Annotated in this window: 50 protein-coding genes and 1 tRNA gene (1 of these 51 running past the window's edge); 19 read left to right on the top strand and 32 right to left on the bottom strand. The window is 60.8% G+C overall.

What is annotated here, in order from left to right; all coding sequences use genetic code 11:
* On the top strand, window positions 1-1227 hold the 3' portion of the coding sequence (atzF, locus tag Q7P63_15300; protein ID MDP0501458.1) for an allophanate hydrolase. The gene continues 501 nt to the left of window position 1, outside the view; the window shows 1227 of its 1728 coding nt (coding positions 502-1728); its start codon lies beyond the left edge, outside the window; it ends in the stop codon at window positions 1225-1227.
* Here atzF and Q7P63_15295 read toward each other — a convergent pair.
* The 12 genes from Q7P63_15295 to fabD all read right to left on the bottom strand — a co-directional run bounded on the left by Q7P63_15295 (window position 1218) and on the right by fabD (window position 17576).
* Complete coding sequence (locus Q7P63_15295; protein ID MDP0501457.1) at window positions 1218-3710, bottom strand: BNR-4 repeat-containing protein; 2493 nt, start codon at window positions 3708-3710, stop codon at window positions 1218-1220. The two genes, atzF and Q7P63_15295, sit on opposite strands and share 10 nt — an antisense overlap.
* A gap of 118 nt (window positions 3711-3828) precedes the next feature.
* Window positions 3829-7470 carry an efflux RND transporter permease subunit gene (locus tag Q7P63_15290; GenBank protein MDP0501456.1) on the bottom strand — a complete coding sequence of 1214 codons (3642 nt, stop codon included), beginning with the start codon at window positions 7468-7470 and terminating at the stop codon, window positions 3829-3831.
* 69 nt (window positions 7471-7539) lie between these two features.
* On the bottom strand, window positions 7540-9405 hold the full coding sequence (locus Q7P63_15285) for an efflux RND transporter periplasmic adaptor subunit (protein MDP0501455.1): 1866 nt from the start codon (window positions 9403-9405) through the stop codon (window positions 7540-7542).
* Window positions 9395-10687, bottom strand: a complete 1293-nt coding sequence (locus Q7P63_15280) for a TolC family protein (GenBank protein ID MDP0501454.1) — start codon at window positions 10685-10687, stop codon at window positions 9395-9397. Before Q7P63_15280 ends, Q7P63_15285 begins: the two co-directional genes overlap by 11 nt.
* Before the next feature lie 39 nt (window positions 10688-10726).
* Window positions 10727-11284: an RNA polymerase sigma factor gene (locus Q7P63_15275; protein ID MDP0501453.1), complete on the bottom strand. Its 558-nt coding sequence runs from the start codon at window positions 11282-11284 to the stop codon at window positions 10727-10729.
* A gap of 14 nt (window positions 11285-11298) precedes the next feature.
* Window positions 11299-11772 (bottom strand): periplasmic heavy metal sensor, encoded by a 474-nt coding sequence (locus tag Q7P63_15270; GenBank protein ID MDP0501452.1) that lies wholly within the window; start codon window positions 11770-11772, stop codon window positions 11299-11301.
* Window positions 11769-12098: a hypothetical protein gene (locus Q7P63_15265; protein MDP0501451.1), complete on the bottom strand. Its 330-nt coding sequence runs from the start codon at window positions 12096-12098 to the stop codon at window positions 11769-11771. Before Q7P63_15265 ends, Q7P63_15270 begins: the two co-directional genes overlap by 4 nt.
* A 203-nt stretch (window positions 12099-12301) precedes the next feature.
* Complete coding sequence (rph, locus tag Q7P63_15260; protein MDP0501450.1) at window positions 12302-13042, bottom strand: ribonuclease PH; 741 nt, start codon at window positions 13040-13042, stop codon at window positions 12302-12304.
* 71 nt (window positions 13043-13113) lie between these two features.
* Complete coding sequence (locus Q7P63_15255) at window positions 13114-13518, bottom strand: lysozyme inhibitor LprI family protein (protein MDP0501449.1); 405 nt, start codon at window positions 13516-13518, stop codon at window positions 13114-13116.
* Between the two features lie 114 nt (window positions 13519-13632).
* On the bottom strand, window positions 13633-14856 hold the full coding sequence (lepB, locus tag Q7P63_15250) for a signal peptidase I (GenBank protein MDP0501448.1): 1224 nt from the start codon (window positions 14854-14856) through the stop codon (window positions 13633-13635).
* The gene (lepA, locus tag Q7P63_15245; GenBank protein MDP0501447.1) at window positions 14856-16658 is read right to left on the bottom strand and encodes a translation elongation factor 4; all 1803 of its coding nucleotides are present in this window, start codon (window positions 16656-16658) and stop codon (window positions 14856-14858) included. Before lepA ends, lepB begins: the two co-directional genes overlap by 1 nt.
* Before the next feature lie 9 nt (window positions 16659-16667).
* Complete coding sequence (fabD, locus tag Q7P63_15240; GenBank protein ID MDP0501446.1) at window positions 16668-17576, bottom strand: ACP S-malonyltransferase; 909 nt, start codon at window positions 17574-17576, stop codon at window positions 16668-16670.
* A gap of 173 nt (window positions 17577-17749) precedes the next feature.
* On the opposite strand from fabD, the gene Q7P63_15235 reads away from it, so the two are divergent.
* Window positions 17750-18373, top strand: coding sequence for an NUDIX hydrolase (locus tag Q7P63_15235; GenBank protein MDP0501445.1), 624 nt, complete (start codon window positions 17750-17752; stop codon window positions 18371-18373).
* Window positions 18374-18448: 75 nt separating this feature from the next.
* On the opposite strand, the gene Q7P63_15230 is transcribed toward Q7P63_15235, so the two are convergent.
* Window positions 18449-19090 carry a hypothetical protein gene (locus Q7P63_15230; GenBank protein MDP0501444.1) on the bottom strand — a complete coding sequence of 214 codons (642 nt, stop codon included), beginning with the start codon at window positions 19088-19090 and terminating at the stop codon, window positions 18449-18451.
* Between the two features lie 231 nt (window positions 19091-19321).
* On the bottom strand, window positions 19322-20509 hold the full coding sequence (locus Q7P63_15225; protein ID MDP0501443.1) for a trans-2-enoyl-CoA reductase family protein: 1188 nt from the start codon (window positions 20507-20509) through the stop codon (window positions 19322-19324).
* A 115-nt stretch (window positions 20510-20624) separates the two neighbouring features.
* Here Q7P63_15225 and Q7P63_15220 point away from each other — a divergent pair, with 115 nt between their 5' ends.
* Together Q7P63_15220 and Q7P63_15215 are read left to right on the top strand one after the other, a co-directional pair.
* On the top strand, window positions 20625-21281 hold the full coding sequence (locus tag Q7P63_15220) for an HAD family phosphatase (GenBank protein ID MDP0501442.1): 657 nt from the start codon (window positions 20625-20627) through the stop codon (window positions 21279-21281).
* Window positions 21282-21292: 11 nt separating this feature from the next.
* Window positions 21293-22579 (top strand): dicarboxylate/amino acid:cation symporter, encoded by a 1287-nt coding sequence (locus tag Q7P63_15215; GenBank protein ID MDP0501441.1) that lies wholly within the window; start codon window positions 21293-21295, stop codon window positions 22577-22579.
* A 9-nt stretch (window positions 22580-22588) separates the two neighbouring features.
* On the opposite strand, the gene Q7P63_15210 is transcribed toward Q7P63_15215, so the two are convergent.
* Both Q7P63_15210 and Q7P63_15205 read right to left on the bottom strand, forming a co-directional pair.
* Window positions 22589-22999: a biopolymer transporter ExbD gene (locus Q7P63_15210; GenBank protein ID MDP0501440.1), complete on the bottom strand. Its 411-nt coding sequence runs from the start codon at window positions 22997-22999 to the stop codon at window positions 22589-22591.
* Window positions 23000-23139: 140 nt separating this feature from the next.
* The gene (locus tag Q7P63_15205; protein ID MDP0501439.1) at window positions 23140-23550 is read right to left on the bottom strand and encodes a biopolymer transporter ExbD; all 411 of its coding nucleotides are present in this window, start codon (window positions 23548-23550) and stop codon (window positions 23140-23142) included.
* A gap of 100 nt (window positions 23551-23650) precedes the next feature.
* Between Q7P63_15205 and rlmN the strand changes: the two genes are divergently transcribed.
* Both rlmN and metF read left to right on the top strand, forming a co-directional pair.
* Window positions 23651-24775 carry a 23S rRNA (adenine(2503)-C(2))-methyltransferase RlmN gene (gene rlmN / locus Q7P63_15200; protein MDP0501438.1) on the top strand — a complete coding sequence of 375 codons (1125 nt, stop codon included), beginning with the start codon at window positions 23651-23653 and terminating at the stop codon, window positions 24773-24775.
* 182 nt (window positions 24776-24957) lie between these two features.
* Window positions 24958-25860: a methylenetetrahydrofolate reductase [NAD(P)H] gene (gene metF, locus Q7P63_15195; GenBank protein MDP0501437.1), complete on the top strand. Its 903-nt coding sequence runs from the start codon at window positions 24958-24960 to the stop codon at window positions 25858-25860.
* Between the two features lie 57 nt (window positions 25861-25917).
* Here the strand turns inward: metF and Q7P63_15190 are convergent, their stop codons facing one another.
* Window positions 25918-26751 carry a hypothetical protein gene (locus Q7P63_15190; GenBank protein MDP0501436.1) on the bottom strand — a complete coding sequence of 278 codons (834 nt, stop codon included), beginning with the start codon at window positions 26749-26751 and terminating at the stop codon, window positions 25918-25920.
* On the bottom strand, window positions 26735-27835 hold the full coding sequence (locus tag Q7P63_15185) for a PilT/PilU family type 4a pilus ATPase (protein MDP0501435.1): 1101 nt from the start codon (window positions 27833-27835) through the stop codon (window positions 26735-26737). Before Q7P63_15185 ends, Q7P63_15190 begins: the two co-directional genes overlap by 17 nt.
* A 96-nt stretch (window positions 27836-27931) precedes the next feature.
* Here Q7P63_15185 and dapA point away from each other — a divergent pair, with 96 nt between their 5' ends.
* The 6 genes from dapA to Q7P63_15155 all read left to right on the top strand — a co-directional run bounded on the left by dapA (window position 27932) and on the right by Q7P63_15155 (window position 31910).
* A complete protein-coding gene (dapA, locus tag Q7P63_15180) occupies window positions 27932-28840 on the top strand; it encodes a 4-hydroxy-tetrahydrodipicolinate synthase (GenBank protein ID MDP0501434.1) in 909 nt (302 codons plus the stop codon).
* Window positions 28841-28845: 5 nt separating this feature from the next.
* The gene (dapB, locus tag Q7P63_15175; GenBank protein MDP0501433.1) at window positions 28846-29586 is read left to right on the top strand and encodes a 4-hydroxy-tetrahydrodipicolinate reductase; all 741 of its coding nucleotides are present in this window, start codon (window positions 28846-28848) and stop codon (window positions 29584-29586) included.
* Window positions 29587-29592: 6 nt separating this feature from the next.
* Entirely contained in the window at window positions 29593-30201 is a 609-nt protein-coding gene (gene ruvA, locus Q7P63_15170) for a Holliday junction branch migration protein RuvA (protein MDP0501432.1), read from the top strand.
* Between the two features lie 92 nt (window positions 30202-30293).
* A tRNA-Lys gene (locus Q7P63_15165) sits at window positions 30294-30369 on the top strand.
* Window positions 30370-30548: 179 nt separating this feature from the next.
* A complete protein-coding gene (locus Q7P63_15160) occupies window positions 30549-31220 on the top strand; it encodes a response regulator transcription factor (protein MDP0501431.1) in 672 nt (223 codons plus the stop codon).
* 120 nt (window positions 31221-31340) lie between these two features.
* Window positions 31341-31910, top strand: coding sequence for an OmpA family protein (locus Q7P63_15155; GenBank protein ID MDP0501430.1), 570 nt, complete (start codon window positions 31341-31343; stop codon window positions 31908-31910).
* Window positions 31911-32087: 177 nt separating this feature from the next.
* Here Q7P63_15155 and tpiA read toward each other — a convergent pair whose 3' ends face one another.
* The 4 genes from tpiA to Q7P63_15135 all read right to left on the bottom strand — a co-directional run bounded on the left by tpiA (window position 32088) and on the right by Q7P63_15135 (window position 38020).
* Window positions 32088-32849 carry a triose-phosphate isomerase gene (gene tpiA, locus Q7P63_15150; GenBank protein MDP0501429.1) on the bottom strand — a complete coding sequence of 254 codons (762 nt, stop codon included), beginning with the start codon at window positions 32847-32849 and terminating at the stop codon, window positions 32088-32090.
* Between the two features lie 65 nt (window positions 32850-32914).
* On the bottom strand, window positions 32915-34108 hold the full coding sequence (locus tag Q7P63_15145; protein ID MDP0501428.1) for a phosphoglycerate kinase: 1194 nt from the start codon (window positions 34106-34108) through the stop codon (window positions 32915-32917).
* Window positions 34109-34271: 163 nt separating this feature from the next.
* Window positions 34272-35315 (bottom strand): type I glyceraldehyde-3-phosphate dehydrogenase, encoded by a 1044-nt coding sequence (gene gap, locus Q7P63_15140; protein ID MDP0501427.1) that lies wholly within the window; start codon window positions 35313-35315, stop codon window positions 34272-34274.
* A 263-nt stretch (window positions 35316-35578) separates the two neighbouring features.
* Window positions 35579-38020: an alpha-amylase family glycosyl hydrolase gene (locus Q7P63_15135; protein ID MDP0501426.1), complete on the bottom strand. Its 2442-nt coding sequence runs from the start codon at window positions 38018-38020 to the stop codon at window positions 35579-35581.
* A gap of 140 nt (window positions 38021-38160) precedes the next feature.
* Between Q7P63_15135 and mnmA the strand changes: the two genes are divergently transcribed.
* The 6 genes from mnmA (at window position 38161) to Q7P63_15105 (ending at window position 43480) form a co-directional block, all read left to right on the top strand.
* Window positions 38161-39234, top strand: coding sequence for a tRNA 2-thiouridine(34) synthase MnmA (mnmA, locus tag Q7P63_15130; protein MDP0501425.1), 1074 nt, complete (start codon window positions 38161-38163; stop codon window positions 39232-39234).
* Window positions 39235-39342: 108 nt separating this feature from the next.
* Window positions 39343-40923, top strand: coding sequence for a glucose-6-phosphate isomerase (locus Q7P63_15125; protein ID MDP0501424.1), 1581 nt, complete (start codon window positions 39343-39345; stop codon window positions 40921-40923).
* Between the two features lie 15 nt (window positions 40924-40938).
* On the top strand, window positions 40939-41634 hold the full coding sequence (locus Q7P63_15120) for a hypothetical protein (GenBank protein MDP0501423.1): 696 nt from the start codon (window positions 40939-40941) through the stop codon (window positions 41632-41634).
* A complete protein-coding gene (locus tag Q7P63_15115) occupies window positions 41631-41816 on the top strand; it encodes a hypothetical protein (GenBank protein ID MDP0501422.1) in 186 nt (61 codons plus the stop codon). Before Q7P63_15120 ends, Q7P63_15115 begins: the two co-directional genes overlap by 4 nt.
* Window positions 41817-41819: 3 nt before the next feature.
* Window positions 41820-42545, top strand: coding sequence for a 16S rRNA (cytidine(1402)-2'-O)-methyltransferase (rsmI, locus tag Q7P63_15110; GenBank protein ID MDP0501421.1), 726 nt, complete (start codon window positions 41820-41822; stop codon window positions 42543-42545).
* Window positions 42542-43480 (top strand): phosphatase, encoded by a 939-nt coding sequence (locus tag Q7P63_15105; GenBank protein MDP0501420.1) that lies wholly within the window; start codon window positions 42542-42544, stop codon window positions 43478-43480. The genes rsmI and Q7P63_15105 overlap by 4 nt, the downstream gene beginning before the upstream one ends.
* Here the strand turns inward: Q7P63_15105 and Q7P63_15100 are convergent.
* The 5 genes from Q7P63_15100 to lpxK all read right to left on the bottom strand — a co-directional run bounded on the left by Q7P63_15100 (window position 43477) and on the right by lpxK (window position 49121).
* On the bottom strand, window positions 43477-44415 hold the full coding sequence (locus Q7P63_15100; protein MDP0501419.1) for an RluA family pseudouridine synthase: 939 nt from the start codon (window positions 44413-44415) through the stop codon (window positions 43477-43479). The two genes, Q7P63_15105 and Q7P63_15100, sit on opposite strands and share 4 nt — an antisense overlap.
* A 3-nt stretch (window positions 44416-44418) precedes the next feature.
* Window positions 44419-45429: an adenosine deaminase gene (locus Q7P63_15095; protein ID MDP0501418.1), complete on the bottom strand. Its 1011-nt coding sequence runs from the start codon at window positions 45427-45429 to the stop codon at window positions 44419-44421.
* A 12-nt stretch (window positions 45430-45441) separates the two neighbouring features.
* On the bottom strand, window positions 45442-46560 hold the full coding sequence (locus Q7P63_15090) for an aminopeptidase (GenBank protein MDP0501417.1): 1119 nt from the start codon (window positions 46558-46560) through the stop codon (window positions 45442-45444).
* Between the two features lie 19 nt (window positions 46561-46579).
* Window positions 46580-47803 carry a nucleoside monophosphate kinase gene (locus Q7P63_15085; protein ID MDP0501416.1) on the bottom strand — a complete coding sequence of 408 codons (1224 nt, stop codon included), beginning with the start codon at window positions 47801-47803 and terminating at the stop codon, window positions 46580-46582.
* Window positions 47804-47885: 82 nt separating this feature from the next.
* On the bottom strand, window positions 47886-49121 hold the full coding sequence (lpxK, locus tag Q7P63_15080) for a tetraacyldisaccharide 4'-kinase (protein ID MDP0501415.1): 1236 nt from the start codon (window positions 49119-49121) through the stop codon (window positions 47886-47888).
* Window positions 49122-49427: 306 nt separating this feature from the next.
* Between lpxK and Q7P63_15075 the strand changes: the two genes are divergently transcribed.
* Window positions 49428-50555: an IS5 family transposase gene (locus Q7P63_15075; GenBank protein ID MDP0501414.1), complete on the top strand. Its 1128-nt coding sequence runs from the start codon at window positions 49428-49430 to the stop codon at window positions 50553-50555.
* 93 nt (window positions 50556-50648) lie between these two features.
* On the opposite strand, the gene Q7P63_15070 is transcribed toward Q7P63_15075, so the two are convergent.
* The 5 genes from Q7P63_15070 to Q7P63_15050 form a co-directional block, all read right to left on the bottom strand.
* On the bottom strand, window positions 50649-51551 hold the full coding sequence (locus Q7P63_15070) for a hypothetical protein (protein MDP0501413.1): 903 nt from the start codon (window positions 51549-51551) through the stop codon (window positions 50649-50651).
* Window positions 51548-53215 carry an AAA family ATPase gene (locus tag Q7P63_15065; GenBank protein ID MDP0501412.1) on the bottom strand — a complete coding sequence of 556 codons (1668 nt, stop codon included), beginning with the start codon at window positions 53213-53215 and terminating at the stop codon, window positions 51548-51550. The genes Q7P63_15070 and Q7P63_15065 overlap by 4 nt, the downstream gene beginning before the upstream one ends.
* A 6-nt stretch (window positions 53216-53221) precedes the next feature.
* Window positions 53222-55219 (bottom strand): restriction endonuclease subunit S, encoded by a 1998-nt coding sequence (locus Q7P63_15060; protein MDP0501411.1) that lies wholly within the window; start codon window positions 55217-55219, stop codon window positions 53222-53224.
* Window positions 55216-56964: a class I SAM-dependent DNA methyltransferase gene (locus Q7P63_15055; protein MDP0501410.1), complete on the bottom strand. Its 1749-nt coding sequence runs from the start codon at window positions 56962-56964 to the stop codon at window positions 55216-55218. The genes Q7P63_15060 and Q7P63_15055 overlap by 4 nt, the downstream gene beginning before the upstream one ends.
* A gap of 3 nt (window positions 56965-56967) precedes the next feature.
* Window positions 56968-57671, bottom strand: a 704-nt coding sequence (locus Q7P63_15050) for a type I restriction-modification enzyme R subunit C-terminal domain-containing protein (protein ID MDP0501409.1), incomplete at its 5' end; no start/stop codon positions are given.

Below are 57671 nucleotides of genomic sequence, written 5' to 3'. Positions count from 1 at the left end.
ACGGATACGGCGGGGTCGGGCCGCGTGCCGGCTGCTTTCAATCACCTCTATGGCGTCAAACCGACCCGTGGCCTGCTCAGCGCGCTCGGCGTCGTGCCGGCCTGTCGCTCGCTGGACTGCGTGTCGATCTTTGCCCTCAACGCCGCCGACTCCCGCACGCTACTGGAGCTGACGGCCGACTACGACCCCAAGGACGCCTATGCTCGGCCTGCCCGAAGCAACGCCTTCCCGCAGCGTCCGACGCCCGTGATCGGCATCGTAGCGCCCGAGCAATGCAAGTTCTTCGGCAACGCAGAATACGAGCGCCTTTACCGCGAGACGCTCGCCCGGCTGGAGGCGCAAGGCGTGCAGACCCACGTGGTAGACTTTGAGCCCTTCGCCGAAGCCGCCCGCCTGCTCTACGAAGGGCCGTGGGTCAGCGAGCGCTATTGCGCGATTCAGGAGCTGATCGAGCGCAACACGGACGCCTTGCACCCCGTAACGCGAAAGATCATCGGCGGCGGAGCGAACCTGAAGGCGACCGACCTCTTCAAGTCACTCTACCGGCTGGAGGCCCTGAAGCGTGAAGTGGAACGGGTCTGGCGCTCGGTGGACGCGCTCCTGACCCCGACGGCTGGCACGATCTACACGCGTGCCGAGGTGGAGGCCGATCCTGTCCAGACCAACAGCAATCTGGGCTTCTATACCAATTTCATGAACCTGCTCGACTGCTGCGCGCTGGCGGCACCCGCTGGGTTTACGGAGCAAGGGCTGCCCTTTGGCGTGACGCTGGTTGGCCCGGCCTTCAGCGACCGTCGCCTGCTGGATCTTTGCGCGCAACTGCCGCTCGAACCGGAGACCACGCAGCCCATCGTCGTCTGTGGCGCGCATCTGCAGGGCCTGCCGCTCAACTGGCAACTGACCGAACTGGGCGCAACGTTGCAGGAGGCCACCCGCACGGCACCCGTCTACCGGGCCTACGCGCTCCCCGGCTCGATTGCCAAGCCCGGCATCGTGCGCGTGCCGGAGGGTGGGGCGGCGTTGGATGTGGAAGTCTGGGACCTCCCTAAACGCCACTGGGGCACCTTTGCCGCCCAGATCAGCCCGCCGCTCGGCCTGGGCTGGGTCGAGCTGGCCGATGGCCGCCGCGAGCTGGGCTTCCTCTGCGAATCGATCGCCACCACGGCCGCCAAAGACATTACAGCCAACGGCGGCTGGCGGGCCTATCTGCAGGCAACTCAATCCTGATAGCTTACCGGCTCCTCGTCCGCGACCAGCGCATAAATCTCCGAGCCAGCAAGCAGGAACGCGCCGACGCCAAACGCGTCGGTGTGGGACGGGTCGAAGCCTTCCGGTGCGGCACCAATGGGCTGGATGTGCTCGACCTTGCCATCTTCACGCACACAAGCGGTCATGGCGTTCCAGGCGCGGCGAATGGCGGGCAGCGTTGCTTCGCGGTCAAGCAGACCGTGGTTGACGCCCCAGGCGAGTGCAAAGGTGTAGAAGGCACTGCCGCTGACCTCCCGAGCCTGGTGTGAATCCGGAGCAAGCAGGCCGGGACGCCAGAGACCGTCGGGCTGCTGGGCGGCGAGCACCGCAATCATCATGCGCTGGTAGAGGGCAACGTAACGCGGGTAGTCTTGATGGTCTTTTGGAAAGCGCGCCAGCACACGGGCTAGCCCTGCCGCAACCCAGCCGTTCCCGCGCGACCAGTAGATGTTCTGACCGTTGGGCTCGCGCACATCCAGGTAGCTCTGATCGCGCGCATAAAATCCATCCACCGGGCTAAACAGGAAATCGGTCGTGGCCCACCACTCGCGGTTGGCAAACTCCAGATAGCGCTCATCACCCGTCAGCAGGTAGGCATCCAGCAGCGAAGCCGGCCCCATGAAGAGGGCGTCGCACCACGACCAGCGGTCGTCGACGTGTGGTGTGCCCCATTCCAGCAGGGCGGGCGATGGGTTCTCGATGATGTTATCCAGGTAAGCCAGCGAGGGCTTCATTGTGGCAGGTTCGTCCATGCGGCGGCCTAGTTCCGCGTAGGCCTGAATGACCGCATAGTCATCGGCGTGGTAGGGGCGCGGGGCGGGCTTCCATCCCATCTTCTCAAACCGGCGCTGCAACTCGCCCTCGATCCGTTCCGACGCCGTATAACGCGCCGCCTCCAGTGCCCCGATGTAAAACGGCGCGATTTCCCAGCCGCGTGGGTCGCGTTGGTAATCGAAAGCAAATTGCCACTCCGTCACTCGTTCGAGGATCGGCAGTATCTCGGCGGGCACGAGCGGACGCTCCAGCTCCCCGGCGGCAGGAATCGGCAATGCCTCGTGTTCCTTTGACGCGCGGTTGTCCGCCAGTTCGGCGAGGAAGGGGCTCCAGATGAGGTTGGCGACCGGCGTAGGCTCGACATCGGCCGCTTGCTGGTCATTGCCGTCACGCTGTGTCACGGGCTGGACGAGCAGGTGCAGTTGGCGCATCCGCAGCCACTGCTCCGGATCAAACGAAGGCTCCCAGGCACCCAGCGATGTTGCGGTGAGATCGGAGATTTTCCAAATAGGCTGCTCCGTCTCGATATTAGTGCTGGAAGCGATCACCGCTCGCCCATCGCGCTCGTCGTCGCGAAAAGCCACATAAGCCATGACTGGACGGCGCCAGGGGCGTTCCACCACCACGACCGCACGGGAGAGAGGCGGGCGCTTGGTGTTGGTACCGGAGAGCGTAAAGGGCTGTGTGCGCTGAGTGATTTGTGAAGTGCGCCAGCCTTGGCCGTCGAACCGCACCAGATGATACTGCGGAACATCCGAGCCCTCGGGCGCCCAGTAATTGACCAGCAGCGGATTGCTCTGGCTATCTGCTGAAACGGCGGGCGGATTCATCAGGCTCCTGCCTTGCGGGATTCGCACGGCATAGTCGGCGGAAGCTTGAGTAATTGGCAACTGGAGGGGCTTTCCGTCGATGGTCGTCCACTTCTTACCGCCATCGGTGGAGCGCGCGTAGGCGATGTCGTGGTTGGTAGCCACGTCGGGTGATTCGCGCCAGACCCAGGCCAGATGGAGCGTGCCGCGACGGTCATAATAAAAGGAAGGGTAGGCGCTGCGCTGGCCCTCACCGTCGAGCACCTTGTCCTGCACGCGCGACCACTTTTGTGTCTCCACATCGTAGCGGTTGAGCACGAGGTTGCCCTGACCGGAAGCTCCGTCGCGGTAAAACGCCAAGAGGTCGCCGTCGCGCAGGCGGATGAACGACGGGTAGGTCACGCGGGATTCGTCGCGACCGACCATGCGCTGTCGTGGCCCAAGCTCCAATGAGCCCGGTTCGACCGAACGCGCGTAGTTGAGGCCGTTGCCGTGGTGATCCCACGCGACGTGCAGGTAGCCCGCGCCGTCTACGACCAGGCTGGCGGAGTTGTGGGCGTCAGCAACTTTCCCCGTATAGGGCGTGCGCCGTGTCTCCCAGGTATCGGAGCCGATGGCGCGACGGGCCAGCACCAGCGTACCATCAGCAGCATAAAAGGCCGCATATTGCGTGCTCCGGTGCGTAAAAAGTGTGTGCTGCAGGCCCGCAATCACGTTTACGGACGAGCCGGAGAAACCATCCCCTGCAATCGGGAGGATGCGGGTCGATTCCGGCGAGGCAGGCTCGACCCGTGGGTTCAAGGTGTCCGCAAAAGACGTGAGGCTAGCCCCAATGAGGGCACATAGGAGGAGGGGAACGCGCAGGCGTGGCAGGGGCATGATCACAGAGGGATTTTAGGGTGGTGGCGCGGCGGGGGGAAGACGCTAACCCTCTATTGCCATCGCAAGCGCTGTCCGTCAAAACCCCTGGCCGTCAGACCGTCAGAACAGTCCGCACTTATTTCACTCCCCGCAGCTTCAGGCCAATCTCTGCCAACAGGCAGTAGAGCACGGGCACGATGAAGATCGTGATGATCGCAAGGCACATCCCTCCGAAGGTAGGAATTGCCATCGGCACCATCACGTCGGAACCGCGCCCGGTGGAAGTCAGCACCGGCAACAGCGCGAGCACCGTCGTGGCGGTCGTCATCATGGCTGGGCGCACGCGACGGCTGGCCGCCTCCAGCACACGCTCGCGAATCTCCGCGCGGTTGGTCGGCGGAGCTTCCTTGAAACGTTGCTCCAGATACGTGGCCATGAGCACCCCATCGTCGGTCGCGATGCCGAAAAGTGCCAGGAAACCGACCCACACCGCGACGCTGAGATTGATCGTGTTGATCTGGAAAAGCTCCCTCAAGTCGTGCCCAAAGAGCGAGAAGTGCAGGAACCAGTCTTGCCCGTAGAGCCAGAGCAGAATGAAGCCGCCGGCCCAGGCAAAGGCCACTCCGGAGAAGACCAGCAAGGTCACCAGCACCTTCTTGAACTGGAAGTAAAGGATGAGGAAGATCGCCAGTAGAGAAAGCGGCAGCAGGATGCGCAGGCGCGCTTCGGCCCGCAGCTGGTTTTCATAGCTGCCAGTGAAGGCATACGTGACGCCCGTGGGCAGTTGGAGCTCACCGGAGGCGCGCATCTGCGTCAGCATCTCGTCGGCCTGTTCGACCACCTCGACTTCGGCCCGCCCCGGCTGCTTATCAAAGATGACGTAGCCGACCAACGCCGTATCCTCGCTCTTGATCATCTGCGGGCCGCGCCGGTATTCGATGCGCGCCAGCTCCTTCAGAGGGATCTGCGTGCCATCGGGGGCAGCTACAAGCACGTTTTCGATGGTTTCGGGCGAGTCGCGTAGTTCACGTGGGTACCGCACCCGGACCGGATAGCGTTCGCGCCCTTCCACCGTCGTGGTGATCGGGCGACCACCTACCGCCACTTCGATCACATCCTGGACGGCTTGAATCCGCAGCCCGTAGCGGGCGATGGCTTCGCGGTCGATCTCGATTTCGAGGTATGGCTTGCCCACAATACGATCGGCCAGCACGGTTTCGCTGCGGATCGACGGTACTTGCTGAAGCGCTTCCTCGATCTGCAGTGCAGCGCGTTCAATCGACTCCAGGTCGGGCCCTTTTACCTTGAGGCCCATGGGGGCGCGCATCCCGCTTTGCAGCATCACCAGGCGGGCGGCAATCGGTTGGAGCTTGGGCGCGGAAGTCGTGCCGGGGATACTGGCGGCGCGGGCGATCTCGTCCCAAATATCGTCGGGACTGCGGATTTCGTCGCGCCACTGGCGAAACGGTCGGCCACGGGAATCGGGGATCAGTTCGCCAGCCGCATCGCGACGGAATTCTTCGGCCTTCTGATCGTAGGCAAAATTGAGAATACGGCCGTCGTCGTCCGTCTTGTATTCGGACTTGTAAGCGATGATGGTCTCGATCATCGACACCGGCGCGGGGTCTAACGGGCTATCCGCCCGGCCCAGCTTGCCGACCACGCTTTCGACCTCCGGGATTGCGTTGATGGCCATGTCCTGCTTGCTGAGCACGTCCATCACCTCGCCGATGGAGGCATGCGGCATGGTCGTAGGCATGAAGAGGAATGAACCTTCGTCGAGCGGCGGCATGAACTCTTCGCCAAAGCCGGGCACCGCGTGCGCCATCGTCACGTAGGGCTGGCTAGACTTGATAGGCTGGGGCAGCCACCCAAAGACCTGCGGCCAGCCGACCCACGCCGTGAACCCGAACAGCACCACAAGCGCGCTGGCGAAGAGGAAGGGCAGCTTGGCCCGCAAGACATGGGGCAGCAGCCGGGGGTAGAGCCAGACAAAGCCCAGCATCGGCAGCAAAAGCCCACCCACTGCGATCAGCACAAAGACGATGTTGCGGAACGTGTATTCGGCCCCCAAAGGACGCCACTCACCCGCCAGGATAACGGCCACCCACACGACCACCGCCACGAGCAACAGCGGGTGCACGAACTTGCGGTAACGGGATGAGCCCTTGGCGAGGGCAGGGCGGCTGAAGCGCTTCGGCAAACGCCAGCCCAAGACCGCATGCGCAAGCGGTGGAATGATTGTGAGCGCGACCACAATCGAGCCAATCAGGGCAAAAGTTTTGGTGAAGGCCAGCGGACGAAAGAGCTTACCCTCGGCCTCCTGCATGAAGAACACTGGCAGGAAGCTGATCACGGTCGTAAGGACGGCCGTCAAAACCGCGCTACCCACCTCCGCACTTGCCCGATGCACCACCTCCAGACGGTTTTCGCTGGGGTCTGCCTGCTTGAGGTGCTTGAGGATGTTCTCGGTCAGGACGATGCCCATATCGACGATCGTCCCGATGGCGATGGCAATGCCGGATAGAGCTACGATGTTGGCGTCGATGCCAAACGCTTTCATCCCGAGGAAGGCAAAGAGCACCGCAAGCGGCAACAGGGCCGAGATCATCAGCGCGCTGCGCAGGTGCAGCACCATGAGGACGACGACGATGATCGTCACCAAGATCTCCAGTGACACCGCTTCCTCCAGCGTGCCGAGCGTCTCCTTGATCAAGCCCGTACGGTCGTAAAACGGCACGATCTGGACCTGGCTTTCGGTGCCATCGGCCAAGGTTTTCTGCGGCAGGCCGGGCGAAATCTCCGCAATCTTGGCCTTTACGCGCTCGATGGTGGCCAGCGGGTTCTCGCCAAAACGCGTCACCACGACACCACCCACCGCTTCCGCGCCCGCCTTATCCAGCGCACCACGGCGCAAAGCCGGACCGTATTCGACGGAAGCGATCTGCTCCAACGTCACCGGCACACGATCGCGCGAAGCCACCACGGTCTGGCGCAGATCGTCGAGGCTCTTGAGAAAGCCCACACCTCGGATCACGTATTCCACGCGGTTGATCTCGATGGTGCGTGCGCCAACGTCGAGGTTGCTACCCCGCACGGCATCGAAAACCTGCTGCAAGGTAAGGTCGTAGATCCGCAGCGCATCGGGATCTACGTCGATCTGGTATTCGCGCACAAAGCCGCCGATGGAAGCCACCTCCGCCACGCCATCCACCCCTTGCAGGGCATAGCGCACATACCAGTCCTGCGTGGAGCGCAGCTCATCGAGGTCCCAGCCCCCGGTCGGCTTGCCTTCGCGATCGCGGCCTTCGAGTGTGTACCAGAAAACCTGACCTAACGCAGTCGCATCCGGCCCCAATTGTGGCGTCACGGCTGGAGGCAGCGTGCCGGTGGGCAAGCTGTTGAGCTTCTCCAGAATGCGGCTGCGGGACCAGTAAAACTCCACCTCTTCCTTGAAGATCACGTAGATCGTCGAAAAGCCGAACATCGAGTAGCTGCGGATCGTCTTCACCTCCGGCAAGCCCAGCAGGGCCGTCGTCAATGGATACGTCACCTGGTCTTCGATGTCTTGGGGCGAGCGGCCCATCCACTCCGTAAACACGATCTGCTGGTTTTCACCGAGGTCAGGGATCGCATCCACCGGCACCGGATCGCGCGGCAGTCCGTCGATGTCCCAATCGAAGGGCGCGACGATAATGCCCGCCAGCACCATCGCCCCCGTCAGGAGGACGACGACCAGCTTGTTTTCCAGGCAAAAACGGATGAGTCGGGAAGTCATGGAAGGAATAGGAAAGATGTCAGGCAGGAAGCCCTGCCTCTACGGTTCAAAAACGGACGCTTGCTGGCTCTACTCGATCTTCGCTTTCACTTCGCCGCATTTGAGCATCATCGCCCCGAAGTAAGGATTGCGCAATTGGTCGCTGGCTTGCAGCCAGTCTGCCCCATGATCGCCATACACCATCGGGCAATGCATCACGTAAAGCGTCTCCCCAGCGGCCTCGGGCTGTGCCTGCAACGCCGTAATGAGCGCGGCAGAGAGCGTATCGAAATGCGGCTTGCGCAGCGCATCGAGCGATTCTGCGCCCAGCATCGCATGCACGAGATCCGCTGGGGCGCCCGTATGCCCGGTTACTTGCATCAGAGAGCGTAAAGACGCCTGTGCAGCCTTGAGGTCGTCGTTGGCCAATGCCTGTTGCAGCTTCAGGTAACCCGGCAGGAGCTGCTGGGCGGAGGCGGCATCGAGGCTCAGCCCTGCCGCATCATGGGTGTGGGGGCGGGTGGGCTGAGCAGCTTGCCCGTGATTATGCCCCGGAGCAGGCGCATCGCCCTTGGGATTCATCATGCTCGGCTTGGCCTGAATCTGCAGGGCACTGTCGATCTTGAACGCGCCTTGCGTGACCACCTGGTCGCCTTCCTGAAGGCCCTCGTTCACAATGAAGTCGTTGCCAGCCTTGGGCCCCAGGACGATCTCGCGACCCTCAAACGTGGGACGCTCCGTATCCGGCAGGCGCACGTAAACGACGGCTCGGGTGCCCGTCTGCAGTACGGCTGAGCTCGGCACCACCAGCGGCGCCTCGCGGTCGCCCGTATCGACAAAGCCCAAAGACTCCGCTGGCACGAGGTCCATCCCGCAAATGTCGCACTGGCCGGGGCCATCCTTGACGATCTCGGGGTGCATGGGGCTGATCCATTTGCCCGCCAGATCAGGCGAAAAGGCACGCCCATCCGCCGCCAGTCTGGCCTCCACCACGCCACGGGCAAACATGCCCGGCTTCAGGCGACCATCCTCGTTCGGCACGTTCACGCGCACCGGGACGGTTCGGGTCTTGCGATCCAGCACCGGCTCGATGAAGGAAATCGTGCCCGTAAAAGTCTCACCCGGGTAGGCCTGCACGGTGAATTGGACCTCCTGGCCATAGCGCAAGGCGGGCAGATCCGATTCGTAGGCGTTCAACTGAAGCCACAAGTGCCCCAGGTCTACGATGGTGAAAAGCGACTGCCCCGTCTGCACGTAGCTCCCCTCGTTGACGTTGCGGGAGCCGACGACACCGGAAATCGGCGCGCGCAGCTCTATATGGTCCGAGGCCTCGCCGTCGGCCAGGATGGCGTCGATCTGCTCCGGCAGCAGGTCCCAGAGGCGCAGCTTCTCCCGCGAGGCCCGAGCCAGTGGACCTTGCGGATCGACCCGCGATGCAGTCAAAAGCTCGCGTTGGGCTGTGAGCAATTCCGGGCTATAGACTTCGGCCAAGTGCTCGCCTTTGGCCACCTCTACGCCGGTATAATTCACGTAAAGCCGTTCGATGCGGGCCGGGAAACGTGCGGTCAGCGAGCGGACTTGCGTTTCGTCGTATTCAAGCGTGCCGACCAGGCGGACCTTCGCGGTAGGGAAACGGCGCTCGACGGGCTGGGTCTGCACTTCGGCCAGGCCCAACGCGCTCTCGCTCATCTGCATGGCTCGCGGGCCAGCTTCATGCTCCGAGTCTTCGACCAAGGGGATCAAGTCCATGCCACAAATCGGGCAGTCGCCGGGCTCCGGTTGGCGAATTTGCGGGTGCATCGAGCACGTCCAGATCTTCGCTCCGGCAGCGTCTTCCGAGTGGCCGGCAGGGGCATGGGAATGGCCGGCATCCGGCGCGAGTGCGCGCCCGAGCAGCAGCCCTAAAGCCAGCAGTGCAGCTGCACCGCCGATGACAAACAAACGGTTAATTTTCACGATTCAAAGTAGGTTGGAAAGTTTGGGCAAGGGGTTGGTTGGTGAGCGTCTGCAACACCACACGCTGCTGCGCGGCATCAGCGGCGGCCCGCCAATAGAGTAGTTGAAGCTCCAGTTTCGAGCGTTCGCTGTCGATCAGCTCCAGCAGCGTTGCACGCCCGACCTCATAGCTTGTCCGGCTGATTTCGGCAGCTTGGCCGGCCAAAGGCAGCAGCGTATCGCGGTAAAGCGTCAGGCGCCGGTCCGCATCGCGATAGCGGGCAAGGGCAGCGGCAAGCTCAGCCTTCAGGCCGTTCTCACGGTCCCGCAATTCCGCCTCGGCTGCGCGTTGCTGCTGGTGAGCCTCATCGCGCTGGCCATCGTATTTCCCCCGCCAGACCGGGAGGTTGACGGATACCATCACCCCCCACGCGTCTTTGCCTGGATCGGAGCCGGCCATCGGCATCCCCGGATCGCCGATCTGGATGTAATTGAGACCCAAAGTGATGTCGGGAAAGTTCTCCAGGCGGGCGATCTCGCGCCGAGCTTCTGCGCTCTCTACCCTCCGGGCGAGCATCTGCAGCTCCGGGTGATTGGCTTCCAGCGCCAGTTGCAGCGACGGGCCGTCGAGGGCTTCCGTAGCCGGAGCGCTCCACTCGGGCCAGATCAGCGGCTCCCCTGGCTCCATCCCCAGCAGTTCGCGCAGTTGGGCCGACTGAGCGGCGCGCTGTTGCTCCAGAGTCTGCAGGCGATCATTGAGCTTCCCCAGCTCGACTTGCAGGCGCAGCACCGGGTTCAGATCGCCTCCGCCCCGCACGCGCTCCTCCACCATCGGCAGCAACTGGTCCAGCAGGTCCACATTCGAACGGGTCAGCTCCAACGCCTTGGCGGTGTAGGCATACTCGTAGAAGCCCATCGCCACCCGCCGAGCAAGGGCAAGCTGCTGATTCTGATAGGCATACCACAGGGCTTCGGCCTCGGCGCTGGCGGCGTTGCCACGAGCATCCAGTTTGCCAAACCACGGCAGGCGCTGGTTGAGCATGATCGCGTTTTCCTGAGGCCCATTGCGTGTCTCGACGCTTTCGACAAAGTGCGTCACCTGCAGCATGGGGTCGGGTAGGGACCGGGCCTGCGGGATACGCGCCTGTGCCGCTTCGTAGCGGGCGGAGAACGCCTCCAACCCGGGATTGTCGCGTTGGGCCGTCTCCAGGTAATTCAGCAACGTGCGCGGGGCCTCCGCACCATTCAGCAGCGGCAGAAACGCGAGGGGCCAGAGCCCGCGAATGAAAGTGCTCCAATTCATCGGTCGATACTGTTGAAACGTAGCTCGGGCACGAAACCCTCAGCTTTTTTGACGCAAGGCGCTCAATTTCTCCCGCAAGATGTTGCGCGCCCGATAAATGCGGGTCTCTACCGACTTGCGCGTAGTCTCCATCACCTCTGCACACGCGTCGTAGGAGTGCCCCTCCAGAGCACAAAAGACGAAGGGGAAACGCAGCTGGTGCGGCAGCTCGGCCACGGCCGCATCAATCGCGGCCAACTGCTCCCGTGCCACCGTTTCGGCATGGGCATCGCGCCCGGAATCAGCCGGTGCGACTTCGTCCGCCTCCAAGGGCTCGTGAAACCACCAACGCTTGCGCCTCCGCAGCCGATCGCGGCAAAGGTTGGCCGCGATGGAAAAGATCCAGGTGCGCACCGCCGCCTTGGGTCGGTAACGGGCGGCGTTAAAAAACACCTTTACGAAGGTCTCCTCCGCCACTTCAGCCGCATCCTGCTCGCTGCCAAGGTAGCGCCAGGCCAGACGGAAAACCGGCTCCTGATGGCGCGCAATCAACTCCCGCAACGCAGCCTCATCGGCCTGTTGCAGTCGCTGCAGCACTGCTTGATCGGCATCTTCCATGCAAGGCCGTGCTTTTACTCGGGCTGGCTCAAGGCCTCCACCGCCAGTTCGCGCAAGCGGGCCTGCTTTTCCGGCGGCAAGACGCTCAGCATCTCGTAATAGTGCTGAATCGCGAGCTCCTGCAGCCGCCCATGCACTTCATGGATGCGATGCACCTGGGCGGTAACTTCGGGCGTGTAGCTGTCGTTGTCGTGCAGCAGTTGCGCCAGCGTAGCGATGCGCCGGTTGAACTCGGCCTCCAGCTCGGTCCGCTCTTGGCGGTAATCGGCCTCGAAAGCGTCGATCCGTGCAGCTTCGTCTGCGCTCAAGCCCAGCTCCTGATGCAGCCAGGCATGTCCATGGTGCGGCTCGTCGTGCTGCCAAGGCGTATGCTTGGGGCCAAACCACGAGACCGTCAACAGCGAGACGCCCGCACAGACGGCCACCAGCAGCAGCGCGGCGACCATCAACCGAACAGCGCCCACACGAGATGTGTCGGAATCGTTCATGGCTTGGTCGGAGCGTCGAGGTGGACGATGTGAGTCTGTGTCAGTGCATCGAAGCCAAAGGCACGGCTCAGCTCCGCCTGCCGGTCGGCCTGCGAAGAGACGGAAAACAGCGTCACCGCTGTGCTTACGCCGATGCCCAGCGCGAAGGCTCCCAGTGCGTAGGCAGGCCGGCTCGTCAACCCGGAGAGCCACGCCCACCAGTCGGCCCGTTGTTCAGATTGCTCCAGCCGCACGCGCCGTAGCACGTTGGCCTCGAGCTGGGCGGGGCAGGGGGGCACGGGCCTGCTCCGCAACCGCTCCACCGACTGTTCGAATTCGTCTTGCATGGTAATACTCTAAACGCAGCCAAAGAAGAAAACCCTCAACGAATGAAAAAACTCTCCCTCCAAATGCGAGCGTCCACTCTGCGCTCTTTGAGTAACTACGACGGCCAGAAAGACGATCTCAAACAATCCAGTCCTGCTCCGGGTAAGCAGCAGGGTTGAAAACTGGCCCGGCGATCATCCGAGCCAGTCCATTGGGCAGAAGTCTACAATGCTTCCGCAATCGCGCGGGTTTGCAGCTCGGTCAGTTCCTGGATGCCTTTTTGCGCGAGCTGGAGCAGTTGGGAAAGCTCCTCGGGGCCAAAGGTGGCTTCTTCGCCGCTGGCCTGAGTCTCCACGTAGCGCCCCTTGCCGGTCATGACGATGTTGGCGTCGACGCTCGCGTCCTTGTCCTCAATATAGCAGAGGTCGAGGATCGGGTGACCTTGCCAGACGCCCACGCTGATGGCGGCGACGGAATCGGTAAAGGGACTCTCAGCCAGCTTACCTGCGGCGATCGCACGCTGCACCGCAATCTGGCCCGCAATGTAGGCACCCGTAATCGAGGCTGTGCGGGTGCCGCCATCGGCCTGGAGCACGTCGCAATCGAACCATAGGGTGTAGCCGGGCAGCTTCGAGAGGTCGGTCACGGCCCGGAGGCTACGGCCAATCAGGCGCTGGATCTCGATCGTGCGACCATCGACCTTGCCCTTGGTGGCGTCACGGGGTTTGCGGCCCAGAGTCGAGTAGGGCAGCATCGAGTACTCTGCCGTCATCCAGCCTCCCGTCTGGCCCTCCGCCAACATCCAGCGCGGCACATCCTTTTCGAGCGAAGCAGCGCAGATCACCTGCGTATTGCCGAAGCGAATCAGGATCGAGCCCGCAGCCGCCGGAGCGATGTCGAGCTGGTAGGAGACGGGGCGCAGCTGGTCGGCTGAGCGTTGATCGGGGCGTGAAAGCACTTGCATGGTCGAAGATGCAAAACGGGCAGGGTGCGCTTGGCCAGCCTAGAGCGACAATAATAGCGCAAGCATGGCAATTAATCTCGCTCATATGCCTCCAGCTCTTTGATGTGAACACGGGTAAGCTGCGCGAAAACTTCGTTGTGGATCAACGGTCGAATACTGCCGCCTTCATACTGAAGCCCCGAGAGGCGAGTGGCCGCTGATCGATACGCCTGCCAATGACGCTCCGACTCCCGAAACTGCTCTCGCATCCTCGGCTCGATTTCTGCGCAAATACGTGCCCTCAAATCGCGTAGTCTTGAATCGAGGTAGTCCGCGACCGCCTTGGAAGCGAGATCCATATCGGTCTGAGTGTCTGCTTCGGCCAGCTCGTGCTCCAACTCCTGAATCCTTGGATCATCCAGAATGCCTGCCGAAAGCGAGAGGGATAAAAGCCCAATGGAAGAGCAAACAAGGATAAAAACAATTCGATTAGACATAATCCCTATTGTGCATGAATTGTAATCTAAGCATTCAAGGATGCTCCTTCTTGAAGAATTCTGCTTTCAAGGCCGAGCCGCCGCAGGTAAGTCGGCGACCCGTCTCCATTTCTATTATTCGGCAGCGCCCCAGCGCGGGCTGATGGGATAATAGATGAAGCCCGCCTTCCCGACCATCGAGCGTTCTGGCACGAAGCCCCAGAAGCGGCTGTCTAAGCTCTCGTCGGAGTTATCGCCAAGGACGAAGTAATTGCCTTCGGGGACGACGAATTCATCGCCGGGAAAACGCGAGGTACCACGAAAGCGCGGATTGTCGCCCCGCAGGTAGCCTTCGTATTCGCCTTCCTGCGCCGCATTGCGAGTAAAGGCATCGGCCCCATCCAGCGGTTGCCCGTTGCGGATGACTCCCGGTTCGCGGATTTCGAGCGTATCGCCCTCTACCCCGACCAAGCGCTTGATGTAGTATTTGCCGCGCTCGCCTTCGTCCATGCCCGGCACATTGGTCGTGTCGAAGACCACCGGATCGCCGACTTTGGGCTTCACAAAGTGATAACTGAAGCGGTCTACGAACAACTGGTCTCCGGTCAGAATGTCCCAGGACAAGACGGTTTCGCCCGCCTGCACGCGTGTGCCGGTGGCGTACGCGGCCTGGCCGTTGACCATGGTGCGCCGAGCTTGCCCCTGCACCATGAGGCCTTCCAGCAGCGGACGGTAATCGTATTCGGCCGGCACATCGAATTGCACCGGCTCTCCACCCACGAGCAGCGTAAAGCGCAGCTTTTGCGCCGGGATCACCAGCATGCTGCGGCCACTGACGGGCTGAGGCTGCTCCATCCAGACGACTTCCCCGCTCGCGGGTGCCTTCAGCTCGAAATGCTGCACGCCACGGCCAATCTTGCGCAAGAGCTTCCACGCGCCTGCCGGCTCTTCTGCCGGATCGTCGTAGAGCTGCGTCGTCATGCCGTGGTAGGTCGGATACATTGAATTGGTGGGGATCTTCATCGGCTGGAAGAAGAATTGCCGGATCCCGAGGCCGAGGATGGCCATCACCAGCAGCGTTTCAATCCAGTCGGCCCCACCGTGCTTGGGGTAATAGTAGCCGCCCGTGCGCTTGAGAATTGGCTCCACGCGGTCGATGGCTGCCGCGTAAGGAGCAATCTCACGCGGCTTGGCCTTCAGCAGGCGCTTCAGCTCGGCACGCGCCTCGGTCAACTCGCGCAGGTCGTCTTCGGCCAGCAGATCGCGGCGGTAGTGGTAGACTTTGCTGGCGACTTCCAGCCAGTCCTTGGTGGCGCGGCGAGCCTGGCGGAGGTTCTTGAACGAGGCGGCAGTGGTCATCAGTTGCTGGTTTTGAGAATGTCGATGAAGGCTTCCTGCGGGATCGCGACCTTACCGATCTGCTTCATCCGCTTCTTACCTTCCTTCTGCTTCTCAAGCAATTTTTTCTTCCGGGTAATGTCACCGCCGTAACACTTGGCGGTCACGTCCTTGCGCAAGGCACCCACGGTCTCGCGAGCCACCACCTTGCCGCCAATCGCGGCCTGGATGGCGACCTTGAATAGCTGGCGAGGCAGGATGTCCTTCAGCTTTTCGCAGAGTTGGCGTCCCCTACCCTCGGCCTTGTCGCGGTGCACGATACTGGAAAAGGCGTCCACGATGTCGCCGTTGACCATGATATCGAGCTTCACGAGGTTGCCCTCCTGATAGTCGTCGAAATCATAGTCGAACGAGCCATAACCGCGGGTAATGCTCTTCAGGCGGTCGTTGAAATCGATCAGGATTTCGTTGAGCGGCATCATGGCCGACATCATCACGCGTTCGGCATCCAGCGACTCCGTATGGTGGATCATGGCGCGCTTTTCCATCAGCAGAGCCATCACGTCGCCCATGTGCGAGCTGGGGAAGTGGATCGTGGCCTTGATCATCGGCTCCAGGATCGACTCGATTTCACTCGGGTCGGGCAAGTAGGCCGGGTTTTGCACCTCGATCTTCTCGCCGTCGCTTTTGATGACGTGGTAGACGACGCTCGGGTAAGTCGAAATGATGTCGAGGTCGTATTCGCGGCGGATCCGCTCGACCACGATCTCCATGTGCAGGAGGCCGAGGAAGCCGCAGCGGAAGCCGAAACCGAGTGCCACGGAGCTTTCCGGCGCAAAGGTGAAGGCGGCGTCGTTGAGGCGCAGCTTGGCCACGCTGCTCTTCAGCTTTTCGTAATCGCTGGTGTCGATCGGGTAGATACCGGCATACACCATCGGGCGCACTTCCTGATAGCCCGGCAACATCTTCTGGGCCGGGTTGTCGACGTGCGTAATCGTATCGCCGATCTTGATGTCGGCAACTTCCTTGATGCTCGTCACCAAATAGCCCACACAGCCGTCGAAGAGCTCATCCTGGGGCTTTTGACGGGGAGAGAAGATGCCGACTTCCTTGATTTCCGTCTTCGTCCCGTCGCTCATCATCATGACTTGGTCGCCCCGCTTGATGCGGCCCGAGAAGACGCGCACAAAGCAGATCACGCCCTTGTAGGCGTCGTAAACGCAGTCAAAGATGAGGATGCGGGTTTGCCCGTAATCGGCCCAGCGAGGCTGCGGGATGCGCGCCACGACGGCTTCGAGAATCTCGGGGATGCCCTTCCCTACCTTGGCGCTGGCGAGGATCGCGTCCTCGGCCGGCAACGCGAGGATGTCCTCGAGCTGGCTCTGGATCTTGGGCACGTCGGCGCTCGGGAGGTCCACCTTGTTGATCACGGGGATGATCTCCATGCTGAGGCCCATCGCGAGATTCGCGTTGGCCACCGTCTGTGCCTCGATGCCTTGGGCGGCGTCGACGAGCAGCAGCGCACCTTCGCACGCGGCCAGGCTGCGCGAGACTTCATAGGAGAAGTCTACGTGCCCGGGCGTGTCGATCAGGTTGAAGATGTAGTCTTCACCACTCGGGCTGACGTATTTGAGCGTCACCGGGTGGCTCTTGATTGTGATCCCCCGCTCGCGCTCCAAGTCCATGGCGTCGAGCAGTTGGGCCTTCATCTCCCGCAGTTCGACGGTCTGGGTCGCCTCCAGCAGGCGATCACTCAGGGTCGTCTTGCCGTGGTCGATGTGGGCAATGATACAAAAATTACGGATGCGGGAAAGCTGACTCATGGAAGGGTGCTAGGCCGAAAGGTCGGCAAACTCACTGATGCTTTTAACTTTCAGCTCGCGGTCAATACGCTTCGCATGCCCAGCGAGAACTCCACCCGGTCCGCACTCGAAATATTCCTGAATCCCGAGGGCGGCAGCCGAACGGACGTTGTCGTCCCAGCGCACGCTGGAGACCACTTGGGCCACCAGCGCATCCTTGATGGCCTGCGGATCTTCGAGCGCGCCGCCGGTCACATTGGAAAACACGGCGATACGCGGCGTGGCGAACGGAATGTCGGTCAAAAATTCGGCGAAAGCCTGGCGCGCGGGCTCCATCAGGCGGCTGTGATAGGCGCCGGCCACCTTGAGCGGCATCACGCGCTTGAACTTGCCCATCTCCTTGGCGCCTTCGACCGCCGCGGCGATCTTGTCTTTTTCGCCAGAGATGACGATCTGCCCGGGGCAGTTGTAGTTGGCGACGTCCACATCGAACTTGGCGCACAGCTCGGCCACGTCTTCACGCTCGCCACCGAGCACCGCCGCCATCGTGCCGCCATTTTGCTCGCAGGCCATCTGCATCAGTTCACCGCGCTTGGCCACCACTTTCAGGCCGGTCGCAAAGTCATACACCTGCGCCGCAGCAAGGGCCGTCAACTCACCCAGGCTCAACCCCATGGCCGCCTTCAGGCCCTCGAGCTTGCCGGCGTCCTGCAATAGCGCGTAGGCAACATAACCGTGCACATACAGCGCGGGCTGGCAGACGCGGGTCAGCGTCAACTGATCGTCTGGCCCGTCAAAAGAAACGTCCCGAATGCTCCAGCCCAGGATGCGGTCTGCCTCATCGTAGAGAGCGCGCGCAATGGGCGAATTCTCGTAAAAGCTGCGACCCATTCCGACCGTCTGGGCGCCTTGACCTGAAAATAACAAACCGATCGACATAAGCGGTCTACTAAACTGGCCTTCACCCGAAAGATCAATCGGTAAATTCCGGGCGTGAGTTCTTGAGCAGATGAGCGAATCCGCATCCTTTACCCTCCCGAACGCCAACGACTCTGAGCGCCTGCGTGCTGTGGTCTGGACCCTGTGCTAAATCTGCGTTACGACTTGCTCCCATGTCAGCCGATATCATGAAGACGGCCCGCGAGCTCCAGGCGATGGCACAAACGGGGCTTCACTTCGCCCACGATCCCTACGACCGTGCCCGCTACGAGCGCTTGCGCGAAATTGCGGCAGGGCTGATGGCAAAAGTCTCGAATCAAACAATAACCACGATCCTGCGGTGGCAGGAGGCGGAGTTTGGCTATGCCACGCCCAAGGTCGATACCCGCGCCTTTATCGTGCAGGACGGGCGCATTCTGCTGATCCGGGAAGATGCGGACGAGGGGCGTTGGACCTTGCCCGGCGGCTGGGCCGATGTAAACGACACGCCGAGCGAGGCCGTTTGCCGTGAGGTGTGGGAGGAAACGGGCTATACCTGCCGCACGACTCGACTGCTCGCCTTGTGGGATCGGGAGAAGCACGGCCACACACCGTCATTCCCCTTCCATGTCTACAAGCTGTTCTTCCACTGCGAGATCACCGGTGGCGAAGCCCGCCCTACGGCAGAATCCTCCGAGCAAGCCTGGTTCGCGCCGGATGCCTTGCCCGATCTATCGGTCACGCGCGTGCAGGCGACGCAACTGCGGCGCCTCTTCGAAAAGGTGACCGGTCGCGACACCACGACGGACTTCGACTAAAAAACCGCCGAAGCGTCACGCGACAGCTTCGGCGGTTTCCTAACAACCTAGAATAACCCCAAACCTAAAGATCGGCTAGTTCCGCCAATGCCATTCGCTGGCCAGGTGGTTGAACCGTTGACGGGTGCGCGGAAAGGTTTCCACGAGCGCGTCGAGGATGTCGCGCATCTCGTATTCCTTGGCCAGGCGGTGGTCGCGAGCCTGACGATACGCGGTCTGCCCCATGCTCTCGTAAAACTCGAGCCCGGGCGCGCCTTGGCGCTCCTCGCGTTGACTTAGAAATTCGCGGTAGAACCCCGTCAGCAGCAGGTAATGATTGCCAGCGGAGATGCTGAGGAAAAACCGTTGCGACATCGGAGCCTTTTCCATTTCCCGCCAGTAGTCGACCGCGTAGAGCATCGGCCCGGCACGGTGCTGGAAGGGAAAGAGCCAGTTCTCCTGATGGGCGGCATCGGCCAGCATCCCGGCCAGATAGTCCGCCACTTCGCGGTCTTTCAGGCCTGCTTCCTTTAGCTCGTGGCGTACGAGCAGGTAAAAGAAGAGGCGGGTGGTGATCTTGACGGCTTCACCCTGTTCGCGCAGAGCCTGGATCAACTGCGGCGAGTCCATGATCGCATCGAGCATCTCCGGATCATAGAGCAGTTTTTCCAAGGTCATCCGGGCGGAAGCGTCCGGCGCCAAGGTATCGAGGAGGAAGGCGGCGTCACCAGGTGCCAAGTAGTGACGTGCCCGTGGCCACATCACAGTCGCGTTCATCATCTACCCTTTGAGCATGGGGGGTGCCATCCAGAGGCAAGAGCGCCTCATAGGGGGCATAACCCGTTATGATGCTTAATATCGGCAGCAGAATGTATATTTGAAGGCACACTTGGCCGTGCCCACGAAAAAGCCGCTACCCACGTTGAGTAGCGGCTGATCAAATTTAAGCAGGCGGGGGCTGTCGGGTTCTTACGCCGGGAAATCGCGCTCGGGCTCCACCTCGGCATCGTAATCGACACCCTTGAGGCCGAAACCGAAGAGGCGCAGGAAGTTCTCCTGATAGCCGGCAAAATCGGTGTGCGTGTCGATCGTCTCGGTCGTGACGTGGGGCCAGATCTCGCGGACGGCCTGTTGCACTTCCTCGCGCATTTCCCAGTCGTCCATCCGCACGCGGCCTTCGTCGTCGAAGTCGAGCGCGGCGCCGTTGTAGGCCTGGGTGCGGAAAAGACGGTCGATCTGCTCGATTGTGTCTTCGTGCGTGCCCTTTTCCTTCATCACCTTGAAGAGGATAGAGACGTAGAGCGGCACCACCGGGATGGCGCTGCTGGCCTGAGTCACCACCGCCTTGTTGACGGAGATGAACGCACGACCGCGGTTGACTTTCAGTTGCGCATCGATGCGCTGGGCCGTATCGCGCAGGTGCTGCTTGGCCGCGCCAATCGTGCCCTCGTGGTAGACGGGCCAGGTGACTTCGGGCCCGATATAGTCGTAGGCGATGCTGGTGCAGCCATCGGCCAGGACGCCGGCGGCTTCGAGCTGCTGCATCCAGCGTTCCCAGTCTTCGCCGCCCATCACCTTGACGGTGCCCTCGATTTCTTCTTCGGTCGCGGGCTCGATCGTCACCGGCTGGATCTGCTTCTTGTCCGTATCGAGGTTGTTGGCGGTAAAGGGCTTGCCAATGGGCTTGAGCGTGCTGCGGTAAGTCTCGCCCGTCACAGGGTCGGTCCGGCGCGGGGCGGCAAGGCTGTAGATCACGAGGTCGACCTGGCCGAGGTCGGCCTTGATCGTCTCAATCACCTGCTGCTTCACCTCATCGGAGAAGGCGTCGCCATTGATGGACTTGGCGTAAAGGCCCTCCTTCTTCGCTTCTTCCTCGAAGGCCACCGAATTGTACCAACCGGCGGACGCGGGCTTGCCGTTGCCGGCCGGCCGCTCGAAGAACACGCCAAGGGTGGCGGCGTCGCTGCCAAAGGCCGAGACGATACGGGTAGAGAGGCCATAGCCGGTCGAGGCACCGAGAACGAGGACCTTCTTCGGGCCATCCTTGATCGGCCCATTACCGCGAACGACCGCGATCTGATCCCTTACGTGTTGAGCGCAGCCCTCGGGGTGCGCCGTGATGCAGACAAAGCCACGAATTCTCGGTTTAATGATCATGTTGTGGGGAAATTGGTTGCGATTCTCCTAGTTGGGTGCGGAGCGTAGGCTCTCGACGTGCCGGGGCAAAGCAAAAATCGCTTGCGCCTCGCCGCCAGGCCCTAATTCTGCCCGCATGGGCATCGCCGCAATATTCGACTGGGACGGTACATTGGTGGACTCGTCCGCCGCGCACAAGTGGGCTTGGGAAACGCTGGCCGCCGACGAGGGCCTCGCACTGCCCGAGAATCACTTCGTCAAAGGCTTCGGCTACACCAACCCCAAGATCATCCGCGAGATCTACGTCTGGTCTCAGGACGAGGCCGAGATCTCCCGCCTCGGCGACCGCAAGGAAGAGCTCTACCGCGCGCGTCTGGGCACCATGACGCTGCGCCCCCTGCCGGGAGTGCTGCCCTTCCTCGAAGCCTTACGCGCAGCCGGGGTGCCCTGCGCCATCGGCACCTCCACCCCTCGCGAGAATATCAATGTGGCGGCGGCGACCGCTGGCCTCGACGGCTTTTTTGCTGCCAGCACCTGCGGCGACGAAGTGAAAAACGGCAAACCCGACCCGGAGGTATTTTTGACCTGCGCGGAAAAGCTGGGCGTGCCACCGGAGCGTTGTGCGGTGTTTGAAGACGCTCCGCACGGCCTGCAGGCGGCCAAAAATGCGCAAATGCTGGCCATCGGCATCACCACGACGCACCCGGCACAAGACCTGCCGCAGGCGGATCTGGTCATCGACTCCTTTGCCGACCTCACCGTCTCCCGCCTGCTCGAACTTCTCCAGCGCTAAGAAAGAACCACATGAGCCCAGCCGACTCCCCCGCCCCCAAGCCCCGCAATCAGCACCTGCTCACCTACGCCATTCTCTGCGCCATGATCCTCGGGATTCTGGTCGGGCTGCTGATCAATATCTTTGCGGGGGATGTCGAATGGATCTCCACCTACCTATCGCAAGGCGCCTTCCAGGTCGTCGGTGGAATGTTCATGCGGCTGCTGAAGATGCTGGTGGTGCCGCTGGTCTTCGTCTCGATCGTTTGCGGGATCATCGCCCTGCAAGACATCCGCAAACTGGGCCGCATGAGCCTCAAGGCCCTCGCGCTTTATATTGCGACGACGGCTATCGCGATCAGCCTCGCCCTGGCGGTCGCCTCCGTGGTCAAGCCCGGCTCCAGCGTGCCCGACGATCCCAATGCCGTTTACGAAGGCCACGCCAGCAAGCCGCTCGCCCAGGTGTTGACGGAAATCGTGCCGGACAACCCCGTGCAGGCCATGGCCACGGCCGAGATGCTGCAGGTGATCGTCTTTTCGGTCTTCGTCGCGGTGGCCATTGTGCAGGTCGGCGAGCGCGCGGCACCGGTCAAAGCCTTCTTTGAGTCGCTCAACGACGTAGTGATGCGGATGGTCTGGATCGTGATGATCTTCGCCCCCCTCGGGGTCTTCGGCCTCGTCGCAAAGACTTTTGCGACCATGGGGCTGGAAGGAATCGTGCCCCTGGCGAAGTATTTCTTTACCGTCCTGGGCGTGTTGCTGATCCATGCAGCGGTCACATATTCCGGGCTGCTCGTCCTGCTCGGGCGGCTCAACCCCCTGCCCTTTTTTGCCAAAATGTGGCGCGTGCAGCTCAACGCCTTTGCGACGGCCAGCAGCGGCGCAACGATCCCGCTGACGCTCGAAACCAGTGAGCACCGCCTGGGCGTCAAAAACAGCGTGGCCGCCTTCACGGTTCCGCTCGGCGCCACGATCAATATGGACGGCACCGCCATCATGCAGGGCGTCGCCACCGTCTTTGTCGCCAACTACGTCGGCGTCGACCTGACGCTGATCCAGTGCGTGATCGTGGTGCTTATGGCCACAATGGCCTCCATTGGCACGGCCGCGATTCCATCGGTGGGCCTCGTCACGCTCGGCGCGGTGTTGACCCAAGTGGGCCTGCCACTGGAGCCGATCGCCTTCATCGTGGGCGTCGACCGGCTGCTCGACATGACGCGGACAGCCGTAAACGTGACGGGCGATGCGACCGTCACGTGTATCGTGGCGAAGGGAGAAGGCGACCTCGACGAGGCCCTTTTCCGCAAGATGGATGCCTAGGCCGAGACCTTACTCGACCGTGCTGACGGTGATCTTTGCGGTATCCTTTACCCGGCGGGTGGCGTCCATCACCTGGATCATCCGGCCGGCCTGAGAGCCGCGCTGCACCTGCAGGATCACGGGCACATCGGCCTGGGAGAGCGCCTCCTGCACGATGTCTTCCACCCCGCGCAGCGTCACTTCGTCCTGTTCGTGGACGATGGTACCGTTCTTGGTGATGCGGAAGATGACCGGCTTGCTATCATTCGGGTCGGTCGGCTGCGAACTAGGGGTCGGCTTGTCGATCGGCACCCCCTTTTCATCGACGAACACAGTCGTGACGATGAAGAAGATCAGGAGGATGAACACCATATCGATCATCGGGGAGATGTTGATGTCGGTGTTGTCGTCGGTGCGGGGGACGTGTCTTTTACGGCTCATGCAGGAGTGGGGTTCGTTTCCTGACTCTTTAAGCTGGGAGCTACATCCTCAAGCCGAGCGCGCCACCGGCGGGCATAAAGAAGCCAGCCCTACATTACCGTAGAAGGCTGGCTTAACAGGTGAAAATGCTGTCGCGAAAACTATTCCACCGTACTGACAGTGATCTTCACGGTATCCTTCACCCGGCGAGCGGCGTCCATCACCTGGATCATCCGGCCAGCCTGCGCGCCGCGCTGCACCTGCAGGATCACGGGCACATCGTTTTGGGAAAGGGCTTCCTTCACGACTTCCTCAGCCCGATTGAGCGTCACCTCATTATCATGGTACATCACGTTACCATTGCGGGTGATGCGGAAAATGACGGGCTCGCTGTCGTTCTGCTGCGCCTGATCCGGCGAGGGGGTAGGCTTGTCGATCGGCACCCCGCGTTCATCGACGAATACAGTGGTGACAATGAAGAAAATCAGGAGGATGAACACCATATCAATCATCGGGGAGATGTTGATATCCGTATTGTCATCGCCTTTGTTAATGTGTCGCTTTCGGCTCATGAAAAGGAGTAGGTTCTCTACTATAGTGCTTCAGGGCCGCTATTTCCGCAAGAACTTTTCCTTGCAGCCCGGCCCGCGATTCTGAGTTTGATATCCCTTCATGCGCTTCGTTCCCGCCAAGCCCTCCCTTTACGGTGAGACCCTCGAAAGCCTGCAGGCTGCCTTGCAGGACGCCGGCTTCCAATCTTTCCGCGCCAAGCAGATCACCGACTGGCTCTACAAGAAGCGGGTGGAAAAGGTCGACGACATGACCAATCTGCCCCAAAACCTGCGCCAGTGGCTGGGCGAGCGTTACGTCATCTCCCCCTCCAAGCAGGTGCTGGTGAAGCAGGCCAGCGACATTACCGAAAAGCTGCTGCTGGAGCAGGAAGACGGCCGCCTGATCGAGACGGTCTTGATCCGCTACCCGATGGAAGGCGTGGGCCAGGACGCCAGCCGCAAGACGATCTGCGTCTCCAGCCAGGTCGGCTGCGCCTATGGGTGCCGCTTCTGCGCCTCCGGCCTAGCCGGCTGGAAGCGCAACCTGACTCAGGGTGAGATCGTCGGCCAATTTCTCCACGTCTCCCGCCTGGAGGCCGAGCGCTTTGGCGAAAAGCCCGGCGCAGCCACCCCCATCGACAACATTGTCTTCATGGGCATGGGAGAGCCGCTGGCCAACTACGACGCCGTCGTCGGCACCATCCGCCTGCTCAATGCCGACTGGGGCCTCGGCTTCGGTGCCCGCCGCATCACCATCTCCACCAGCGGCCTCGCCCCGCAGATCCGCCAGCTCGCGGACGAGCCGATCCAGTTCCGCCTCGCGCTGAGCCTGCACGGAGCCACCAACGACGTGCGCCAGCAGATCATGCCCGTCAACCGCAAGTATCCGCTCGAAGAGCTGCTGCCGGCGGTCGAGTATTTTGCCGAAAAGCACGGGCGCATGCTCACGCTCGAATACATCCTGATCGACCAGATCAACGATACCTTCGAGCAGGCACACGCGCTCAGTCGCATCGCCCGCGACCTGCACGCCCACGTCAATCTCATCCCTTACAACAAGGTCGAGGGTCTGCCGTGGAAGCGCCCCAACATCCGCCGCCAGATCGCCTTCGGCCAAGTCCTGAAGGACAACGACGTTTCCTTTACCATCCGTAAGGAAAAGGGCCACGATATCGAAGCAGCCTGCGGCCAACTCCGCCTCCAGACCGAGCGCGAACGCGGCACGCTGGAAATGGCGGAAGCGTAAAACAGTATTTATTAAACAGGAGTAAAAAGAGTCAGGATATAATTGAAGATGGAGGGGCTTTCGCGCGCACTCTCTCAGTGGATTCAGAACTCCTTTTTACTCTTTATAACTCCTGTTCCCATAGACCGTTTACTGGAAAAAGCTTTACACAGGGATTCATCAAGGCATCCTGATGGGAAGATATGAATCGTGGACGTGCAATCTCAGATATTCTCGCGGCGAAAGACCATCCGCTGCTTTCCGTTGAGTTCTTCCCGCCGAAGGACGATGCCGGAGGCGAGCTGATCGTCCAGACCGCGCTCGAAATCCAGCAACAGGTGCAGCCCGATTTCGTCTCCATCACCTATGGCGCCGGCGGCACGACGCAAGAGCGCACCTACCGCTATGCCCGCATCCTGCGCGACCAGTATGGCTTTGAGGTGATGCCCCACTTTACGTGCGTCGGTAACTCCAAGGCCGAAGTCGTGGAGCTGGTGGGCGAATATTGGAAAGATGGCTTTGTAAACCTCATGGCCCTGCGCGGCGACCCGCCCAAGGGCGAGACCGACTTTACCCCCCACCCCGACGGCTGCCACTACGCCAGTGAGCTGGTTGAGCTGCTGAAGGGGCACTACCCAGAGCTCTGCATGGGCGTAGCCGCCTACCCGGAGGTGCACCCTCAAGCGGTGTCTGCCGAGGATGATCTGCGCCACCTCAAGTCAAAGATCGACAAGGGCGGCTCATTCGCGACCACCCAGCTCTTCTACGACAATCGTAATTACTTCTCGTTTGTCGAAAAGGCGCGGGCCATTGGCATCGACGCCCCGATCATCCCGGGCCTCATGCCGATCCGCTCCGGCAAGCAGGCCCGCCGCTTCTGCAACCACATCCCGGCGGAGCTCGACGCCATGCTCGAAAAAGCGGGCGACGACACCGAAGCGGTGCACCGCGTAGGCGTAGACTGGTGCTTCCGCCAGATCCAGGAGCTGCTCGAAGGCGGCGCGCCCGGCGTGCACCTCTACATCATGAACCGCAGCAACATGGTAGTCGAGCTAGCCCACCGCCTCCGTGAGGCCGGCCTCTGGCAACCGGCCATCAAGGCCTAAGCGGTCACCCTACTCTTCTCTGCATGGGCGGACCCGGTTTTTACCGGTCCGCCTTTTTTAGCGCCGCTCCCAAGAGCTGAAAGAACTGAAGCGGCTCGACTGCTGGCTGTCTTCAGGCGCTGGTTGCTGGTCGACAGGGGCGGGCGAAGACTGCGGCAGCGTTACGGGATTCGGCAGCGAAGCCGCCGCTTCGCGGACCGGCCAGGATACCAGATCCGTCGTCGCAGCAGCGCTATAGCCGACCGAAAAGGCCGTGCTCGCGACATTCTCCACCGTAGACTGCAGGTAGGGATTGGTCCCTCCTTGCGCGCTCGCGTCCAGGTAAGGGTTCACGACCTCTTCGTGTGTCCATGATACCGCACGAAGGGTTGGCGGCATGATGGCGTCAATCGCCTGACGGTGGTCCAACACGATGCCGTTCCCGGCCATGGGCGCTTCCGGAACATCCGGCCACGCCGGTATCCAGTCGCCGCCGGGCAGCGCATCCAAGTCGATCAAGTCCCACCCGCGCGGTTGCTGGGGCAGCGTGGGCCGCCGCTCTCCGCCAATCTCCATTGCCAAACGGTAAAAATCCTCGGCCGTCGTCTGTGCGTCAAAGGCATCCACCCGCGCTTCCTCGACAGGCTGCCCTTCAAACACTGCGATCCAGCGCTCAAGCTCGCCCTGTTCTTCCACCCCTTCCGCCTTGCGCTCGATCCTTACCGGCGGACCTTCGGCGGGGGCAAAACGGTCGTCCGGCACCAGTTTGCGCAATTCGTCCTGCAGGATCTTGAAACCGCGCGTGTTTGCCTCCGGCAATTCCACGGGGGCCACCGGCGGTGTCGCATTCTCCTGAGCCGACAGCCCTGCGGCAGCCAAAGGCAGAATCCAGAGCTTAAGACACAAGCCCACCGGTGGAGAGGAAGATCCCCTTGAGGTTCATCTCGAGCGCCTTCGGGTTCGGCGAGTAAGCCAGCGCAGTCTGCTTGGTAATCTTGCCCGCCTTCACCAGCCGAAAAAGGTCCTGATTGAAGGTGTGCGAGCCCAGCTCATGCGAAGCCTCAATCACAGCGTTGATCTTGTGCAGCTCGCCTTCGCCGATGATCGTCCGGGCGAGCCCCTCGACGATAAACACCTCTGTGATCGGCATACGACCGCCGTCGAGGGCCGGCACAAGCCGTTGGGTGACGGTCGAACGCAGCGCACTGGCAATCTGACGACGCAAGCCCATATGCTGCTCCGGCGGGTAAAACTCGAAGAGGCGCTGCACGCTCTGCTGGGCGCTGGAGCTGTGCAGCGTGCCAAACACATAGTGCCCCGTCTCGGCTGCGGAGAGCGCGACGTCGAAGGTCTCCGCATCCCGCATTTCGCCGATCAGGATGATGTCCGGGTCTTGCCGCAGCACCGCACGCATCGCCTGTGCAAAGTCGCGGGTGTCGATGCCGATCTCGCGCTGGTTGAACATGCTCTTGACGTCGGTGTAGGTAAACTCGATCGGGTCTTCCAGCGTGACGATGTGGGCATCTTCGTTGTGGTTGATCCAGTTGAGCATTGCCGCAAGCGTCGAGCTCTTGCCCGAACCCGTGGGGCCACAGACCAGCGTAATGCCGTCGTTGTACTGGCACAGCTTGACGAAGTCCTCCGGGTTGTGGTTCAGCTTCTCGAAGGTCGGCGGCTGGTCGTTGACGTAGCGAAACGCAATACTTGGCGTGCCCCGCTGATAAAAGGCATTCACGCGAAAACGAGCCACTCCCGGCAACACGTAGGCAAAGTCGATCTGGTGCTCGACCTTCCAGCGGTCGATAAATTCACCCGGGCAGGCCGCCTCGACAAAAGTCAGGATCTGCTCCTGGCGCAGGGCATCCATGTCGACCGGCTCCAGCGAGCCGTGGATCCGCAACACCGCTGGCTTGTCGGTCTTGATGTGAATATCGCTGGCGCCGTTTTCCACGGCCAGCTCCAGCAGATTTTGAAACAGCTCGATCTCGTCGGACATAACACTCGGGGCGGTGGCCGCAGCAAAAAGCATTGAATGACTAGCCAACCGCGCCTACGGTGGCAAACTTTAACTTTTAGCATAAGCTTCAACTTTATGGCACATCAGGTTACGCCCTTCGCGGGAGTTTACACCGCGATCATCACGCCCTTCAGGAACGGAAAGGTCGATTACCCGGAGCTGGAACGCCAGGTCAACCGGCAGATCGACGCTGGGGTGGATGGGATCGTCGCCGTCGGTACGACCGGCGAGTCCCCCACCCTCGACACGGCTGAGCACCTCGCCGTGATCGAAGCGATCGTCAAATACAGCAATGGGCGCGTATGCGTGCTGGCCGGCACGGGGGCAAACGCCACCAGCGAAGCGGTCTACCTCGTGAAGGAGGCCGACGCGCGCGGCGTGGACGCCCACCTGCAGGTGGCTCCCTATTACAACAAGCCGACCCAGGAAGGCCTTTTTCGCCACTTCAGCGCGATCTCCGAAGCGACGGAAAAGCCGATCATGCTCTATTCCATCCCGGGCCGTTGCGGCATCGAGATCGGGATCGAGACGGTGCGCCGCCTTTCGGAGAACACCGCCAACGTCACCTCCATCAAGGAAGCGGGCGGCGATGTCACCCGCGTCTCGGCCCTGCGCCAGGCTTGCGGCGAGCGGCTGACGATCCTCTGCGGCGATGACGGCCTCACCCTGCCCTTCATGGCCGAAGGCGCGACGGGCGTGGTCTCCGTCGCTTCCAACCTCCTGCCCGAAGTGCTGGTCGACATGGTCCGCAAGTTCCGCCAAGGCAACGTGGAAGGCGCGCGCAGCGTGGCCAGCCGCAACTACGCCCTGCTGACCGACCTCGTCTTCCTCGAAGGCAACCCGGTGACGATCAAGACCGCCATGTTCGAGGCCGGCTACCTCGCCGACCCCGAAATCCGCCTACCCTTGGTGCCGTTGAGCGAGGTCAACCTGCCCCGCCTGCGTGCCGCGCTGAAGGAAATCGGCCTCCAGACCCGCGCTTAAACACCATGAGCAAGCTTCCGGTATTGATTTACGGTAGTCGTGGCCGCATGGGCCGCGTGCTGACCGACGTGGCCTCCGCCTGCCAGGTGGAAGTCGTGGCGACCATCGACCAGGATGAAGGCGACCTCACGGAAGGCCTCTCGAAGGCTGCCGTCGCGATCGACTTCAGTTTCCATGCCGCCACCGTGCGACTGCTCGAAGCGGCGGTAAAGCTCGGCAAAGGCGTCGTCATCGGCACAACCGGCCACACGCCGGAAGAGCAGGCGCTGATCCGCCAGGCGGCGGAGAAAATCCCCGTCGTCTGGGCGGGTAACTACTCCATCGGCGTCAACCTGCTCTTTTACCTCACGCGCAAAGCCGCCGCTATTCTTGGTGACGACTATCAGCCGGAAATCCTGGAGCTGCACCACCGCCACAAGAAAGACGCGCCCTCCGGCACCGCCGCCAACTTGGTCGACCTCGTGCGCGAAGCCCGCGACTTGCCCGAATCGGCCGTCATCAATGGCCGCGAAGGGATCACCGGCGAGCGCCCGAACGACCAGATCGGCGTGCACGCGGTGCGCGGCGGCCAGATTATCGGCGAACACACGGTGTTCTTTATCGGCGAGCAGGACCGCATCGAGCTGACTCACCGCGCTCAGGACCGCGGCATCTTTGCCCGTGGCGCTCACCGCGCGGCCCGCTGGGTCAACGAACAGCCGGCCGGGCTCTACGATATGCGCGACGTGCTCGGGCTCAAGGACTAGGCACCCATGATCGTCCACCTCGAAGGGACTCTGGTTGAAGCCACCCCGCTCAGCGCCGTGCTCGATCTGCACGGCGTGGGCTATGGCCTCGCCATCCCCGTGACGACGGCAGAACGCCTGCCCGCCCTTGGGCAAAAGGTCCGCCTCTTCACGCACGTCGTCTACCGCGAAGACGCCCAGACCCTCTACGGCTTTGCCACGCCGGAAGAGCGCGAATGGTTCCGCCTGCTCAGCGAGCACGTCAGCGGCATCGGCCCCAAGATTGCGCTGAGCATCCTCAGCAAGCTCTCGATCCCGATGCTGCGCCAGGCCATCGCGCAGGAAGACGTAAAAACTCTCTCCCAGTGCCCCGGCATCGGTGCTAAAACGGCGGCGCGCCTCTGCGTAGAGCTGAAAGACAAGGTGGCCGGGCTGGCCAAAAACTCGACGCCCGCCGCCCCCAGCTCTCCTGCCGGCAGCACCGCCCCGGCCCCTTCACAATTTGGCGATGCGGTGGCCGCCCTCATCACGCTCGGCTACAAGCTCGACGCGGCAGACAAGGCCGTGCGCCAGGCCCAGCAAAAACTCGGTAGCGACGCCTCCACCGAGGCCCTGATCATGGCCGCGCTGCGCTAGGGGCCATCCCGCAAGGCAACTTACGCAGCCGCCCAGACATTTTTCGCTTGCCCCCCGCAGGGCAGGCGTGCTTTCCTTCTTGTTTTTCCTGCGGGCGATTAGCTCAGTTGGTAGAGCAGGAGACTTTTAATCTCTTGGTCCTGGGTTCGAGTCCCAGATCGCCCACCATTTCCTTATCCGACCGCTGTTTCATCAGAGTTTTACACAGGGCTCGCTTGAGATTTTTCTCAGGTGGTTATAGAAAGAGCATAAGTTATTACGTTACAGATTCTGGGCTATCAACCCCCTCAAATGGTTATTGCCCATCCTTCTTGCCCTCGTCAGGCTCCCCTCAACCCATTCATGTGATGAAAAAGGTCGTTATTATTGAAGATCAGACGGCAGTGCGCGAAATGATCGCGCAAATTGTGCGAACGGAACCCGGTTTTGAAGTAGTCGCTGAATGCGGAGATGGACAAACTGCGGTCGAGACCTGCATCGAACACAAACCGGATTTCGTGATCCTGGATGTGATGCTTCCGGGTCTCAATGGTGCAGAGGTCCTTCGCCGCTTCTCGCGTCAACTGCCGAAAACCCGCGTGCTCATCTTTTCCGGCTACCAGGACTCTGTGCTCCTGCGTGAATTGCTGGAAGCAGGTGCGCACGGCTTTATCGGCAAGAGCGCTCCGCTCACGGAGCTGCAGAAGGGTATCCAGGTCGTCGCCGGCGGCGGGAGCTACTTCAGCCCGGAAGTGGCCCAAATCCTTCGCGAAGCGATGACCAACCCGGCTGGCGTCGCCAACCCGGCCGTCAATCGCCTCACGACCCGCGAACGCGAGATCCTCCAGCTGATTGCCGAGAGCTACAGCACCAAGGAGATCGCGAACAAGCTGAAGATCAGCGTGAAGACGGCGGAAAACCACCGAACCAACCTGATGAAGAAGCTGGACCTGCACGACATCGCGAGCCTCACCCGCTTTGCGATCGAGTATGGCCTGATCGAACCGCCGGTCCGCCCCACGCTTCTCGGCTCCAACTAAAAGCCCTTTCCCTACGGCGATGCCCATCAATCTGATGCGCATCGCCTTTCTGTCTTGCTCTATCCAGCTGTTGCGCCAACCTAGCCCCAAAGCTGGTTGAGGTATTTATTTATGACTAGAGTGCATCGAATTTTCTTGGTTATCGGGCTGACTCTCGCAGCCGCTTTTGCTGGTTGCCGTCAAAACGTCGAACCGCCGGACCCTGGATTCACGCGCGTTAGCCCCTCGGCTGGGGCTGGCTCTTATACCCAGAATCAGGGCGACTTTGTCGGCAATGATTCCATCCTGTCGGCCGGCCAATACGACGACACCCTGCAGCCGCGCGGCGCGGGCGATTCTCTCGACAACCTCGAAGATGCCGAGGTCTACGGCTCGGTTTATTTCGACTTCGACAAGTCGTACATCCGCCCGGCCGACCAGCCCCTGCTGGAAGAAATGGCCTCCTACCTCGCCAACAATCCCAACCGCACCTTGGCGGTGGTTGGCCATTGCGACTGGCGCGGCACCACGGAATACAACATGGCGCTGGGCGACCGTCGCGCCAATGCGGTGAAGCAATACCTCCTGCAGCTCGGCGTGGATGGTGGCCGGATTCAGACTGTGTCCAAGGGTGACCTCGAAGCCGAGACCGACGCTCCCGACTCCCAAGCCGCACAGGATCGCCGTGGCGACCTGCTGCTGCTCGACTAGTAGCCAGAGAGCCGCCTCTCCAACCTTTTCCCTTGGCCGATGCCTAAACCGCATCGGCCTTTTTTGCGCCCGTATCTATCGACGCCCCCTGCCCTTCTCTCAAGTAGTACGCAAAAAAAACGCCGGCAGCACTTGGCTACCGGCGCGAAGGAAATGAATCGGATAGATCGCAGAGCGTTACGCCTGGCGGGCCGCGTTGACCAGCTCGACGAATGACTTGCCCTGGAGGGAAGCGCCACCGATCAGGCCGCCGTCGATATCGGGCTGGGCCAGGAGTTCGGGAGCATTGCCGGGCTTCATCGAGCCGCCGTAGAGGATGCGGATCTTGTTGCCGACGGTTTCGCCGAAGCGTTCGCCGAGCCAGCTGCGGATCGCGGCGTGGACTTCCTGCGCCATTTCGGGCGTAGCCGTCTTGCCGGTGCCGATCGCCCAGACGGGCTCGTAGGCTACCACGAGGTTTTCCGCCTGCTCGTTGGAAACGCCCTTGAGGCCGCCTTCGAGCTGGGTGCGGACGACTTCGAGCGTCTTCTCCGCTTCGCGCTCCGCCAACGTCTCACCCACGCAGAGGATGGGCTTGAGGGAGCTTTCGAAAGCCGCAATCACCTTCTCGTTGATGAAGGCATCGGTTTCGCCGAAATACTCACGACGCTCGCTGTGCCCGAGGATGACGAAGTTGCAGAACAGGCTGCGCAGCATCACGGGAGAAACTTCGCCCGTGTAAGCGCCTTCGGCCTTGGGATACATGTTTTGCGCGCCGAGCTGGATGTTGGAGCCTTCCAGCAGGCGGGCCGCCGTCTCCAGCGAGGTAAAGGGCGGGCAGATGCAGACGCCCACTTCGGTTTGTTGGCCGACAGCGAGGTGAATCTCCTTCACGAGGTCTTCAGCCTCGCTCGCAGTCTTATTCATCTTCCAGTTGCCGGCGATCAGGTATTTGCGCATGGCTTTTTTCATTTGGTGGGACAGCAAATCAGCGTTTGCGTGAGCTTTTGTAGCCTAAGGACGCTTTACTTTTGGTCAAGCGCGACGACCCCGGGCAGTTCTTTGCCTTCCAGGAACTCCAGGCTGGCGCCGCCACCCGTGCTCATGAAAGTCACTTTATCGCCGTAGCCACTCTTCTTGATGGCCTTGACGGAGTCGCCACCCCCGATGATGGAGATGTTTTCGGCCTCGGCCACCACCTTGGCGACGGCGAAGGTACCCTTGGCGGATTCCGGAATTTCGAAGATACCCATCGGGCCGTTCCAGAGCACCGTCTTGGCGTCCTTCACCGCACCGGCGTAGAGCTCGATCGTCTTGGGGCCGATGTCGACACCTTCCCAACCGTCTTCGATGTCGCCGTCGACCACCTTGGTGTTGCCCAGCGTGCCGCCCTTGAAGTCGAGCTTGTCGCACACGAGGTTGTCCACCGGCAGGAGGAATTCCACGCCCTTGGCCTTGGCCTTTTCGAGCGCGCTCTTGGCGGTCTCGACCTTATCCGGTTCGGCGAGGGAGTTGCCGACCTTGCCGCCTTGAGCGAGCTTGAAGGTGTAGGCCATCGCGCCGCCGATGAGGATCTTGTCAGCCTTTTCGAGCAGGGCGTCGATCACCATGATCTTGTCGCTGACCTTGGCACCGCCGAGGATCACGACAAAGGGGCGCTCCGGCCGGGCGGTCTTCTCGCCGAGGAACTTCAGCTCTTCCTGGATGAGGTAGCCGCAGACGCTCGGGCTGAGGTACTTCGTCACACCTTCGGTCGAGGCGTGGGCGCGGTGAGCCGTGCCAAACGCGTCGTTGACATAGATGTCGGCCACGGAGGCGAGTTGCTTGGCAAATTCCGGATCGTTGCCTTCTTCGCCCGCATAGAAGCGGACGTTTTCGAGCAGGACCACGTCGCCGTCCTTCATCGCCTTGACTTGGGCGGCCACGCCTTCGCCGATGCAGTCGTCCACGAAGGTGACGGGCGAGCCGAGCTTCTGGGCGAGGTCGTTGGCGATCGGGGCGAGGGTGAACTCCAGGTCCTTCTTGGCCTTCGGGCGGCCGAGATGGCTGCAAAGAATCACCTTGGCGCCATTTTCGCGCAGGTAGTTGATCGTGGGCAGAGCAGCCACGATGCGGGAGTCGTCGGTAATCGCACCGTTTTTCACCGGCACGTTGAAGTCGACGCGCACGAGCACGCGCTTACCTTTTACCTGAATGTCTTCGATGGTCTTGGTGGCCATGATATGTAAAACGTAAAGGGGTTGGAGAGGTTCGCTGACCCTCCTGAACTAAGCCGAGGAGCGGATCGAGGCAAAGAAAAAGCCGCCCACCTGTGCCCTGTTGAGCAAGCACCGGCGGGCGGCCGTAAAACAGTCCGTAGATCAGGCTGCTAAGCCGCGAGGCTTAGAGGCTGTTGACCTTCTTGAGCAGGTCGACGACGCGGTTGGAGTAGCCCCATTCGTTGTCGTACCACGAAACCAGCTTGAAGAAGGTGCTGTTGAGGCCGATGCCGCTGCCGGCGTCGAAGATCGAGGAGGTCTTGTCGTGGATGAAGTCGCTGCTGACGACTTGGTCTTCGGTGTAACCGAGGATGCCCTTGAGGGGGCCTTCGGCGGCTTCCTTCATCTTTTGGCAGATCTCTTCGTAGCTCGTTTCCTTTTCGGTCTTCACCGTCAGGTCGACGACGGACACCGTCGGGGTCGGCACGCGGAAGGCCATACCGGTCAGCTTGCCCTTTACGGCCGGGAGCACGAGGGCAACCGCCTTGGCGGCACCGGTGGTCGACGGGATGATGTTGATCGCAGCAGCGCGGCCGCCCTTCCAGTCCTTGGCGGAAGGACCATCATTGGTCTTCTGGGTGGCGGTGTAGCTGTGGACCGTCGTCATCAAGCCTTCGACGATACCGAAGTTCTCGAGCACCACCTTGGTGATGGGGGCGAGGCAGTTCGTCGTGCAGGAAGCGTTGGAGATGATGGTGTCGGCAGCGGTCAGCGACTCGTCGTTCACGCCCATCACCACGGTCTTCACCTTGTCGCCCTTACCAGGCGCGGAGATGATCACCTTCTTGGCGCCAGCCTTGATGTGGCCTTCGGCGTCCGTGTCCTTGGTCCAGAGACCGGTGGACTCGATCACCAGATCCACGCCGAGGTCCTTCCACGGCAGTTGATCGGGCTTGGCGCGCAGGGCGAGGCACTTGATCTTGTGGCCGTTGATGACGAGGGTGTCGTCTTCGGCGACGTCCGCAGAGGACTTTTCGCTGGAGACCGTGCCGTCGAAGCGACCCTGGATCGAGTCGTACTTCAGCAGGTAAGCCAGATTGTCAGCAGGCACGAGGTCGTTGATCGCAACGACATCGAAGGTGCTGCCAAGCAGACCTTGCTCCACCAGGGCGCGGAAGACCAAGCGGCCAATCCGGCCAAAACCGTTAATCGCGATTTTAGTAGCCATTGTATGAAATATCCTAGTTGGTTCGACGAGCCAGGCTCAAGTGCGAAGAGCGACTAGCTGAACGCCTTGGAACCATATCCGCCTCAGATAAGCAAGTGTAATAAGCTGAAATCGCCGCTGCCAAGCCATAAATGTTTTTTATCTCATTTCTGTATGAAATGAAAATGTCTTAAACCACCCGCAACAGGGGCTATGGCTGGTCTGGGCGGGCGGCCAGCGGTGCGGACCACCCACCCTGCTTTTCAACCACTTGTCTCCGCGCCTCAGGCCTTGACCCAAAGGGCGCAGCTGAGCGGCATCAGCTCCAGGTAATTTTTTTCGCGTCGGACCTGGGCGGTATGGAGACCACGCGCGTCGAAGCGTTCCTGGTCGGCAACTTGGGTAAAACCATCGAGCAGGCCTTCCGGCACCTCCAGCCGCACGATCTCGAAGTGCGGGTTGATGGTGTAAAAGAGCTGACGGCGCCCATACTGGCGGTTCGCGTTGTAAACCATACCCAGCGCCGAGCGACAGGTAAACGTCTCGAAGTAGCCGGGCTTGGGTCGCTCATAGAGCCGAATCATGCGCCCCCATTCGCTGCGGCGGAAGTGAATCCACTGACGGAAATACTCGTGCGTGCCGCTGTAAAAGATGGCGCGCGTGTAGGGGATCGCGTTGAGGTCTTCGCGCTGATAGGTGTTATTGATCCCATGCTTGCTCTTCAGCATGTCCATCCCGCTGTTGAGCATGGGGATGCCGAGCGACATACTGAGGATGCTCATCATCAGGTGAGTCCGGCGACGGTCGTTGAACGTCGGGAAGTAACCGTTGTGGTCGCGGTTTTCCGTAATCTTGTCGATCCAGCAGCGGTCGTCGTGGCTTTCGAGGTAGTTGACCGTCTGGGAAGGGAACGACGCCAGCTCGGCCGAGCCCTGGAGGTAGTAGCGCAGCCCTTCCGCGTTGCCTCGACCCGTCACGTATTCGCGCACAAACTCGCGGTAGCCGTCGTTCCAGGAGGCAACGCCGGTCTCCTTGAGCTGGTGCGCAATGTGCCCACGGAAGCTCCACGGCTCGGCCACCACGATAATGGATGGCTTCACGGCCTTGAGCTTTTTCTCGACATCGGCCAGCGCATCGCGGCCCACCAGTTCGCCCAGGTCGAAGCGGAAGCCGTCGACATCGTAGGTGCGCACGAGGTGGATCAGGCTCTCGATCATCAGGCGACGGGCCATTGGCGCATCACAGTCGAGCGTGTTGCCGCAGCCGCTGAAGTTCATGTATTCGCCGTCGCGGCTGAGCAGGAAGTAATACTGCTTGTCGATATACTGCAGGTAATTCGGCTCGCCCACGTGGTTATAGACCACGTCGAGGATCACGGCCATGCCCTGGCGGTGGAAGGCGTCGACCAGCTCACGAAACTCCTCGATCTGCGTCGCCTTGGCCGGATCGGTCGCGTATTGGCTCGCCGGGCTGAAGAAGTTGCAGGTCATGTAGCCCCAGTGGTACTGGGCAGGGTCGCGCGCATCATTTTCCTGAATCGGCTGCAGCTCTACGGCGTTGAAGCCCAGCTCCTTGAGGTAAAACGATTCGTGCTCCACCCATTTGCGCAGGCCGGTAAAGCCGCGCCGTTCGATGTCGGACATCGCGATCGGGGCAAACTTCGTCAGGTCGCGCACGTGCGCTTCGCACACGACCAGGTCGTGCCACCACGGCGGGCGAAACGGACGCGGCGTCCGAGGCAGCTTGCCGTGGTCGACGACGATAGCGGGGCCTTGAGGGCCGACACAGGCTAAAGCGTAAGGGTCGAGAATGCGGAAATTGGGATCGAAACAGGTCGCACCTTCGATGCTGTGGCCGTCGATCTTGTAATAATAGTACCATCCATGGCGATTGCCGGCCACGGTGGCCTCCCAGGTCATGCCGTCGACCATGCGCAGCGTGATCGGTTCGGGCTCCTGATGCTCGAGGTCCTGAAAGAGGAACAGCTTCACCGACGAGGCACGCGGGGCGAAGATACGGAAGCGGGTAATCCCGCCGAGCACTTTGACCCCCTGCTCCATCGGGCTTTCCAGCGTCTTGAGGAAGACGCCCGCCTGCACCGGCACCGTTTCCTCGTAGTCTCCCTCCTTGTAGGTCACTTGCGCTGCGCCGCTCTGGTTGATCGAGCGAGGGGCCGTGAACTGCAGCACGTGCTTGCCCGTACGGTCGGCCCGGATCTGGTAATTACGGTTGCCCGAAGCGTCCCAGTGGATGTTGGGGGCGTCGGAAGGCACATCGAGCCACCGCCCGGTGCCGGTCACGAATTTGAAGGGCACGGGCTCGCTCCCCACGATCTGTTTTTTCTGGCGCCGCAGGGTAAAGTAGCTCTCGCCGTCGATCTGCATCGGCTTCAGGCGCCACTTGCTCTTGTCCTTGCCCTGCGCCCACTCGTTGAACGGCCCGGCGACATAGAGCTTCTCCTCTTCGAACGACACGGTGGGCATCCGGCTTGCGCGGATGAGGAAGACGATGTAGGCGCCGGAGCAATAGTAAGCAGAATGCTCCCCGAAGGCCGTGGGCGGGGCCGGCTTGACATCCTGCAGCGGAATACGATCGGCACCCCAAAAGAGTGGCGGCATCGTTTTGCGCTTCCAGTCGCGCTGGAGGGACACGATTCCCGTGTGTAGGGACGCCCAATGGGCGCCGGAGAGAATGGGAGACGACGGCTGACGACGAGAGGGAGCCATTACGGCAGGGATTACCGCGCTTCGCTGCCCAAGGCAAATGTGAAGCGCAGAATTAGGCGGGTTGAGGCGTTTCGCCCGGCCAGAAACGACTTTACCTCCGGGTTTGCACAACCAGACAACTTTGTCCAAGGTTACCGGATATGGGTAATCGGGTGCTACTCGGTCTTTCCGGTGGAGTGGACAGTGCGGTCGCCGCCTTGCGCCTCAAGGAGCAGGGCTACGATGTCGTTGGCGCCTACATGAAGAACTGGATCAATGAGGAAAACGTCTTCGGGAACTGCCCTTGGGAGCAGGACATCGTCGACGCCCGGGCCGTCTGTGCCCACCTCGGCATCCCCTTCGAGGTGATCAACTTCATGCGCGACTACCGCGAACGCATCGTCAACTACCTCGTGGAAGGCTACGCACGCGGGCTTACGCCCAATCCCGACGTGATGTGCAACCGCGAGATGAAGTTTGGCGTCTTCCTCGACTGGGCCCGTGAACACGGCTTCGATTACGTCGCCACCGGCCACTACGCCCGTCGGGTAGACGCGGACGGAGCATCACGCCTGCTCGAAGGCGTCGACCCGAACAAAGACCAGTCCTACTTCCTCGCCCTGCTTCAGCCCGAGCAGCTCGATGCGGCCCTCTTCCCGGTGGGCGAGCTGCAAAAGCCGGAGGTGCGTGAGCTGGCCCGCGCCGCCAACCTGCCCAACGCGGACAAGAAAGACAGCCAAGGCATCTGCTTCATCGGCGAAGTGAAGATCAACGACTTCCTCGAAAAGTTCATCCCCGACCAGCCCGGCCTGATCGTGAACCTGCAAGGCAAGGTCTTGGGCGAGCACCGAGGCCTCCATCGCTACACCTTGGGTCAGCGCAAGGGCATCGGGGTGCCCTCCAATGCCGATAATGAATTTTACGTGGTCGTCGCCAAGCGGATCGAGCGCAACGAGCTGGTAATCGCCTTCGAGAGCCAAAAGCCAGACGAGCTTTGGCAACAGGAGATCGACCTCCACCAGTTGAGCTGGGTGACGCCCCACCCGCTTACAGAGGCCGAAGACATCGAGGCTCGCGTCCGTTACCGCGACCCGCGCGTGGCCGTGCGCTTCGAGCCCCGCCAAGACGGCTCTGCCGGGCTGATCTTTGCCGAGCCCCAGCGTGGTCTCGCCAGCGGTCAGGTCTGCGCCCTCTATCGCGGCGAACAACTCCTCGGCGGGGGGATTTATTTCTGAGGCAGGAGTCGATCTGGCTTCCATGAATCCCTCTCATGGAAGGGATTCGCACGAGTCTCACCTTTGGCTTTGCAATTTGGGCGTGAGGCAACACTTTAGAGCGCAGCCATGTCCTGGAACCGTTTCAAGGAATACTACCTCTCCAACCCCTCCCTCGGCTTCGCGCTCGACGTGAGCCGCATGAATTTCGACCGCGGGTTTCTCGCGGAAATGGAAGCGCCGATGCAACAGGCCTTCCAGTCGATGCAAGCGCTTGAGATGGGCGCCATCGCCAATCCCGACGAAAACCGCATGGTGGGCCACTACTGGCTCCGCAACGCGGAGATCGCCCCCACGGCCGAAATCGCCGCCGAGATCAGCGGCGCGCTGGAGCGCATCGAGTCCTTTGCCCGCAAGATCCACTCCGGTGAGATCCAAGGCGAAGGCGGCAAGTTTACCGACTTGCTCGTGATCGGTATCGGCGGCTCGGCCCTGGGCCCGCAGTTCGTCGCGCAGGCGCTCGGCCGCCCCGGCGAAGACCGCATGCAGGTGCACTTCTTTGACAACACCGACCCGGATGGCATGGACGTAGCGCTGAACCCGCTGCGCAACAAGCTGGACCGCACGCTGGTGCTGGTCGTCTCCAAGAGTGGCGGCACTCCTGAGACGCGCAATGGCATGCTCGAAGCCCAGCAGGCCTACCTTTCTGAGAGCGTTACCTTTGCCAGGCACGCCGTGGCCGTGACCGGAGTCGACAGCAAGCTCGACAAGGTGGCAGTGGAAGAAGACTGGCTCGAACGCTTCCCGATGTGGGACTGGGTCGGTGGCCGCACCAGCGAAATGGCTGCCGTCGGCCTCCTTCCGGCCCGCCTGCAAGGCATCGACATCAAGGGCATGCTCAAGGGCGCTTCCAAGATGGATGCCTGGACTCGCAGCACCGAGACCCGCCAGAATCCGGCGGCCCTGCTCGCGCTGATGTGGTACCACGCCACCAACGGCAAGGGCGAAAAGGACATGGTGATCCTGCCCTATAAGGACCGCCTCACCCTCTTCGCCAAGTATCTCCAGCAACTCGTGATGGAGAGCCTCGGCAAGGAGCTGGACCTCGCAGGCAAGGTCGTCAATCAGGGCATCGCCGTCTACGGCAACAAAGGCTCGACCGACCAGCACGCCTATGTGCAGCAGCTGCGCGAAGGCGTGAACAATTTCTTCGCCACCTTCATCGAAGTGACGAAGGATCGCGAAGGCGCTTCCGTCGATGTGGAAGACGGCGTCACCTCGGGCGACTACCTCAACGCCTTCCTGCTGGGCACCCGCGAAGCGCTGGCCGAAAAGGACCGCGAGTCGATCACCATCACGATCGACGAAGTGACGCCCGAAGCGGTCGGCATGTTGATCGCGCTCTACGAGCGGGCAGTGGGCTTCTACGCCAGCCTTGTCGGCATCAACGCCTACCACCAGCCCGGGGTTGAAGCCGGCAAGAAGGCTGCCGCTACCTTCCTCAAGATCAAGCAGAGCGTCACCGGCTACCTCTTCGAGAATGCCGGCCAAGCCTTTACGGTGGACGAACTTGCTTCCGCCATCGGCGCCGAAGACCAGGCGGAGACGATCTACAAGCTGCTCCAGCACCTCGTAGCCAACCCCGCCAAGGGCATCGTCAAGCAGCCGGGCAGCGATATTTGGTCCGCCAAATACTCCGCCCAGGCTTAACGCCACATTCGCCGCATGAACGGAACGGGCTGGCTCACCGGAGTCATATCGGGCTTTGCCTTGCTGGCCCTTTCCGTCGCGGTCGTACAGTCCGAGCGCCTGCGCGCGGCCCACGTCGAGCAGGCCGCACTGGTCGAGCGCGAAAACCAGGCCCTGCACCTGCAAACCCAGTTGCAGGAAGCGCTCAACCAAAGCCGTCGGGAGCAGGAGCGCCAGACCCGACAACTGGCATCCTCGGAAGCTGATCTGATCGAGGCCAAGACCCGCCAGGCAGCCTTGACCGGCGACGTCGCTCGCCTGCAGCGCGAACTCGAAACCGCGCATGCGAGCCTGAAGCAGCGCGAGACGGATCTGGCCGACCGTGAGTTGCGCCTTGTCCGCCTCCGTAGCGAATTGGATCTGCGAGCCGCCGCACCCCTGCCGGCACCAGCGCCCGCCCCAGTGATTCAAGCTACTCCAGCTCCGGTTACGTTGCCCGAGTGCACGGTACTGGCCCGCTCGGCCAACGGCAAAATAATCGCTCTTGCCAACCCTCAAGAGCGTTATTTCTCGGTCGATAACACCTACCTGCTTCAGCTGCCGGACGGTCGCGCCCTCCGCTTTCACACCACCCGCTTGGCACCCGATGCCGCCTTGGGCTGGATCGAGCCACAAGAGCTAAGCTACGCGCTTGATCCCGGACTGAAATTAACTTTGAATCCTCACCCATGAATTTGATCAGCACCTTCTGGTTCTGCTTCCGACTGCTGGCTCTGGGCATCCTGAGCTGGGCCGCCACTGGCTGCGGCTCCCTCACGGGTGAAGACCCGAACATGTCGCCCGTCCCGCACGCCCAGCCAGCAAACTGGGAAGGCCAGGTGCCTGGCTTCAACGGTATGGGCGGCGCCCGCTAACGCGTGGAGCCCGCCACTCAGGAACAGCGGCTACCCCCTGCCCTCTATCTCGTCGGAACCCCGATCGGGAATCGCCAAGAGCTGACGCCGCGCGCGGTAACCGTGCTTGAACAGGCCGATGTGATCGCCTGTGAAGATACGCGCCACGCCCAGCGCCTGCTCTCCAACCTGCAGGTGACGGCCTCGCTGCGGGCCTACCACGAGCACAACGAGCGCGATCAGGCGGACAATCTGGCTGACCTTGTCGCTTCGGGGCAACGCGTGGCTTTGATCACCGACGCCGGTATGCCTGCCATCAGCGATCCCGGCTTTCGTGTCGTGCGCGCCTGCCGCGCCCGGGGCCTGCCCGTTACGCCGATCAGCGGCCCCTGTGCGGCTACGATTGCCTTGGCCGCTTCAGGGCTGCCTACCGATGGCTTTCTCTACCTCGGCTTCCTCCCGCCCAAGACGGCGGCGCGCAAACGCACTTTCGAGCGCTGGCGGGATCTGGAATACACGCTCGTCTTCTACGAATCGACCCACCGGATCGAGAAATTTGTCGACGACGTGATCGCAGTGCTTGGCGCAGACCGTTGCATGGCCATTGGCCGCGAGCTGACCAAGCTGCACGAAACCTTTTACGTCGGGCCCGCCGCCGAGGTGAAGAAAACCCTGCTGGCTGGCAGCCAAAAAGGCGAATTTGTCGTCATGATCGCCAAGGCCGGCTACCAGCTGCAAGACTCTGCATGAAGACCGTCGCCGTCATCGACGTAGGCAGCAACACGATCAAGACCCTTGTCGCCCAACGTGGCGAGCATGGTCGCGTGGAGGCGCGATTTGAGCGCACGCTGGAAGTGCGGATCAGCCAAGGCATTTCCGGGCATCCTCCCCGCCTCCGCCCAGATCGCATTGCCGCCGGGATCGAAGCCGTCAGCGAGCTGCATCGCGATTGGCGCAAACATGGGCCGATCGAGGAGTGCGCCATCGTCGCTACCAGTGCGGTGCGCGACGCCGCCAACGGGGAAGAATTTCTCGGCGGAGTTGAAGAAGCGGTCGGCATTCGCCCAGTAATCCTGACGGGTGACGAAGAGGCCCGCTTCATCGCCGAAGGCATCCGCCAAGACCCCGCGATTGGACCGGAGCTGGAACGTTTCTGCCTCGCCGACCTCGGAGGGGGCAGCCTGGAGATCATCCGCTTTGCCCATGGCCAGATCGACAAGGCAGTAAGCCTGCAACTGGGCTCGGTGCGCCTCTTCGAGGAGTTCCCGCCCGACCCGACAGGCCGCTACCCGGGCTCCATGCTGGATGAGTTGGCCGCCCACGTCCGCCGCGACATCCTGTGCCACGACGTGATCCCTTACGCCCCGCTGGTCGGCACCGGCGGTGGCATGGCCGTAACCCGCGCCATGCTGGCGGGAAAGCGCGGGATCAGCTTTGCCGAAGTGGCCTCTACCGTTTCGCTCGAAGACGTAAAGGAGCTGACGACAGAGCTCTCAGCCATGACCTTTGCCGAGCGCCTTGAAGTGCCGGGGCTGCCGCCGGGCCGCGCCGACATCTTTCCGGTGGCGCTGACGATCTACCGCACGCTGATGGAGCTGGCCCATGCGCCTGCCATCCAGCAGTCGCTCTACAACTTACGCTTCGGTATTGCGTCGCACCTGCTGAAGCACGGCTACTTCCGCTAAGCCCCGCGCAGGGCTCCTTGCAGCGCCTCAAAATCCGCAGGTAACGGTGCCTGCAACACCAGTGGCTCGCCTGTGGTGGGATGCGCGATCCGCAGCTCAGCCGCGTGCAGCATGACGCGCGGAACTTCTATCGCGAACGCGTTCGCGCGGAAGCCGTACATGGGGTCGCCCGCCAACGGATACCCCAAGTGCTGCGCATGGACCCGGATCTGGTGCGTGCGCCCCGTATGGATGTGGAAGCGCACCCGCGCCGCCACTTCGCCGAAAGCCTCTTCGACAAAATAATCCGTCAAAGCGTAGCGGCCATGGTCGACGATTGCCATTTTCTGCCGATGCACCGGGTGGCGGCCAATCGGGGCGTCGATCTTGCCCGCCGTATCGCGAGGCACGCCTTGCACCAGCGCAAGGTAGCGCTTGTCGGTCTGCCGCTCGGCAAACTGGCGGGACAGGGCTTGGTGCGCGCGGTCAGTCTTGGCCATGATGATCACGCCACTGGTCTCGCGGTCGAGGCGGTGCACGATCCCCGGGCGTTCCACGCCGCCAATGCCGCTCAGCTGCCCGCGACAGTGGTGCAAAAGCGCGTGCACGAGTGTATCTTCGCCCGTCCCGGCTCCCGGGTGCACAACCATCCCGGCGGGCTTGTGGATCGCCAGACACTCGGCGTCTTCGTAAATGACATCAAGCGGGATGTCGACCGGGCGCAGCTCCAGCGGGCGCGGCGGCGGCACCGTGTAGGTGATCCAGTCGCCCTCGAGCACCTTGTCTTTCTGACTCAGGGCGGCATCTTCGCGCCAGACAAGACCAGCAGCGAAAAGCTTTTGGACCGCACTCCGGCTCAGGCCCTCGGCCCGTGCGGTCACAGCCTTGTCGGCGCGCTCGCGGTGCAGCTTGGCGTCGACTTGAAACGAAAACTCCTGACCCGCAGCTTCGTCCATGCGCTACTCAGCAAACTCGGCCACCACGTGGTCGATCTGCTCCAGGTAATCGGCCCGCAGCTCTTCTGAAATCAGGGCGACGCGGAAACCGTTTCTGGCGATCTCGCCCAACTGCGGGATCGTGAAACCCAGCTGGTCGTGGAGGGCCGTGTATTCCTCGTGTAGCTGATTGCCGAACGACATTGGATCGTCGGTATTGATCGTGCAGGTCAGCCCCGCATCGAAAAACTGGCGAATCGGGTGATCACGCATGGTTGGCACCACGTCGAGCTTTACGTTGCTGATCGGGCAGACGTCGAGAGCGATGCCGCGTGCCTTCAGGTCGAGCACCAGTTGCGGATCTTCGGCTGAGCGAACACCGTGCTGGATGCGCTGGGCACCCAACTCGTCGACCGCGTAGCGGACGAATTCCGGCCCCGCGAATTCGCCCGCATGCGCCTTGGTAAATTTGCCATGCGCGCGGGCTTTGGCCCAGAGCGGCGGAGCCCAGTCGCCCATCGGATCGGTTTCCTCGCCGTGCAGATCGATCCCGTCGAGGTCGGGCCAGTGCACGCAGTCTTCCAGCCAATCGCGCGTCCGCTCGTTATAGCCCGCGTGGTGGATGCCCATGAAGACGCGCACTTCCATACCCTGCGGCGCGGCATGCTTGATCGCATGCACGATTCCGGGCGCACTGACGCCCAGGAACTCCACGATCCCGGAGGCAAAACTCGTCTCCACATAGCGGACGTGCTGCTCTTCGTAGAGGCGGCGGAAGACGATCTTGGCGGCTTCGTGGTAGCGCTCGGGCGAGATATACCACTGCGTCGCCATCATCAGCAGCTCCTCTTCAAACTCCGCAAAGCTGCGAAACTTGAAGTCGGCCGCCCACGAGCGAGGCGGCTTTGCCCACTGCAACGGGTCCTGACGCTGCAGCAGCTCGAACGGCAAGGCGCCTTCGATGTGCAGGTGCGTTTCGGTCTTGGGCAACGCCTGCAGAAAGGCCTGCAGGCGGGGGCTCGACGGGTTGGCCATGCGTTGGGGCGCTTACTCGGCCAGCAGTTGTTCCGGGTTGAGCGAGCGCAGGTCGTCCGGCACAAAGAGGCCATCCTTACGGATCAGCTCGCCGTCGAAGTAGATCTCGCCGCCGCCGTATTCCGGGCGCTGGATGCACACCAAGTCCCAGTGGACCTGCGAACGGTTCCCGTTGTCGGCAACGCCTTCGTAAGCCTGGCCGGGCGTAAAGTGGAAGCTGCCGGCAATCTTCTCGTCGAAGAGGATGTCGCGCATCGGCTCCAGGATGTGCGGATTGCAACCGAGGGCGAATTCGCCAATGTAGCGCGCGCCTTCGTCGCTGTTGAAGATGTCGAGGAGCTTGGCTTGATTGCCCGCGCAGGTCGCTTCGACAATGCGACCCTTTTCAAAGACGAGTCGCACGTTGTCGAACGACACGCCTTGGTAGACCGTCGGAGCGTTGTACTGGATCACGCCTTCCACGCTGTCCTTGACGGGAGAAGTGAAGACTTCGCCATCGGGGATGTTGTGCGTGCCCACACAGGTCAACGCCTGCAGGCCGTCGATGGAGAAGCGCAAGTCGGTGCCATTGCCCTTGATCTCCACCAGCTTTGCGGCATCCATCCGCGCCTTGAGCGCATTCTGCCCCGGGATCATGCGGGAGTAATCGAGGGTGCAGACGCGGAAGTAAAAGTCTTCGAAGCTCTCGGTGCTGGTCAGCGCCTGCTGCGCCATTCCAGCCGTCGGCCAGCGCAAAACGACCCACTTGGTATGGTTGACGCGGTGGTTGAGCACCGGGCGCATCTTGTTGAGGGCGAGCTTCATGCGGTCGCTCGGCACGTCCGACATCTCGAAGATGTTGTCGGCACCACGCAGGGCAATGTAGGCGTCCATGCCCTGCATGCGCTTCATCTCGATCTCCGCGATGAACTCGTATTGCTCCTCGGTCGCGCCCATCAGCATTTCACGGCTGACGGTAGAGTGATGCAGGCTGACAAAAGGCACGCCGCCCTGCGCCCGCACGGAGCGCACGAGCGCGTGCACCATCCGGTCGGGGATGTCGAAAGCTTCGATCAGCACTTTTTGGCCAGCCTGGAGGCTGACGGAATATTGGACAAGCTGGTCGGCGAGTTGCGCGTAACGGGGGTCCATGGATGTGGAATAGTCGACGTTAATGGCCGCGGCGGATGACCGAGCCTTCAAAGTAGAGGGTGAAGCGGTAAACGGTCTTGCGCCGGGTGTAAATCTTACCGGTCTCGAGATCAATTCGATTGGGGATTTCTTCATGCTGCACGTTGGCGACCGCACGGTAGCCTCGCTCCGAGAAAATATCGAGGAACATTGTGAGCGCCAGCGGGTCTTCGAAAACCGGGTCTTCGGAGAAGATCGTGGCTTGGCCCGAGATCGCGTGCTTGAGCACCACCGGCATCACCTTGTCTTCGATCATGGTGATCACCTGGCGAAACAGTTCCGAGTGCAGCAGCGCGTAGTCGTCGAGACGGGTCACGAGGTCTTGCCGCGCGTGCACCGTGATCGAATCGGCCACCGGGATCTGCGCGATCATGTCGTAGGTGCGCTCTTCCAGCTCCAGCGTGGACTGGTATTTGAGCTCGCGCACGATGTTGCGCTGCACCTCGGCGATCGACTGCTGGGCGTTGATGAAGTGGTAGTGGAAGATCTCCCGCAGCGAGGCGAGGGACTCGTAAGTGATCTCCTTGAACGTGCGGTAGCGGTTGCGCGCGAGGTCGACGCTCAAGTCGGTCTTGCGCACTTCGGAAGACTGCACGTTGTCTTCCCCTGCCGTCCGGGCGCGCTCGGCCGTTTCCATGGCCTTGCGGCCACGCGAGAGCTGACGGTGCACCGACACGGCTTCGTCCACATACAACACGACGATGTGGAAGATCGGCTTGGGGAACTGGTTGCTCAGCTTGGTGCCCAGGAACTGACGACGCAGGTCCATCAAGCGCTGGTAAAAGAGCTTGAGGCTCTCCACCTGCACCTTGGTGCGGGGAAAGCCGTCGACGATGACGCCTGTCTGGCGCTCGGGGCGCAGCAACTCGCGGAGCAGGAGCGAGGTCACTTCACGGTCGCCCACCATCATGCCGGCGTCCTTGAGGCGCTTGGCCTCCGGGCTGTTCAGCAGCTCGCTGACGACGATCGGCTGGGCCGTGAGGCCGCAATACTCCATGATAAAGCTCGTCTGCGTACCTTTGCCGGAGCCCGGGGCACCGTTGAGCCAGAACATCTCGCGCGGGAAGTTGAGGTGCTCTACCCCACCCTTGTCCGACACCAGTTCATTCCAGACAGAGTTGAAGATGAGCTGTGCATCCTTGATCTCGAGGTCAAGTTCCTGATTTTTCTGCGGAGTCGATCGTTGGCCAGTGTGATTCGTCATGAAGAAGAGCAGTAAAGTCCTAAACAGCCAGCCCTAGCGCAAACCGGGCGGTCAGACAAGACCGGAGAGGCGAAAGCGCCATCTAGGCCCGTCGGCGGCGTGTTTGTTGAGGTTCGGGCGGGGCACCGGCCATCGGCCGCACCAGCGATGGGCGGCGGCTGATGCGGTTGACGGCGGCCTCAAAGTCCTCCGCCCCGGCAATGATGGCAATCTCGACCCGCAGGTAATAGACCGGCAGCGGCTGAGCCCAATCGGCCGGGATGCGCACGGCATCCTTTTCGGTGGTGATCAGCCATTCAGCACCAGCGGCAGCAGCTTCGGCATATAGATCTTGGATCTCCTCCTCGCGGAAACGGTGGTGATCGAGGAAGCGGCGTCGCAGCACGATGTTGGCCCCATACTGGTCCACAAACTTCTCGAAACTCTCCGGCACGGCGATCGCGCTGAAGGCGGCGACTTTGTGCCCTTCCAGTTGGTCCAGATCCAGCCGTTCCGAACCATTGAGCGCTTGCAGAAAGCGCGGCTGGTGCGTGCATTCGATCAGTTCGGTATCGGGGCGATGTTGCCGGATCAACGCCTCCAGCTCCGGATCGGCCTTGCCGTCGGATTTGGTGAGAAAAACATAAGAAGCGCGCCGCAGGTGGCTGATCGGCTCGCGCAGGATGCCGCGCGGCAACAGTTGCCCATTACCAAAGGGGTTGCTCTTGTCGATCAGCAGGAGCTGGAAATGGTCCTTGAGGCGAAAATACTGGAAGCCGTCGTCGAGGATCAATGTATCGGCACCAAAGTGCCGGATGGCATAGATACCAGCCTTGACGCGATCCTTGTCAGTTAGTACCACGACGCCCGGCAGGTTTTTGGCCAGCATGAAAGGCTCGTCGCCTGCCACTTCGGAGTCGAGCAGCACCTCCTGGCCATTGCTGACGATACGGGGCGGCTCCGCCTCGGCGTGGGTGAACCAGCGCCACCATTTGTGGTAAAACGGCTCCTTCTTGCTTTTATAGCCCCGGCTGAGAATGGCGACGGTCCGCCCTTTGGCCTGCAGGTGGCGGGCGAGCTTCTCTACCACGGGCGTCTTGCCGGTGCCGCCGACGGTGAGGTTACCCACGACGATGACCTGACAGCCAAGGTGATGCGCGCGCATCAAGCGACGGTCATACAGATGGTAGCGGGCAGATACGATCCCGCGAAAAAGCTGCGACAGGGCTCGCAGAAAGCCGCCCCAAGCCTGCGCCTGCCAGTCGCTCCGTCGATCGTAGATCACATCGACGGTGAAGGCCTCCAGAGCTTCCAGTTTTCGTTTGAGCGCACCTGCCATGATAGCAAACAGCTCATAATCAGACAAAAAAGCGTCTCCCACACAAGGCTCGACCTCGCTTTACGGCACATTTGCAGCGCCTTGAGGCAAGGGACGCCCTTTGAACGCATCCTGATCCATCCTGTTTCGCCCATCCCTTTCACTCAACGGCTCGACTCACGCCGCGCGGGTTAGGCCGTCTAACTGGTCTAGTCTTTCAACTCTCCAAGACTGCAGGCCGCCTCCATCGCTCATCTCAGGGTTCCAGCTTTACCACCCTGCTGAAAAAGTCCTTTTCCGAGTCGGCGTGATGGGTAAGCTGTGGGTATGCGCGGTAAGGTATCGAGACAGCTGGATGCGGTGGCGTTGATCAACCTGGAATCGCTGATTCCGGCGAAGCACCCGATTCGCCGGATCAAGCAGCTGGTGGACGCGGTTTTGGTGGAGCTGGAGGATGAGTTCGAGCAGATGTACGCGGAGCTGGGGCGCCCATCGATTCCGCCGGAGCGGCTGTTGAAGGCGAAGGTGTTGTGCGCGCTTTACAGTGTGCGCAGCGACCGCCAGTTCTGCGAGCGCCTGCGTTACGACCTGCTGTTCCAGTGGTTTTTGGACCTCAACCCGAGCGAGGGTAGTTTCAACGCGTCGACCTTCTCGAAGAATGCGGATCGACTGCTGCATCACCATGCCTCGGAGCTGTTTTTGCTGGAAGTGGTGGAGCTGGCGCGCTCGCACGACTGGATCAGCGACGAGCATTTCAGCGTAGACGGCACGTTGATCGAGGCGTGGGCGAGCATGAAGAGCTTCCGCCCGAAGGATGAAAAGGACGACGAGGGACGCGGCTGCGGTGGCGGCTTTGCGGACTTCAAGGGCGAAAAACGCTCGAACCAGACCCACGAATCGAAGAGCGATCAGGAGGCGAAGCTGCTCAAGAAGAGCGCCGGCAGCGCCGCCAAACTCTGCTTTGGCGCGCATGCGGTGATGGAAAACCGTCACGGGCTCTGCGTGCTCTTCGACGTGCGCTCTGCGGTCGGCAAAGGCTGCACGGAGCACGAAGTCGCGCTGGAGCAACTCGACGAGCTGACGATGCGTGGCTTCGACCCGCGCACCGTCGGGGCGGACCGCGGCTACCATAACCAGCAGTTTGTGCGCGCCTGCCGCGAGCGCGAGATCGCCCCGCACGTGGCGCAGGTCAAGGGCCGCAGGACCTCGGGGCTCGACGGGCGCACCACCCGCCACGCCGGCTACCGCGTCAGCCAACGCATCCGCAAGCGCATCGAAAACCTCTTCGGCTGGATCAAGACAACCGGTGCCTTCCGCAAAACCCGCTACCGCGGCGTCGAACGCACCCACTTCCAGGCCCAACTCGTCGCCGTCACTTGCAACCTCGTGCGCATGGCCAAACTCCTCACCGACTCCACCAGCGATCCGCCCAGATCCACGCTGGCGGCAGGCTAACGCCGCCGCCCTCGCCCCGCGCTACCCAAATCACAACAAATTGCCCGAAAATCGGGCCGGCGATGCTGCGGCAGCTGCATCGCACGTTACTTGTTACTGCCTCAACGTCTGGTCAAAGCGCTTTTTCAGCAGGGTGTTAACATACCATCTCGCATACGCTGACAGAGGCTCTCGCTCGTCCAAGTAGGCTATGATCTGTCGGGCAATTTCGTCCATCTTGCCCCGTGGGGCTTCGTTGACGCCAGGCTTGTAACGCGATTTCTCGATAAGAAATCTATCAATGAGGTCTTTCAGCTTATTAGCCAATTTTCGCCTTTCTTCGGGTAATCTGTCGTAGGTATTGAGCCGAAGCCGTTTAATCGATTCATCCGCACGTTTCCAGTCCCATGACTCTTCATCAGATTCGAGCGGAATTGCGTTCCCATCCTCTTGAAAAGAAATTAGAGCGACATCGCACTGTTTCGTTGGGTCGATTAGGTAGGCGGCTTCCGAGTCCTCGCAGCGGCAATCGAATGTTGAGCAGTTTGAATTCTCATGCAGTGGAAACCAGCCGCCCTTCTTCGAATTCCCAACACTTCCGCAGATCCGGAAGTTGCTGTAATCGAAGGCTAGCCACCAATATCCTTCTCGTTCAGTCCCGTCGATTTCCTTAGCCTGTTTCTTTGGCCTGAAATGCTCGACGTGCCAGTGGTTGTAGACATCTTTGGCTTCGGAGAACCAGCACTTGCCGTGCGAGAGGGCCAACAGCCAGTCCTTCAGCTCGCCCCAGTGATTGCAGTTGTCATCGATGATCTTGTTCCGCGCCTTCAGTTTCTCGGCGACTCCCTCATTGTTCCCAGCAGTCCTAAGCTGCGTGACCTCGCGGTTCAACGCCTCCATCTGCTGCAATAGTTCCGCCGACTTTTTCAGCCATGCCTCCCAGCGACTCTGTGCCCAAGGCGTCCAGCCTTCGAATGCGTCCGTCGGCTTCTTATTCTCGAAGTCGATCCATCTCATTGAGCTTCCTCCTCGGCAAGGATTTGACTGATGATTTCGTCGGCAACCCGATCCTGTTCCGCCTGTTCTTCGGGCGTCAGCACGGATTTGTGGAACTTGGTGTGTAGTGCCATTTTCTCGACAAATTTCGCGTAGTAGGGATCTTTGAAATCTTTCGCGAAACCCAACTCGGCGAGTTCATCGCTCAACCGAGCCATCTCTTCATTTTCCTCGTGCGTGCGCTCATTTCCCTTCGCAAAAAGGTAGTTTCGACGGTCCAAACGCTTGAGCGTTTCGCTGTCCACCGTCGAGCGGAGTCCAAAAAGTTCGCTCTTGAGGAGCCCGGCGAATCCCATTCCGCGAGGGTCGATGTCCGGCTCGCGGACTTCGATGCGTCCCTGGGGCGTCTTGCGGAGAATGCGAACCTGCTCTTTGCGCAGGCTTCCGATCATGATGGGATCGTGAGTGGTGACGAGGAGCTGCGAGTCGCCCATCAGCGTGTCCTTCTGCAGGCTCACCGTTTCCTCGATTTCATCAAAGAAACGGAATTTCCAGAGTGGATTCAGGTGCGTGTCGGGCTCGTCTAGCAGAAAGAGTGACTGATCTTCTTTGGTAAAACGCATCAGACCAAGCACCGTGAGGAGCTGTTGTTCGCCCTCCGAGAGCTGACCAAAGGTGATGTTTCCCTCCACGTCGCGGTGTTTCACGTTGATGCGCACTTCGTCGATCAGGTCGGATATATAGGTGCTCTCCAGATATTTGAAGAAACGCGAAGGTTCGCCGACTTCGCTAGCCAGTTTCTGCAAGGCTTCCTTGTCCGGAACAAACATGTAAAGCAGGTCCTGGTCTTCGGTGCGTCCGCGAAAATCAATGGTCCGGTTCTTGTCGGTGTGATCGATGGGGGCGATGGCAACCTTCCAGAGCTTGTCCAAAAACTCCTGCACAACTCCGACGGAATACCAGAATCGGGGATCTCCTTCGATCAGTCGTTGTTCGCTCAGATCGTCATTGCGGTTCCAATAAGGGCGCTTGAGGACGAACAGGACTGAATCCAGGTCATCGATGCCAAGCTTGTCTAGGATGGCAGCAGTCTGGCTGGCTTCTTCGCTACCGCCCTTGCCTTCATTCAGGAGATAGGCGAGCAGAACAAACTGGCTGTGCACCGTGCGGCAGTAGAAGAGACGCCGGAGCAACTCGTCGTCTCCATCAGTCAATGCCTTATAGAAGCGTTGCTGGTGACGCTGGAAGAGGGCCTCGATCCGGTTGCTACGTCCAGAGTAGTAGGCGAAGACGTGCGACGGCAAGTAGGTCCGGGCGTTGTTCGACAGAAACGAGAGGGCCCGTTTCTTGCATTGGTCGCTGTCCTTGTCCGTAATCCAGGCCTCCCGTTTGTCTCCGGTGGCCTTGATCTCGACGCGGTGCCCGCGCACCCGATACGTCAGCTCGTAATCGAACCCCGTTTTCTCTTTCAGATCGAGGTCGCGGAAGATAGTGACGATGGCCTCGATCAGGTTCGACTTGCCGGAACCGTTTTGCCCGATCACGGCGTAGCTCTTCAATTCGATTGGCTGGCCGTCGCTTTCGCATTCGGGCTTGCCCGAGTCGTCGAGCAGCGTCCGGGTGAAATCAATCTCGAAGTCGCGCAGGTTGCGCCAGTCTTTGATGGTGAGGCGTTCGAGGTGCATGGCGGCTTAATGGATACGATTGCGATTCGCGCCGGTCTTGCTCTCTTCTAGTTCCCGAAATGACGCTTCCTCCGGCTGTTGGATGTAGCCTGCGGCGATCTCCTTTTTGAGCTGCTGGTAGAAATCTTCGATAGCGAGGCCGGAGCGTTGCCAAAGGGTCTTGGCTTCCAGTTTGTCATTGTTGGTGGCCAGCAGGCTGGCGAGCGGGGCGGCCTCCTTGTCATCCGGGTTGGCACGGAGGCAGACCATCGAAATCAGTTCGGTCTTGGGTGCTTTCATCTTTTCAGCTTTCGGTTTGAATTCGGTTCCCGTCAGGGCGCTGACGGCGCTCTGGGCATAGGCGGCGGCCAGCGCCTCGCGGCGGCTCTGCTGCTGCTCCAGCTTGTCGACGAGGGCCATCAGCTCATCCACTTTGGCGACGATGCGGCGCTGTTCGGCGAGGGGTGGGACGGGAATTAGCATGGTTTCCACTCCTCCCACCCTCAAATGCTCCACAAGTGCTCCAATGGGCTTGTCTTGCACTCTGTCCATCATATCAGGGGCCGTTAGGCATATGAGAAGATACGTTCTTAGAATGGTATTTGGGACGACTCGAGCTAGCATCATACGTTGTCCCATGCACACCTTCATTCCTTCTGGGATAATACATGCTTCACCCATCGGAGCTTCTCGGGTAATTAGAATATCTCCAGGCTCTGGTGGGCAACGAGCTGCCCACTTTAGGTAGGTTTCTTTGCTGATGTATTTTCGCTCCTTATCGTTGAGCTCTCCATTCCTGATATTCGTGGTCCTCAAAAGAATGATTCCTTCTTTCGTATAGGGAGCTGTTTTGTTATGGCAGTCCACGACTATTAAACAGCATTGCATTAATGTCGCCCAGCTCCAACCTCCTGGGAGGGTGGGCAAGGCTTGCGGAAGCATTTGTTTTTTTTGCTTTCTCGCTTGAACCTCCGACTCATTGCTATTCGGATAACCCGACTCGAGCAGTTCCTTGCGGACTTTTGCTATTTCACCCAAGAGCTGGGCACCCGTTCCCTCCCGCCCATCCTGCTCCACTAGCTTCCCTTGCACGGCCAGCGAGAGGATGGTTTTGCGGAGTTCTTTGGGGTTGGCGTGGCCGGGTTCTGCGAAACAGGCGCGGAGGGATTCGGGGGTGGGGGTTTCGGTGAAGCGGATGTGTGTGGCTACCACTAACTTGGGCCGCAGCTCGGTGCGCTTCTGTTGCTGCGCTTCTAGCCGGTCACACAAGGCCATCAAGGCATCCACCTTCGCCACAATCCGCTTTTGCTCGGCCAGGGGCGGAAGGGGGAACGGGCGCGTCGCAAAATACTCGGTCGGCAATCGCTTTTGCCCTGCCGTTCCGGTCATCTTAGATTCGCCGAAGGTTCTGAAATAAGGTGACTTTAGGAAAATGTAGACGAAACTGGGTTCGATTCTGGGTAAGAGGCGAACAACATGTAGCTCCGTAGTACCAGCACCGATTCTGGAAGGCAAACCTCGGATAACTGCTGCCTTCCCATTCTCAAAGCAAGGGGTGATCTTCGCCACGACCACATCCTGGTTTTTAAAGTGGGTGTAGCCTTTAGCGATTTGCCCCCAAGTTCTGTTTTCTGGAATTACATCGGCCCCGTGCCTTTCCGATATAGATGCCATGGGGAGGAAAGAGGCCTCTTGAGTATAGTCGGCTTCATTTTTTGGACTGATCTCTCCCAAGTCGACGAGTCGTGACCAGCACCAAGACGCCGGGATTTCTGGCAGATTCTCTGCATAAAGAGCATTACACTTTTCGAGCTTTGGCGAGCGCTTGAATGACTTATTTTCAATACGCCACTTCTTTTCCGCTTCGATTTCTTTTAGTAGGTCTTCTCCAGTTCCGTCTTCTAAAACCTGTTGGGACAAGCGCCCGGTAATAGCGAGGAAGTAGACCATATCCCGCAACTTGACGCTCCCGCCCGGCGCATTCACCACATGGCCGAAGTTTTTCAAAAACACTTCGGGATTCATGCGGAGACATCCCCTTTGAAGTGATGAGCCAACGCGGCAGCCAGTTCGTCGTGGAGCTGCTGCTCTGTCGCAGCGATGTCCTCATTGAGCTTCTGGAGTTTCTTCAGTAGCTGGTTCGGATCGCGTGATTCTTCTTCAGGGGCGCGGGGGTTCTTCAGGTCCAGATTGAAGATAGGCAAGTAGAGGCGGTCTCCGGCGGTCTGGGCATCCTTAGCCTGCTGGCGTAGTGCCTCGAGCTTCGCTTCGGACTCGGCGACGGTATCCTCTAGGGCTGCTTTTTTTGAAGGTTTGGTTGCCCGGCGTAGTTCGAGTTTTTGCACCTTTAGCTGCTCGTTCACGCGATTAGCCTCTGTGCCCAGCTGTTCGGCCTTTGTCCAATGTGGCTGTGCCTTGGCCTCTGCCTCCGCTTTGAGCGCCTTGAAATCGACCTTCCAAGCCTGCTCCGTTTCTACCCGGCTGGCAAAGCCATCGGCCTCGCTACCCCACCATTTCACGATAGGCTCCAGCTCCTCGATCCGCAATGGCTTGGTTTTCGAGTAACTCTTGACGCCTTCTGGGTAGCGGTGCTCGTAATACCAGATCGTCTCCGTCGGCTGCCCCTTAGTAAAGAAGAGCAGATTGGTCTTGATGCCTGTGTAGGGGTTGAAGACGCCGTTGGGCAGGCGAATAACAGTATGGAGGCTGCACTTCTCCAGCAGCATGCGTTTGACCTTTGCCTTAACGCCTTCGCCAAAGAGCGTGCCATCGGGCAACACGACCGCGCCGCGTCCGCCGTCCTTGAGCAGCTTATTAACGATGAGGACGAGAAACATATCCGCCGTTTCTCGCGTCTGCACATCCGAGGGAAAATCGCTGCCCACGCCCTCGCCTTCCATCCCACCGAAGGGTGGATTGGTGATGACACAGTCTACCCGCTCACTGGGCGACCACTCATTCCAGCCGTTGGCCAGGGTGTTGCGGTGCTCGATCATGCTCGGCACCTCAATGCCATGCAGGAGGATGTTCGTTGTGCAGAGCAAGTGGGGCAGCTGCTTCTTCTCAATCCCCCGAATGCACTGGTCAATTGCGCCACGATCATCGGTAGAGGATTTTTCCGTCAGCTGTTGCTTTAGATGATCGATAGTTGCAGTAAGAAAGCCACCTGTGCCGCAGGCAGGGTCCAGCACGGTTTCCCGCAAGTCGAGCCGGGGGTTGACCATACGCACCATGAATTCGGTGACAGCTCGTGGGGTGTAGAATTCGCCCGCATTACCCGCGCTGCGCAGATCTTTCAGAATTTTTTCATAAGCCTGCCCAAGCTGAGCACGCGTATCTGACTCGTGCCATTGGATGACCTCGTCGAGTTTCTCTATCACACCCAGCAGGAGCGTGCCGGATTTCATGTAGTTGTTGGCATCCGCAAAGACCTCATGCACGACTTTCGCGACGGCGTTGCCATCGACGTTGATCTCCTTCAGGCGGGGAAAGACGGTGTTATTGACGTAGGCAGCCAGCTCGTTGGGTGAAATCTGGGGCTTGCCATCCTTGTATTTGGCCCAATTACGCCAGCGACATTCTTCGGGGATGGGCGAGGCATAGACTTCGCCCCGGTCGGCGTAATCATCCTCCCATGACTCTTCACACTGGTCGAAAACTTTTAGGAAAAGCATCCAGGCAAGCTGACCGATGCGCTGAGCGTCTCCATCGACGCCGTCATCCTTGCGCATAATGTCCTGGATGGATTTAATCGTAGCAGACAAATTCATGTACTAAGCAAGATCTTGACTATAAAGGGCTTGTTCTAGGTCCGTAAGGGCGCGTGTCCAGGCTTCATTACCACCGAAGATGGCGCGACGGATGTGTGTTTTGGTGCCCAAATCGCTGAAAGGTGGCAATTCGAGAATTTTGGGATCTTCGATATCCCTGATTCCGTGGTCCGCATATTTTTCGAGCAACGCTTCCAGCACTGCTCGGGCTTCATCCCCATATTTCGTGAAATAGTTGCGTTTGCGCACAATGTTGGCCCGCTCGCGACGGCTCAATGGCGGCTGATCGAAGGCAATGTGCGCCACGAGATCAAATGGGTCCAGCTCCTCGCCCTTGGGAACTGCCTGCGCCAAAACCTCTAACGGTAGTCCTTGCTCTTGTAGTTCGGCGAGGACAGCCTGCTTACGCTCCGCTTCGGTCCAGCGCTTGAGGAAATCATCCATGGAGGCAAACTCCCTCTTGAGCACACTGCGGATTTGCTCCTTAAGATGGATACGAAAGTCTTCTGTAATGAGCTTACCATGCTCGTCTAGCACCCTGCTGAAAAAGCGCTTTGACCAGACGTTGAGGCAGTAACAAGTAACGTGCGATGCAGCTGCCGCAGCATCGCCGGCCCTATTTTCGGGAAATTTGTTGTGATTTGGGTAGCGCGGGGCGTGGGCGGGGGCGTTAGCCTGCCGCCAGCGTGGATCTGGGCGTATCGCTG

The sequence above is a fragment of the Verrucomicrobiota bacterium JB022 genome, from assembly GCA_030673845.1.
Classification (GTDB): domain Bacteria; phylum Verrucomicrobiota; class Verrucomicrobiia; order Opitutales; family Oceanipulchritudinaceae; genus WOUP01.
Note: the sequence above shows the minus strand (reverse complement) of the source record. Positions and strands in the feature narration are given on the sequence as shown.

Coding starts and splice junctions, on each gene's coding strand:
- Q7P63_15295 (MDP0501457.1), bottom strand. CDS start 3,710: ATGCCCCTGCCACGCCTGCGCGTTCCCCTCCTCCTATGTGCCCTCATT.
- Q7P63_15290 (MDP0501456.1), bottom strand. CDS start 7,470: ATGACTTCCCGACTCATCCGTTTTTGCCTGGAAAACAAGCTGGTCGTC.
- Q7P63_15280 (MDP0501454.1), bottom strand. CDS start 10,687: ATGAATTGGAGCACTTTCATTCGCGGGCTCTGGCCCCTCGCGTTTCTG.
- Q7P63_15275 (MDP0501453.1), bottom strand. CDS start 11,284: ATGGAAGATGCCGATCAAGCAGTGCTGCAGCGACTGCAACAGGCCGAT.
- Q7P63_15270 (MDP0501452.1), bottom strand. CDS start 11,772: ATGAACGATTCCGACACATCTCGTGTGGGCGCTGTTCGGTTGATGGTC.
- Q7P63_15265 (MDP0501451.1), bottom strand. CDS start 12,098: ATGCAAGACGAATTCGAACAGTCGGTGGAGCGGTTGCGGAGCAGGCCC.
- rph (MDP0501450.1), bottom strand. CDS start 13,042: ATGCAAGTGCTTTCACGCCCCGATCAACGCTCAGCCGACCAGCTGCGC.
- Q7P63_15255 (MDP0501449.1), bottom strand. CDS start 13,518: ATGTCTAATCGAATTGTTTTTATCCTTGTTTGCTCTTCCATTGGGCTT.
- lepB (MDP0501448.1), bottom strand. CDS start 14,856: ATGACCACTGCCGCCTCGTTCAAGAACCTCCGCCAGGCTCGCCGCGCC.
- lepA (MDP0501447.1), bottom strand. CDS start 16,658: ATGAGTCAGCTTTCCCGCATCCGTAATTTTTGTATCATTGCCCACATC.
- fabD (MDP0501446.1), bottom strand. CDS start 17,576: ATGTCGATCGGTTTGTTATTTTCAGGTCAAGGCGCCCAGACGGTCGGA.
- Q7P63_15235 (MDP0501445.1), top strand. CDS start 17,750: ATGTCAGCCGATATCATGAAGACGGCCCGCGAGCTCCAGGCGATGGCA.
- Q7P63_15225 (MDP0501443.1), bottom strand. CDS start 20,509: ATGATCATTAAACCGAGAATTCGTGGCTTTGTCTGCATCACGGCGCAC.
- Q7P63_15220 (MDP0501442.1), top strand. CDS start 20,625: ATGGGCATCGCCGCAATATTCGACTGGGACGGTACATTGGTGGACTCG.
- Q7P63_15215 (MDP0501441.1), top strand. CDS start 21,293: ATGAGCCCAGCCGACTCCCCCGCCCCCAAGCCCCGCAATCAGCACCTG.
- Q7P63_15210 (MDP0501440.1), bottom strand. CDS start 22,999: ATGAGCCGTAAAAGACACGTCCCCCGCACCGACGACAACACCGACATC.
- Q7P63_15205 (MDP0501439.1), bottom strand. CDS start 23,550: ATGAGCCGAAAGCGACACATTAACAAAGGCGATGACAATACGGATATC.
- rlmN (MDP0501438.1), top strand. CDS start 23,651: ATGCGCTTCGTTCCCGCCAAGCCCTCCCTTTACGGTGAGACCCTCGAA.
- metF (MDP0501437.1), top strand. CDS start 24,958: ATGAATCGTGGACGTGCAATCTCAGATATTCTCGCGGCGAAAGACCAT.
- Q7P63_15185 (MDP0501435.1), bottom strand. CDS start 27,835: ATGTCCGACGAGATCGAGCTGTTTCAAAATCTGCTGGAGCTGGCCGTG.
- dapA (MDP0501434.1), top strand. CDS start 27,932: ATGGCACATCAGGTTACGCCCTTCGCGGGAGTTTACACCGCGATCATC.
- dapB (MDP0501433.1), top strand. CDS start 28,846: ATGAGCAAGCTTCCGGTATTGATTTACGGTAGTCGTGGCCGCATGGGC.
- ruvA (MDP0501432.1), top strand. CDS start 29,593: ATGATCGTCCACCTCGAAGGGACTCTGGTTGAAGCCACCCCGCTCAGC.
- Q7P63_15160 (MDP0501431.1), top strand. CDS start 30,549: ATGAAAAAGGTCGTTATTATTGAAGATCAGACGGCAGTGCGCGAAATG.
- tpiA (MDP0501429.1), bottom strand. CDS start 32,849: ATGCGCAAATACCTGATCGCCGGCAACTGGAAGATGAATAAGACTGCG.
- Q7P63_15145 (MDP0501428.1), bottom strand. CDS start 34,108: ATGGCCACCAAGACCATCGAAGACATTCAGGTAAAAGGTAAGCGCGTG.
- gap (MDP0501427.1), bottom strand. CDS start 35,315: ATGGCTACTAAAATCGCGATTAACGGTTTTGGCCGGATTGGCCGCTTG.
- Q7P63_15135 (MDP0501426.1), bottom strand. CDS start 38,020: ATGGCTCCCTCTCGTCGTCAGCCGTCGTCTCCCATTCTCTCCGGCGCC.
- mnmA (MDP0501425.1), top strand. CDS start 38,161: ATGGGTAATCGGGTGCTACTCGGTCTTTCCGGTGGAGTGGACAGTGCG.
- Q7P63_15125 (MDP0501424.1), top strand. CDS start 39,343: ATGTCCTGGAACCGTTTCAAGGAATACTACCTCTCCAACCCCTCCCTC.
- Q7P63_15120 (MDP0501423.1), top strand. CDS start 40,939: ATGAACGGAACGGGCTGGCTCACCGGAGTCATATCGGGCTTTGCCTTG.
- Q7P63_15115 (MDP0501422.1), top strand. CDS start 41,631: ATGAATTTGATCAGCACCTTCTGGTTCTGCTTCCGACTGCTGGCTCTG.
- Q7P63_15105 (MDP0501420.1), top strand. CDS start 42,542: ATGAAGACCGTCGCCGTCATCGACGTAGGCAGCAACACGATCAAGACC.
- Q7P63_15100 (MDP0501419.1), bottom strand. CDS start 44,415: ATGGACGAAGCTGCGGGTCAGGAGTTTTCGTTTCAAGTCGACGCCAAG.
- Q7P63_15095 (MDP0501418.1), bottom strand. CDS start 45,429: ATGGCCAACCCGTCGAGCCCCCGCCTGCAGGCCTTTCTGCAGGCGTTG.
- Q7P63_15090 (MDP0501417.1), bottom strand. CDS start 46,560: ATGGACCCCCGTTACGCGCAACTCGCCGACCAGCTTGTCCAATATTCC.
- Q7P63_15085 (MDP0501416.1), bottom strand. CDS start 47,803: ATGACGAATCACACTGGCCAACGATCGACTCCGCAGAAAAATCAGGAA.
- lpxK (MDP0501415.1), bottom strand. CDS start 49,121: ATGGCAGGTGCGCTCAAACGAAAACTGGAAGCTCTGGAGGCCTTCACC.
- Q7P63_15075 (MDP0501414.1), top strand. CDS start 49,428: ATGCGCGGTAAGGTATCGAGACAGCTGGATGCGGTGGCGTTGATCAAC.
- Q7P63_15070 (MDP0501413.1), bottom strand. CDS start 51,551: ATGAGATGGATCGACTTCGAGAATAAGAAGCCGACGGACGCATTCGAA.
- Q7P63_15065 (MDP0501412.1), bottom strand. CDS start 53,215: ATGCACCTCGAACGCCTCACCATCAAAGACTGGCGCAACCTGCGCGAC.
- Q7P63_15060 (MDP0501411.1), bottom strand. CDS start 55,219: ATGAATCCCGAAGTGTTTTTGAAAAACTTCGGCCATGTGGTGAATGCG.
- Q7P63_15055 (MDP0501410.1), bottom strand. CDS start 56,964: ATGAATTTGTCTGCTACGATTAAATCCATCCAGGACATTATGCGCAAG.